63 protein-coding genes, 1 tRNA gene and 1 pseudogene (2 of these 65 running past the window's edge) are annotated in these 54,704 nt (G+C 58.4%); 41 read left to right on the forward strand and 24 right to left on the reverse strand.

Annotated elements, in window-relative coordinates; genetic code table 11:
- From U9R80_RS09700 to U9R80_RS09730, 7 genes are all read right to left on the reverse strand, one after another.
- On the reverse strand, positions 1-696 hold the 5' portion of the coding sequence (locus U9R80_RS09700; protein WP_301841497.1) for a glycosyl transferase family protein. Its footprint begins 300 nt before the window's first position; 696 of the gene's 996 nt are visible here — the first part of the coding sequence; the start codon lies at positions 694-696; the stop codon falls past the left edge of the window.
- A complete protein-coding gene (locus tag U9R80_RS09705) occupies positions 693-1,028 on the reverse strand; it encodes a TusE/DsrC/DsvC family sulfur relay protein (RefSeq protein ID WP_301841496.1) in 336 nt (111 codons plus the stop codon). Before U9R80_RS09705 ends, U9R80_RS09700 begins: the two co-directional genes overlap by 4 nt.
- Complete coding sequence (tusB, locus tag U9R80_RS09710) at positions 1,025-1,324, reverse strand: sulfurtransferase complex subunit TusB (protein WP_301841494.1); 300 nt, start codon at positions 1,322-1,324, stop codon at positions 1,025-1,027. The genes U9R80_RS09705 and tusB overlap by 4 nt, the downstream gene beginning before the upstream one ends.
- The gene (gene tusC, locus U9R80_RS09715; protein ID WP_301841492.1) at positions 1,324-1,683 is read right to left on the reverse strand and encodes a sulfurtransferase complex subunit TusC; all 360 of its coding nucleotides are present in this window, start codon (positions 1,681-1,683) and stop codon (positions 1,324-1,326) included. Before tusC ends, tusB begins: the two co-directional genes overlap by 1 nt.
- 1 nt (position 1,684) lies before the next feature.
- Positions 1,685-2,077, reverse strand: coding sequence for a sulfurtransferase complex subunit TusD (gene tusD / locus U9R80_RS09720; protein ID WP_301841490.1), 393 nt, complete (start codon positions 2,075-2,077; stop codon positions 1,685-1,687).
- A gap of 114 nt (positions 2,078-2,191) precedes the next feature.
- Positions 2,192-3,571, reverse strand: a complete 1,380-nt coding sequence (locus U9R80_RS09725) for a nucleobase:cation symporter-2 family protein (protein ID WP_105642111.1) — start codon at positions 3,569-3,571, stop codon at positions 2,192-2,194.
- 154 nt (positions 3,572-3,725) lie between these two features.
- Complete coding sequence (locus U9R80_RS09730; protein ID WP_301841489.1) at positions 3,726-4,397, reverse strand: Bax inhibitor-1/YccA family protein; 672 nt, start codon at positions 4,395-4,397, stop codon at positions 3,726-3,728.
- A gap of 121 nt (positions 4,398-4,518) precedes the next feature.
- Between U9R80_RS09730 and U9R80_RS09735 the strand changes: the two genes are divergently transcribed.
- From U9R80_RS09735 to U9R80_RS09745, 3 genes are all read left to right on the forward strand, one after another.
- Positions 4,519-4,606, forward strand: a tRNA-Ser gene (locus tag U9R80_RS09735).
- Positions 4,607-4,943: 337 nt separating this feature from the next.
- Entirely contained in the window at positions 4,944-6,335 is a 1,392-nt protein-coding gene (locus U9R80_RS09740; RefSeq protein WP_301841488.1) for a KAP family P-loop NTPase fold protein, read from the forward strand.
- Positions 6,336-6,337: 2 nt separating this feature from the next.
- On the forward strand, positions 6,338-9,202 hold the full coding sequence (locus tag U9R80_RS09745; protein ID WP_301841487.1) for an NACHT domain-containing protein: 2,865 nt from the start codon (positions 6,338-6,340) through the stop codon (positions 9,200-9,202).
- 88 nt (positions 9,203-9,290) lie between these two features.
- Here U9R80_RS09745 and U9R80_RS09750 read toward each other — a convergent pair whose 3' ends face one another.
- The 6 genes from U9R80_RS09750 to U9R80_RS09775 form a co-directional block, all read right to left on the reverse strand.
- Entirely contained in the window at positions 9,291-10,358 is a 1,068-nt protein-coding gene (locus U9R80_RS09750; RefSeq protein WP_301841486.1) for a tyrosine-type recombinase/integrase, read from the reverse strand.
- Positions 10,359-10,361: 3 nt separating this feature from the next.
- On the reverse strand, positions 10,362-10,589 hold the full coding sequence (locus U9R80_RS09755) for a DUF4224 domain-containing protein (protein ID WP_301841607.1): 228 nt from the start codon (positions 10,587-10,589) through the stop codon (positions 10,362-10,364).
- A 74-nt stretch (positions 10,590-10,663) separates the two neighbouring features.
- Positions 10,664-11,164, reverse strand: coding sequence for a hypothetical protein (locus tag U9R80_RS09760; RefSeq protein WP_301841485.1), 501 nt, complete (start codon positions 11,162-11,164; stop codon positions 10,664-10,666).
- Positions 11,165-11,249: 85 nt separating this feature from the next.
- A complete protein-coding gene (locus U9R80_RS09765; RefSeq protein WP_301841483.1) occupies positions 11,250-11,495 on the reverse strand; it encodes a pyocin activator PrtN family protein in 246 nt (81 codons plus the stop codon).
- Positions 11,492-12,001: a hypothetical protein gene (locus U9R80_RS09770; protein WP_301841481.1), complete on the reverse strand. Its 510-nt coding sequence runs from the start codon at positions 11,999-12,001 to the stop codon at positions 11,492-11,494. Before U9R80_RS09770 ends, U9R80_RS09765 begins: the two co-directional genes overlap by 4 nt.
- Positions 12,002-12,300: 299 nt before the next feature.
- On the reverse strand, positions 12,301-13,005 hold the full coding sequence (locus tag U9R80_RS09775) for a LexA family transcriptional regulator (RefSeq protein ID WP_301841480.1): 705 nt from the start codon (positions 13,003-13,005) through the stop codon (positions 12,301-12,303).
- Between the two features lie 97 nt (positions 13,006-13,102).
- Here U9R80_RS09775 and U9R80_RS09780 point away from each other — a divergent pair, with 97 nt between their 5' ends.
- The 5 genes from U9R80_RS09780 to U9R80_RS09800 all read left to right on the forward strand — a co-directional run bounded on the left by U9R80_RS09780 (position 13,103) and on the right by U9R80_RS09800 (position 17,783).
- Positions 13,103-13,327: a transcriptional regulator gene (locus U9R80_RS09780; protein ID WP_301841478.1), complete on the forward strand. Its 225-nt coding sequence runs from the start codon at positions 13,103-13,105 to the stop codon at positions 13,325-13,327.
- 126 nt (positions 13,328-13,453) lie between these two features.
- Positions 13,454-13,942 carry a phage regulatory CII family protein gene (locus tag U9R80_RS09785; RefSeq protein ID WP_301841476.1) on the forward strand — a complete coding sequence of 163 codons (489 nt, stop codon included), beginning with the start codon at positions 13,454-13,456 and terminating at the stop codon, positions 13,940-13,942.
- On the forward strand, positions 13,935-14,147 hold the full coding sequence (locus U9R80_RS09790; RefSeq protein WP_301841474.1) for a TraR/DksA C4-type zinc finger protein: 213 nt from the start codon (positions 13,935-13,937) through the stop codon (positions 14,145-14,147). The genes U9R80_RS09785 and U9R80_RS09790 overlap by 8 nt, the downstream gene beginning before the upstream one ends.
- Positions 14,144-16,909, forward strand: a complete 2,766-nt coding sequence (locus U9R80_RS09795) for a bifunctional DNA primase/polymerase (RefSeq protein WP_301841472.1) — start codon at positions 14,144-14,146, stop codon at positions 16,907-16,909. Before U9R80_RS09790 ends, U9R80_RS09795 begins: the two co-directional genes overlap by 4 nt.
- Positions 16,910-17,204: 295 nt before the next feature.
- A complete protein-coding gene (locus U9R80_RS09800) occupies positions 17,205-17,783 on the forward strand; it encodes a hypothetical protein (RefSeq protein WP_442964946.1) in 579 nt (192 codons plus the stop codon).
- A 137-nt stretch (positions 17,784-17,920) separates the two neighbouring features.
- On the opposite strand, the gene U9R80_RS09805 is transcribed toward U9R80_RS09800, so the two are convergent.
- Positions 17,921-18,283 carry a hypothetical protein gene (locus U9R80_RS09805; protein WP_301841470.1) on the reverse strand — a complete coding sequence of 121 codons (363 nt, stop codon included), beginning with the start codon at positions 18,281-18,283 and terminating at the stop codon, positions 17,921-17,923.
- A 50-nt stretch (positions 18,284-18,333) separates the two neighbouring features.
- Between U9R80_RS09805 and U9R80_RS09810 the strand changes: the two genes are divergently transcribed.
- The 30 genes from U9R80_RS09810 to U9R80_RS09955 all read left to right on the forward strand — a co-directional run bounded on the left by U9R80_RS09810 (position 18,334) and on the right by U9R80_RS09955 (position 41,596).
- Positions 18,334-18,681: a phage holin family protein gene (locus tag U9R80_RS09810; protein ID WP_301841468.1), complete on the forward strand. Its 348-nt coding sequence runs from the start codon at positions 18,334-18,336 to the stop codon at positions 18,679-18,681.
- A gap of 211 nt (positions 18,682-18,892) precedes the next feature.
- Positions 18,893-19,417, forward strand: a complete 525-nt coding sequence (locus U9R80_RS09815; RefSeq protein ID WP_301841467.1) for a terminase small subunit — start codon at positions 18,893-18,895, stop codon at positions 19,415-19,417.
- A gap of 43 nt (positions 19,418-19,460) precedes the next feature.
- The gene (locus U9R80_RS09820) at positions 19,461-21,347 is read left to right on the forward strand and encodes a phage terminase large subunit family protein (protein ID WP_301841465.1); all 1,887 of its coding nucleotides are present in this window, start codon (positions 19,461-19,463) and stop codon (positions 21,345-21,347) included.
- A 12-nt stretch (positions 21,348-21,359) separates the two neighbouring features.
- Positions 21,360-21,575, forward strand: a complete 216-nt coding sequence (locus U9R80_RS09825) for a hypothetical protein (protein WP_301841464.1) — start codon at positions 21,360-21,362, stop codon at positions 21,573-21,575.
- A 2-nt stretch (positions 21,576-21,577) separates the two neighbouring features.
- Positions 21,578-23,182: a phage portal protein gene (locus tag U9R80_RS09830; protein WP_301841463.1), complete on the forward strand. Its 1,605-nt coding sequence runs from the start codon at positions 21,578-21,580 to the stop codon at positions 23,180-23,182.
- Between the two features lie 2 nt (positions 23,183-23,184).
- Entirely contained in the window at positions 23,185-24,405 is a 1,221-nt protein-coding gene (locus tag U9R80_RS09835) for a S49 family peptidase (RefSeq protein ID WP_301841462.1), read from the forward strand.
- A gap of 12 nt (positions 24,406-24,417) precedes the next feature.
- On the forward strand, positions 24,418-24,768 hold the full coding sequence (locus U9R80_RS09840; protein ID WP_301841460.1) for a head decoration protein: 351 nt from the start codon (positions 24,418-24,420) through the stop codon (positions 24,766-24,768).
- Between the two features lie 11 nt (positions 24,769-24,779).
- Positions 24,780-25,811: a major capsid protein gene (locus U9R80_RS09845; RefSeq protein ID WP_301841458.1), complete on the forward strand. Its 1,032-nt coding sequence runs from the start codon at positions 24,780-24,782 to the stop codon at positions 25,809-25,811.
- Position 25,812: 1 nt separating this feature from the next.
- Positions 25,813-25,995, forward strand: coding sequence for a hypothetical protein (locus U9R80_RS09850; RefSeq protein WP_301841457.1), 183 nt, complete (start codon positions 25,813-25,815; stop codon positions 25,993-25,995).
- Between the two features lie 2 nt (positions 25,996-25,997).
- The gene (locus U9R80_RS09855; RefSeq protein ID WP_301841455.1) at positions 25,998-26,318 is read left to right on the forward strand and encodes a head-tail joining protein; all 321 of its coding nucleotides are present in this window, start codon (positions 25,998-26,000) and stop codon (positions 26,316-26,318) included.
- Complete coding sequence (locus U9R80_RS09860; protein WP_301841453.1) at positions 26,315-26,977, forward strand: hypothetical protein; 663 nt, start codon at positions 26,315-26,317, stop codon at positions 26,975-26,977. The genes U9R80_RS09855 and U9R80_RS09860 overlap by 4 nt, the downstream gene beginning before the upstream one ends.
- Positions 26,970-27,500 carry a hypothetical protein gene (locus tag U9R80_RS09865; protein WP_301841450.1) on the forward strand — a complete coding sequence of 177 codons (531 nt, stop codon included), beginning with the start codon at positions 26,970-26,972 and terminating at the stop codon, positions 27,498-27,500. Before U9R80_RS09860 ends, U9R80_RS09865 begins: the two co-directional genes overlap by 8 nt.
- Positions 27,497-28,078, forward strand: a complete 582-nt coding sequence (locus tag U9R80_RS09870; RefSeq protein WP_301841449.1) for a phage baseplate assembly protein V — start codon at positions 27,497-27,499, stop codon at positions 28,076-28,078. The genes U9R80_RS09865 and U9R80_RS09870 overlap by 4 nt, the downstream gene beginning before the upstream one ends.
- A gap of 41 nt (positions 28,079-28,119) precedes the next feature.
- On the forward strand, positions 28,120-28,326 hold the full coding sequence (locus U9R80_RS09875; RefSeq protein ID WP_301841448.1) for a hypothetical protein: 207 nt from the start codon (positions 28,120-28,122) through the stop codon (positions 28,324-28,326).
- 6 nt (positions 28,327-28,332) lie between these two features.
- The gene (locus tag U9R80_RS09880) at positions 28,333-28,659 is read left to right on the forward strand and encodes a GPW/gp25 family protein (protein WP_301841446.1); all 327 of its coding nucleotides are present in this window, start codon (positions 28,333-28,335) and stop codon (positions 28,657-28,659) included.
- Positions 28,656-29,636 (forward strand): baseplate assembly protein, encoded by a 981-nt coding sequence (locus U9R80_RS09885; protein ID WP_301841445.1) that lies wholly within the window; start codon positions 28,656-28,658, stop codon positions 29,634-29,636. The genes U9R80_RS09880 and U9R80_RS09885 overlap by 4 nt, the downstream gene beginning before the upstream one ends.
- The gene (locus U9R80_RS09890; protein ID WP_301841444.1) at positions 29,633-30,355 is read left to right on the forward strand and encodes a phage tail protein I; all 723 of its coding nucleotides are present in this window, start codon (positions 29,633-29,635) and stop codon (positions 30,353-30,355) included. The genes U9R80_RS09885 and U9R80_RS09890 overlap by 4 nt, the downstream gene beginning before the upstream one ends.
- Positions 30,352-31,038 (forward strand): phage tail-collar fiber domain-containing protein, encoded by a 687-nt coding sequence (locus tag U9R80_RS09895; protein WP_301841443.1) that lies wholly within the window; start codon positions 30,352-30,354, stop codon positions 31,036-31,038. Before U9R80_RS09890 ends, U9R80_RS09895 begins: the two co-directional genes overlap by 4 nt.
- Before the next feature lie 6 nt (positions 31,039-31,044).
- Complete coding sequence (locus U9R80_RS09900) at positions 31,045-31,800, forward strand: DUF1565 domain-containing protein (RefSeq protein WP_301841442.1); 756 nt, start codon at positions 31,045-31,047, stop codon at positions 31,798-31,800.
- 12 nt (positions 31,801-31,812) lie between these two features.
- Positions 31,813-32,277 carry a hypothetical protein gene (locus tag U9R80_RS09905; RefSeq protein WP_301841441.1) on the forward strand — a complete coding sequence of 155 codons (465 nt, stop codon included), beginning with the start codon at positions 31,813-31,815 and terminating at the stop codon, positions 32,275-32,277.
- Positions 32,278-32,342: 65 nt separating this feature from the next.
- Positions 32,343-32,654, forward strand: coding sequence for a hypothetical protein (locus U9R80_RS09910; protein WP_301841439.1), 312 nt, complete (start codon positions 32,343-32,345; stop codon positions 32,652-32,654).
- Positions 32,655-32,744: 90 nt separating this feature from the next.
- Complete coding sequence (locus U9R80_RS09915; protein WP_301841436.1) at positions 32,745-33,911, forward strand: phage tail sheath family protein; 1,167 nt, start codon at positions 32,745-32,747, stop codon at positions 33,909-33,911.
- 12 nt (positions 33,912-33,923) lie between these two features.
- On the forward strand, positions 33,924-34,433 hold the full coding sequence (locus tag U9R80_RS09920) for a phage major tail tube protein (protein ID WP_301841434.1): 510 nt from the start codon (positions 33,924-33,926) through the stop codon (positions 34,431-34,433).
- An 11-nt stretch (positions 34,434-34,444) separates the two neighbouring features.
- The gene (locus tag U9R80_RS09925; protein ID WP_301841432.1) at positions 34,445-34,747 is read left to right on the forward strand and encodes a phage tail assembly protein; all 303 of its coding nucleotides are present in this window, start codon (positions 34,445-34,447) and stop codon (positions 34,745-34,747) included.
- Positions 34,748-34,880: 133 nt separating this feature from the next.
- Complete coding sequence (locus tag U9R80_RS09930) at positions 34,881-38,288, forward strand: phage tail tape measure protein (protein ID WP_301841430.1); 3,408 nt, start codon at positions 34,881-34,883, stop codon at positions 38,286-38,288.
- A 9-nt stretch (positions 38,289-38,297) separates the two neighbouring features.
- Complete coding sequence (locus U9R80_RS09935) at positions 38,298-39,143, forward strand: phage tail protein (protein ID WP_301841429.1); 846 nt, start codon at positions 38,298-38,300, stop codon at positions 39,141-39,143.
- The gene (locus U9R80_RS09940) at positions 39,118-39,324 is read left to right on the forward strand and encodes a tail protein X (protein ID WP_301841428.1); all 207 of its coding nucleotides are present in this window, start codon (positions 39,118-39,120) and stop codon (positions 39,322-39,324) included. The genes U9R80_RS09935 and U9R80_RS09940 overlap by 26 nt, the downstream gene beginning before the upstream one ends.
- A gap of 66 nt (positions 39,325-39,390) precedes the next feature.
- Positions 39,391-40,440, forward strand: a complete 1,050-nt coding sequence (locus tag U9R80_RS09945; protein WP_301841426.1) for a phage late control D family protein — start codon at positions 39,391-39,393, stop codon at positions 40,438-40,440.
- Positions 40,441-40,472: 32 nt separating this feature from the next.
- Positions 40,473-41,042: a glycoside hydrolase family 19 protein gene (locus U9R80_RS09950; protein WP_301841424.1), complete on the forward strand. Its 570-nt coding sequence runs from the start codon at positions 40,473-40,475 to the stop codon at positions 41,040-41,042.
- A complete protein-coding gene (locus U9R80_RS09955; protein ID WP_301841422.1) occupies positions 41,042-41,596 on the forward strand; it encodes a lysis system i-spanin subunit Rz in 555 nt (184 codons plus the stop codon). Before U9R80_RS09950 ends, U9R80_RS09955 begins: the two co-directional genes overlap by 1 nt.
- Positions 41,597-41,746: 150 nt before the next feature.
- On the opposite strand, the gene U9R80_RS09960 is transcribed toward U9R80_RS09955, so the two are convergent.
- The 5 genes and pseudogenes from U9R80_RS09960 to U9R80_RS09980 all read right to left on the reverse strand — a co-directional run bounded on the left by U9R80_RS09960 (position 41,747) and on the right by U9R80_RS09980 (position 46,252).
- Positions 41,747-42,733 (reverse strand): S1 family peptidase, encoded by a 987-nt coding sequence (locus tag U9R80_RS09960; protein ID WP_301841419.1) that lies wholly within the window; start codon positions 42,731-42,733, stop codon positions 41,747-41,749.
- Positions 42,734-43,160: 427 nt separating this feature from the next.
- Positions 43,161-43,481, reverse strand: a pseudogene (locus U9R80_RS09965) (SOS response-associated peptidase family protein); the annotation flags it as partial.
- Positions 43,466-44,143: a hypothetical protein gene (locus U9R80_RS09970; RefSeq protein ID WP_324804855.1), complete on the reverse strand. Its 678-nt coding sequence runs from the start codon at positions 44,141-44,143 to the stop codon at positions 43,466-43,468. The pseudogene U9R80_RS09965 and the gene U9R80_RS09970, both read right to left, overlap by 16 nt.
- Positions 44,144-44,214: 71 nt before the next feature.
- A complete protein-coding gene (locus U9R80_RS09975) occupies positions 44,215-44,676 on the reverse strand; it encodes a helix-turn-helix domain-containing protein (protein ID WP_324804857.1) in 462 nt (153 codons plus the stop codon).
- Between the two features lie 148 nt (positions 44,677-44,824).
- Positions 44,825-46,252, reverse strand: a complete 1,428-nt coding sequence (locus U9R80_RS09980; protein WP_301841414.1) for a hypothetical protein — start codon at positions 46,250-46,252, stop codon at positions 44,825-44,827.
- 683 nt (positions 46,253-46,935) lie between these two features.
- Between U9R80_RS09980 and U9R80_RS09985 the strand changes: the two genes are divergently transcribed.
- Together U9R80_RS09985 and U9R80_RS09990 are read left to right on the forward strand one after the other, a co-directional pair.
- Entirely contained in the window at positions 46,936-47,487 is a 552-nt protein-coding gene (locus U9R80_RS09985) for a hypothetical protein (RefSeq protein WP_301841412.1), read from the forward strand.
- 399 nt (positions 47,488-47,886) lie between these two features.
- Positions 47,887-48,084, forward strand: a complete 198-nt coding sequence (locus U9R80_RS09990; RefSeq protein WP_301841411.1) for a hypothetical protein — start codon at positions 47,887-47,889, stop codon at positions 48,082-48,084.
- 892 nt (positions 48,085-48,976) lie between these two features.
- Here U9R80_RS09990 and U9R80_RS09995 read toward each other — a convergent pair.
- The 4 genes from U9R80_RS09995 to glcD all read right to left on the reverse strand — a co-directional run bounded on the left by U9R80_RS09995 (position 48,977) and on the right by glcD (position 53,477).
- Positions 48,977-49,363, reverse strand: coding sequence for a hypothetical protein (locus U9R80_RS09995; RefSeq protein WP_301841410.1), 387 nt, complete (start codon positions 49,361-49,363; stop codon positions 48,977-48,979).
- Positions 49,364-49,672: 309 nt separating this feature from the next.
- A complete protein-coding gene (gene glcF / locus U9R80_RS10000; RefSeq protein ID WP_301841409.1) occupies positions 49,673-50,911 on the reverse strand; it encodes a glycolate oxidase subunit GlcF in 1,239 nt (412 codons plus the stop codon).
- Positions 50,912-50,913: 2 nt separating this feature from the next.
- Positions 50,914-51,972 (reverse strand): glycolate oxidase subunit GlcE, encoded by a 1,059-nt coding sequence (gene glcE, locus U9R80_RS10005; RefSeq protein WP_301841606.1) that lies wholly within the window; start codon positions 51,970-51,972, stop codon positions 50,914-50,916.
- A 5-nt stretch (positions 51,973-51,977) separates the two neighbouring features.
- Positions 51,978-53,477 (reverse strand): glycolate oxidase subunit GlcD, encoded by a 1,500-nt coding sequence (gene glcD / locus U9R80_RS10010; RefSeq protein ID WP_301841408.1) that lies wholly within the window; start codon positions 53,475-53,477, stop codon positions 51,978-51,980.
- 253 nt (positions 53,478-53,730) lie between these two features.
- On the opposite strand from glcD, the gene glcC reads away from it, so the two are divergent.
- Positions 53,731-54,504, forward strand: coding sequence for a transcriptional regulator GlcC (gene glcC / locus U9R80_RS10015; protein WP_301841605.1), 774 nt, complete (start codon positions 53,731-53,733; stop codon positions 54,502-54,504).
- A 56-nt stretch (positions 54,505-54,560) separates the two neighbouring features.
- Here glcC and U9R80_RS10020 read toward each other — a convergent pair whose 3' ends face one another.
- A protein-coding gene (locus U9R80_RS10020) for an autotransporter family protein (protein ID WP_442964969.1) crosses the window boundary here: on the reverse strand, positions 54,561-54,704 show its 3' portion. The gene runs 2,505 nt beyond the window's last position; only the last 144 of its 2,649 coding nucleotides appear in the window; its start codon lies beyond the right edge, outside the window; the stop codon is at positions 54,561-54,563.

The raw sequence follows: 54,704 nt of genomic DNA on the forward strand, positions 1-54,704 counted from the left end.
AATGGCGGTATCGCCGAGCAGGCGGCTGGCCTCGCGGTGTACGGCCTGGTAGCCGGGGTGGAAGATACTTTGCAGGCCACAGCGGGCGCCTAGGGGGTTGAGCACCCGGGCCAAGGAGTGGATCGGCGAGCGCAAGCCCAGGGTGTTGCGCAGATCGATCATGCGCTGCAGGCGCGGCGCCCAGTCTTGCAGCGGAATGAACGCCAGATGCTGGCTGTCCAGAGCCTGGGCAACGGCGTTCCAGTCGCGGCACAGGGGGATGTGCAGCAGTTCCAGGACCTGCTCGGTGTAGAGGCGTCCGGCCGTATGCGCGCCGCCGCCGTGCAGCAGGATGCGCACGCCATTGGCGGCCAGGCACTTGGCGGCCAGCAGGTACCAGGGCAGGTGGCGCTTTTTGCCGGCGTAGCTGGGCCAGTCGATATCCACTGCAATCTGCGGAGCGTGTAAACGCGAGCGCAGTGCCTCGGTGAAGCCTGCCAGCTCCTCCGGGCTCTCTTCCTTGTGCCGCAGCAACATCAGGAAGGCGCCCAGTTGGGTTTCCTCGACCTTGCCGTCGAGCAGCATGCCCATCGCCTCGCGGGCTTCTTCGCGGTTCAGACCGCGGGCGCCGCGCTTGCCTTTGCCAAGAATGCGCACGAACTGGGCAAAAGGGTGTTCGGCCGGGGTTTCGGTGATCAGCGGGCGAGGTTCGGTCATATGCAGTTGGTCGGCTTCGGCAGGCCCGCAAGCTTTGCGGCGAGTTTGGCGGGAGTGCCCTTGAACAGGCGGTTGAGGTGCATGCTGTTGCCTTTTTCCGGCCCCAGCTTGAGGGCGGTGTACTTGATCAGCGGACGGGTGGCCGGCGACAGCTCGAACTCCTGGTAGAACCCGCGCAGCAGGGTGAGGATCTCCCAGTGTTCGGGGGTCAGCTCCAGTTGCTCGTTGTCCGCCAGTGCCTGGGCGACTTCATCGGACCAGTCGCCCAGCTCGACCAGATAGCCGTCCTTGTCCAGGGCGATGCTACGGTCGCCAACAATCAGGGTGCTCATAACCAGCTATTGACCTTGTCGTAGTCCAGCGACAGCGCCACGAACGCTGGATAGTCGATTGCGCGGATGCCTTCATCTGCATTGATCGCGCGTGCTTGCAGGTCTTCTTCAAGGGCGAACAGCCGCCCTTGCAGGTTGCTCGCTTGCAGCGTGGCCAGCGGCACGCTGCCGGGTTGCAGGGCATACACTGCATCGCCACACAGCAACACGCCGTCGTGACTGCCGAGCAGGCGCAGGCAACTACTCAGGCGATTGTCGCCAAAAGGCGAGTGGGATATTACGTGCAGGGTGCTCATCAGAGGGTTACCACCTGGTCGAAACGGTCGATCAACGCGGCCAGCGCGGTGTCATCCAGCACCTGCACTGACAGGCTCAGGCTGTCAGTATTCAGGCCACGTTCTATGAGGCTGCTGCTGGCGGCGAACAGCTCTTCGACGCCAAACATCGGCAGGGCCTGCAGATTGGCGGCGAGGTTCTTTTGCTGCACCTGTGCAGGCTGTTGCCCCGGCGCGAGCTGAAACACACCGTCATCGAGAAACAGCATGCCCAAGGGCAGGTCGAAAGCGCCGCCGGCCAGGGCAATGTCCAGGGCTTCGCGGGCGGACGGGCCGGCCCACGGCGCCTGGCGGCTGATAATCAGCAAGGACTTGGCCATTTCAATCGCCTCCAAAGCAGATCAGCCGATCGGCGCTTTGCGCGCCTTCATGCAACTGGCCAAGGCCGGACAGCTCCCAGGGCGCTGGCAGGTTCACCGCCGGGCGTTGGTAGCGCTGGGCTTCCTCGGCGTTGAGCACGCCACGGCGCAGGGCGGCGGCAATGCACACGACGGCATCAAGGCCATGCTCGCTGATAAAGGCACGCCACTGGGCGGCGACGTCCAGCTCATCCTGCGGCGAAACCACATTGCCAGACGCGCTGTGTACGCCGTCTTGATAGAAAAACAGCCGAACGATCTCGTGCCCGCCAGCCAGCGCCGCCTGGGCGAACAGCAAGGCACGACGGGAAGAGGGCGCATGGGCCGGAGAAAAAACCGCGATGGCGAACTTCATGGAAGGCTCATTCAGCAAAACTGCGCCAATCATAAAGCAAAAAGCCCGCAACGGCTGCGGGCTTCTGTAGGAGCGGGCTGGCCCCGCGAGGGGCCGCCAGGCGGCTCCATCACCTCAAGCCTTCTCTTTATGCTCAGGCAAGAACCAGTTCAACACCAGCGCACAAATCCCGCCGGTAGCCACACCCGACTCCAGCACATTGCGCAGTGCCGACGGCATATGTGCAAGGAACTCCGGCACCTGGGCCACACCCAGGCCCAGCGCCAGCGACACGGCAATGATCAGCAGCGCACGGCGGTCCAGGTTGATGCTGGCGAGGATATTAATCCCCGATGCTGCCACCGCACCGAACATCACCATGGCTGCACCACCGAGCACCGGCTCCGGCACCGCCTGGATCACCCCGGCAACACTCGGGAACAGGCCGAGAATCACCAGCATCGCGGCAATCCACACACCGATATGACGGCTGGCGATACCGGTCAGCTGAATCACCCCATTGTTCTGGGCGAAGATCGAGCTGGGGAAGGTATTGAATACCCCGGCCAGCAGCGAGTTGGCGCCGTTGACCAGCACGCCCCCTTTGATCCGCTGCATCCATAGCGGGCCTTCCACGGGCTGGCGCGATACCTTGCTGGTGGCGGTAACGTCACCAATGGCTTCCAGCGACGTCACCAGGTAAATCACCAGCATCGGAATGAACAGTGCCCAGGAGAAGCCGAGGCCGAAATGCAACGGCATCGGCACCTGGAACAGCTCGGCTTCATGCATGCCGGTGAAATCCAGGCGACCCAGATAGCCCGCCAGGGCATAGCCCACCGCCAGGGCAATGACAATGGCGCAGCTGCGCATCCACACCAGCGGAATACGGTTGAGCACGACGATAATCGCCAGCACCACACCCGACAGCAGCAGGTTCTCGCCATTGGCGAAGGTGCCGTTGCCCATGGCGGTAAAGCCGCCGCCCATGCTGATCAGGCCGACCTTGATCAGGGTCAGGCCGATCATCAGCACCACGATACCGGTCACCAAGGGCGTAATCAGGCGTTTAACGAACGGCAAAATGCGCGAAATGCCCATTTCCACGAACGAGCCGGCAATCACTACACCGAAGATCGCCGCCATTACCGCTTCCACCGGCGTGCCTTGCTTGACCATCAGCGCGCCTCCGGCGATCAACGGCCCGACAAAGTTGAAACTGGTGCCCTGAACAATCAGCAGCCCGGCGCCGAACGGCCCGAAGCGACGGCACTGAACAAAGGTGGCGATCCCGGAAATCACCAGCGACATCGACACGATCAGGTTGGTATCGCGCGCGGAAACCCCCAGTGCCTGGCAGATCAACAGCCCTGGCGTCACGATCGGCACAATAATCGCCAGCAAATGCTGCAGCGCAGCCAGCATCGCGATCAGCGGCCGCGGCCGATCCTCAAGGCCAAGAACCAGTTCATTGACCTGCGCAGGTGCGCCGGGCCCTTGCTCGATTGAACTCATGGGAGTGCTGCCCCGGAAGAAAAAAGGAGCGCATTCTACGGGGTAATCCCCCTCACCGCCACGCCCACGGCAGGAACGGGTTTGCCCTGGGATACAAAACCACCGCCCACAAAAAAGCCCGCCGAAGCGGGCTTTCTCACACATTCAAGAGCGATCAGTCATCGCGACCCATCAAGCCGAACAATTGCAGCAGGCTGACGAACAGGTTGTAGATCGATACATACAGGCTGACAGTCGCCATGATGTAGTTACGCTCGCCACCGTGAATGATTGCGCTGGTCTGGAACAGGATGCAGACCGACGAGAACAGCACGAAACCGGCGCTGATCGCCAATTGCAGGCCGCTGATCTGGAAGAACAGGCTGGCCAGCACCGCACCCATCAGCACAAAGAAACCGGCGGTGATGAAGCCACCGAGGAAGCTCATGTCCTTGCGGGTGATCAGCACGTAGGCCGACAGGCCACCGAACACCAGCGCGGTCATGGCGAAGGCCGAGCTGACCACTTCAGCGCCACCGGCCATGCCCAGGTAACGGTTGAGGATAGGGCCGAGGATAAAGCCCATGAAACCGGTGAGGGCAAAGGTAGACACCAGGCCCCAGGCCGAATCACGCAGCTTGTTGGTGAGGAAGAACAGGCCATAGAAGCCGATCAGCACCACGAAAATGTTCGGGTAGCCAACGCGCATCTGCTGCGCGATGAAGGCCATGACGCCACTGAAGGCGAGGGTGATAGCCAGCAGCCCGTACGTATTGCGCAGGACCTTGCTGACCTCCTGCTGCTCGATCTGCTGGCCGTGATTGACGGCATAATCCTGTTCGCGCATGGCGACACTCCTGTGGGTTTGAAACGTTCAGATGCAAAGATCATAACAGAGCATTGGAAAACAGCCCTATCGAGAGTTTGACAGCTTGTTTCATTTCGGTATTATGGCGCCCGCAATACGAGGAAGCGTGGCCGAGTGGTTTAAGGCAACGGTCTTGAAAACCGTCGATGGGCAACTATCCTAGAGTTCGAATCTCTACGCTTCCGCCATCTTCAAAGCCCTGATTATTCAGGGCTTTTTGCGTTTCTGGCGCTCCAGTTTTTGCCCTGTCAGGCGCCAGGTCGTTTCCGCATTGTTCCCATCATTTCCGCAATTCAATACGAATACGCCTCAATCTGGAAGCCTAGGCAGGCATTCCTAACCCTCATTGAGCACGGTTCTTTGCCATCAGCTGCGTGTGGTGGGAGGGGCGTTCACACCCATTCTGCATTAGTCAGCGCTCCTGGGTGGCAAAACGTGCTCTACAGCGTCTGGAAAATAGGTGTTGCAAGTCGCTAGAATGAAGAGTTTCTGTTTATTCCCCTTGTTACTATTAAGGATACGAAAGTGACAGGCCATAGCATCATATTGAATGATCTCCCCACTTTAACGGACCGCTTGGGGTGGGAGTCCGAGCTTGATAGGATGCGAGAGCGCATAGAAAATTGCCCTACGCCTCATGTCATTGGTATTCATGGAAGCTGGGGGAGCGGGAAAACGAGTTTTATGCGGCAATTACAGCGACGCCTCGGTGGTAAGTGTGACGAAGCGGGGGCTGTGCAGTCGCCCTCGTCAGCTCGTATTCCAACGAATAATAAGGTAGTTACTATCTGGTTTGATTCTTGGCGGTACCAGCACGAGCCAAATCCGGTGGTTGCACTTATCCAAGAAATGAGACGTCAGTTCGCTGCCATTCCAAGTGTCGTTGCCAAGTTCAAAAAAATTGGCGAGATATCACTACGGTACACTCTGGATGGGCTCGGGGATATTGGTAAGGCAATAGGATATGAAGGAGTAGTGCCGAATGCAGGTGCTATTCAGAAAATTGGTGAGGCTTGGGAGAAGAGCAATCTAGCTGAAAAGCTTGACTCAGATTCAATTAGAACTCATTTGCACAACACGATAGTAACACTTCTCCCTAAGGATAATAGTGGTCGTGTCGTTATATTTATTGACGACTTGGATCGTTGTAATCCCCGTGCCGCGTTTAAGTTACTTGAAGGGTTAAAGATTTATTTAAATTTACCAAACTGCGTTTTTGTATTGGGGATGAATGAAACTGTTCTGACCGATGCGATCGGTGAGGAGATTTTTTCAATGTCTTCTGCCTCTGCAGGCGAGAGGCATTTGCGTGCTAGTCATTATTTGGAGAAAATCTGCACCGATATCTATCGTTTGCCCTTGCCGGCTAATACCGCAGGTCTGTTCTCGGCACTTTTGTCTGCTGCTACAGATATAAATAAAGTGAGCGCATTCAATTTGGCTGTAGGGGAGAATGTGTGTTTGCCGCCTAACCCGAGAAGATTGAAGGCGCTGGCTAATCAATGGGTGCGTTTTTCAGGTTGTTTGCCATTTCCTGATGATCTTGATGGGCAAAAAATATGGGCTGTCAAAGTTTTGGTGGCATCATATATTCATCAGTTCCATAGGGATATTTGGGAAAGGTGGCATTTTGATCCTGATTTTTGGTCAGAGTGTGTTGCTTGGTGTAGTGGCGAGAGAAGTAAAAATTTAGAAGGGGCTGATATGTCTCCTGCATGGGCGAGCTGCTTGAAACTTACAACTCGAACTTACCTGGGAGATACTAGGAACCGTCCGGCCTGGTCGGTTGAGTATCCCAACCCCGGGGACATAGATATTTTTTGGATTGACGAAATAGTGCGGGAGTATCGCGATCATTTGCTACCACGTGATTTCATTCCGCTTCTTGAAGGCCGTCAAATACCGAGAGCACTATAGTTATGGATACTAAAAGAAGCTTCAATCTCTGGGATGAACCCCAGTTGCGAACGTATTTAGGGGTGATTAATCGGCGATGTGGCGTCGTGGAGACCCTTGCATTGCCTGCAATGAGGGATCTCCCGCCTGTAAAAATTGAAACATTGTTCGTGCCTCCGCTTCTTTCTTCAACTGCAGTCACTGCCGATAGCTCTCCCGAGTCTTGGCCCAAAGGAAAGAGCCTGCTTGAAGAGTTGGACGATTCTCCGAGATTAGTGATCTTGGGCGATCCAGGGGGGGGCAAAACTACGCTAAGTAATTGGATCGCCTGGCGTATCACATCAGGCGCTACTGCGCCTCTGCCTTCCCGGTTAACAAATGTACTTCCTTTGCCCTGTGTGCTCAGAGAGCTCGAAAAGGAATGTTTTGCAGAGACTCAAGGTATTAAAGAGCTCGCCAATCACATAGTAAGTAAAGTTTTGGGGAGCGCGCGAGCAGAAGACTTGGCTCCTGTCCTAGAGAGCTGGATCGACTCTGGGAGATTTATTCTAATACTAGATGGGGTAGACGAAATACCTTTAGATGACCGGGTTGCAGTCGGTCGATGGATGAGAGAGGCGCAACGAAAGGATGCTTGTGTTTTAGCCACCTCGCGTATTGTCGGTTATGACGACTATCCTGTTGACTCTTCATTAAGAACGGCGCATCAAAGAATTGATTCGAATGAAAGATCTTTGAGGAAAGGGTTCGCGTTTGCTGACTTGGATGGTGCCACGGAGGTGGTCTCTACCAAAGAAAAGCCATGGGCGGAAGTTAGGTTTTTGATGCCATTTGATTGGAGTCAAATATCTGATTTTTCTAGGAATTGGTATAGGCAAAGATGTGCTTCCGATAAAGAGGCAAAGGAGAAAACATCCGATCTGTTGGCGGCATTGAATCAGTCTGAAGTTACAGTCAAGTTGGCGCGCACCCCAAACCTATTAAGTTTGATGGCTATTGTTCATAGGGAAAGAGCTCATTTGCCGGATGGTAAGGCTTTACTCTATGAGGAAATTGTTAATGCCTATATAAACACCATTGATAGTCAACGGAAAATTATTCAGGGAGATATTCTAGGAAGCTATAATTGGAGGGAGAAAAAAAGCTGGCTTTCCTATGTCGGATTCAAAATGCAATGTGCTAGAAAAGAGCAAACTCGCCAAAATGTAGGGATACTTGTCTCGGAAAAGCAGGTGATTTCGTGGATTGAGGAATCCATGAAGGTATCAGGTGTTCGTGATACGCGTGAGGTCGCTTGCGAGTTTCTAGACTGGGTTGCTCGTCGAAGTGGTTTGCTACTTCCGCGCGGCGAGGGCTATTATGCATTCGTGCATCTGAGTTTCCAAGAATATTTTTGTGCATGCCATTTAGAGGTTTGCGTAGTTTCGCCAGACTTTGCAGACCAGACGTCTAAAAAGAAATCGGATGTTCATATTCATGATTTCGCACAATGGGCAGATAAAAGTCACTGGCTTGAGACTTTGATTTTCTTGTTTGAGATACTATCAAACGAGCGAAGTCCGAAATGGGTAGAGAGTCTAGCTAAATCTACATATCCACAATACCCACAACTCGAAAATATTTTCGGTGCTAAATCAAGTTTGGCGGGTCGGCTTCTTAGTAATAAACATATTAAGCTTTCACGTATTTGGTTGGATTATCTGGCAACTGTTTCTTGTTTGGCAGCATACCAGGATTGGGACAGCGGTTCGGATGAGTTGGCTCGAGTTTTAATCTCTTCGGGGTATGCCTTGGTACTGGGTGAAGAGATAGATGAGGAGTCTTCAGATGAAAAATTCAATAGGCTTCCTAGTTCATCTGATGTATTTATATCCTCGAATGTGAGGTTTTTGATATCACGGGGGGGCGTGAAGTTAACACATTCATTCTTGTCCGAGTTTACACAGCTGCGAGCTTTGTGCTGTTCGGGGGTAGAGCTAGTTGATCTATCGGCAGCTAATAGCTTGAAATATCTAGAGACTCTTGTTGTCGAAAACTCACAGTTAATAAATGCAGAATGCATAGCGAAATTTAAGAAGTTATTTTATGTCGAGTTTAAGAGCGTAAGGCAGTCTGGGTTAGAGGAGATTAAGTCGCGTTGCAATGTGCGCTTCTCCGCTTTTCATGAGGTAGAGCTGAAGTCGCTAGGGTTCTTGGCGTATTGGAAAAAACTTCAAACTCTTCATTTGGAAGATATTAATGTTGTTGATGTTTCTGCGCTTAAGGCGTTGACTGAATTAGAATTTCTAAATTTTACTAAAATGCCGGTTTATGATGTTAGCTGCTTGTCTCGGCTGAAAAGTTTGGATTACTTATGTATCTCGGACTGCCCTGTTGATTCGCTTTCCTGCCTGTCTGGAAATAGGAAAATTAACACTTTGAGCTTGAAGGGTCTGAAGATATCAAGTCTTGATTTCGTATCGAAGATGGCAGGTTTACAGGGGCTTTTTGTTGATCATTGTCCGATTGATAGCTTCTCGGGTGTTGCATCGACTGAGCTAAGATATTTGTTTATGAACAAGCTTTCGATAGAAAGTATTGAGGGTGTCGAAAGGTTGACTGGCTTGCATTCGTTAGTACTTCGAGATCTATCCGTGAAAGAAGTATCGGCTATTGGGAATTTGAAAAGCCTTGAATTACTTCGCCTCGATGGAATGCCAATTGAAACTTTGGATTGGGTCAAAGGTCTTTCAAATCTGATCCATTTGGGAATTGTATCGACGAGTATTCAAGATCTTAGTCCTTTGCTAAAATTGAAAAAGCTTAAAGAGGTTGTGGTTGGTAAGGATGATGGTTATGATATGCAGGTAGTTGACAAGAGTAAAAAGATAACATTTACTGCAATTTGAGTAGTCGCCAGTTACGAGGCTTGGACGGCCTAGCATAAATTAGTTAGGCCAAACGACAGTCTCGTAATGGTATATGCTTACTAAAAATTTAGCGCGTAGGTTTTACCACCTCGCCAACTCTGCGGTATACAGTCTCTGTAATTCGTTTATCGGTATGTCCGAGAAGGCGGCTGGCATGTGTTAGATCAATGATTTCGCTTGCCGCTTTAGGTCGAATATCTCTAAATTGGAACTGCTGGATCTGCTCGGCCAGTACTGTATCCTGGTTTTCGAGCGCCTGTTCGGTGGCTGATTTCCTAGCACCATCGAACCTGAGGCGCAGCATCGACGAAGTTACATTCCTACCATCCTGTGTGGTGATCAGATACGGATTGCAGACACAGCGTTCTTTTCGCTGCTGCAATAGGCGTTTTAGAAGCAGTCCCAGCCCGTTTATCTGGCCACTTGATTCTAATTGAATCCGCAGTTTCTTAGATGTCTTGCCCTGAGCCACCTGGAGGTGGCCATCTACGCAATCGGTTGCACGCATCGAGAGCACATCAGTCGGGCGCTGCCCTGTCAGGTATGCCAGATCCATCGCGTCTCGTAACTCGGATGCAGCCCAACGATAGACCGCATCCCAGATCTCTGGTCCGGCATAGAAGTCACGCGGCCGCTCCTTATTCTTCCGCACCCCGGCGGCAGGGTTCTCCATTTTAGTGATGCCCCATTCCCGCGCCAAGTTGTAGATGTGTGAGAGAAGGGATATCTCACGGTTAGCGCGAACCTTGCCCGATCGTTTGTCCCTGTACTGGGCAATAATCTGTGGTGTGATGGCATCAATCGGGGCCTCACTGAATGCTGCCCTGAGTTGCCTCAGCGAGAGCAGGTTGTCCTTCTGGGTCCTGGGCATCTTGCTGGGAATCACATCACGCTCATATCGATTGAAGACATCTCCAAGAAAGCGAACAGTCTTGGGTACGGCTTTGCGATCAAGCCTCGCCCATTCCATTTTGGCAACGTCTAGGTCGGTACCCAGAGGGATTTCAATCCGCTTGCCGTTCTCATCGCGGCCGTCATAGTAGTAGCCGACCCACTGGGCCCCGCTTTTAAGATTGCGAACCCGCCGCAGCATTCGCGGCGGGAGGTCACGGTTTACTGCTTTCTTGATACGCATCGTTCAACTCACTCGTGCCAAATCAAGGGCCCAGGTTTCGGCTACTGTGTTGGAGATTGATGGTTTAACTCCCGCTAGCTTCAAGCGTGCGTATATCCTTCCTACAACTGGGCGTCTTGCGGCAGTGAGTACGTGTCGCCAGCCATTTTGATTCAGCCATTCGATTTGACGGGAGGGGATCTGATAGCCAGTGATTGCTGCGATTTCTTCTTCGGCCAGTACTTCGCTCATTGGAGTGGATTTGCCGCATTCCTGCAGGTCGTGCACCAGAATGTTCTTGGACGGACAATGGTTGGCGGCAGGCTTCATGCCGATTCTCCTACCTTGGTGGTGGTGGCCGGGATATTGCGCAAATTGTCGTGAATGCGTTGGGCAAGGTTCTGGATGCCGCGGCATTCGTTGTGGGCTCGGACGCACCAAGGCTCGGTCCCTTTCGCCGTTTTCCAAGTGCGCTGGGCTAATTGCAGGGTCTCTGCAGCTTTGGTCAGTTGTTCATAGTCACTTTTGGTCACCGCGAGCCCGGTGTAAGACATCATCCGGGCTTCCAGCTCGCTGATGGTGCCTTTGAGGTTGGCGACGGAGATGTGATGTTTTCGCTGATCGGCTTCGGCCTGGACGGCGGCCTCGGCCAGGTCGTCTCTCAGCGATTGAATCTGCAGCTTGAAGTCTGCTTTCTGAAGGTGCTTTCCGGCGTCAAGCCCCAGGGCGAATGAGCGGGTTCGAGCTTTCGCGATCAGGAAGGGGAGAACGATGAGCGCTGTCAGCCAGAGAATTCCGGCGCCGAGTGCGTATTGGTGCGGTTGCATGTGCTGTGCTCCTTAATAGCTCGCCACCGAGCAAGGTGAGGGGCGGTGGCGGGCTGGGTGCCCCAGGTGGCCGGGGCCGCCTAGTTCAAGCGGATCGCGTAGTTTGTTGAGCCTGGTGGTCGAGGTAGTCAGCGAGGTTGTGCAGGTAAACCACGTGGTGTGCCTTTGCAGAGTTGTGCAGCTTGTTCAGCCGCAACTTGATCTCGCCTTTGTTGATCAGCTCCCTAAACCGTCGGTCTGAGCCGATGTGAGGGAAGTAGCGCTCCCTCACTGCGGTCAGCGTCGGACAGGGGGTGGTCCACTCGCTGCGCAGTTGTTCCAGCGTGTTCATGCGCACTCCCCGAGCGCCTCGGGGGCGAGCTGAAGCTTTGCTAGCACTGCTGCCGCTAGCTGCTCTTTGCTAGCGGCTGTGACAGCTGCGCACACCTCTCCCAGGTCGTTGGTCACAACCGCGCCGAGGGGAATCTTCCGGTTGACGGTAGTGATGACGTAGGCGATCTGGCCGCGCTGCAGGACCTCGTTCACGCTCTCTTGGGCTTCCAGAAGGGCGAGCGCTTCTTCGGACTGGGCGCCGGAGTCGGCCCTGCCATTAGCCAGGTCTTGCAGGAAGTCCCGCAGTTGCTGGTACTTGGCCGACGGATCGCGGGGCAGAGCCAGTGAGCTAACGAGCGGGCCCAGTGTCACCTTGATATGGTGCGTGGTGTGGTCGTTCTCGACGTCGATCTGGGCATCCATCGATGTCTCAAGGCGACGCAATTGGCAGGTGGCTTTGCCGCCGTGTTCGAGGGTGCGCTGGAGCAGCATGACTCGGTGAAGGGGGATATTGAACTCGCTCATGCGGTACCCCCGGCGCAAGGGATTGCGTGGGCTTTCCCTGTTAGGGAGACGACAACCTGCAGGCCGGTGCGGCGCTGGAAAGCTTGGATCTTGGCCAAGCTACTACAGGTGGCGGGATGGATGAGAACTGCTTCTGATCCTTTGTGCTGTGCTGATTTCATTGGTCCGTGTCCTTATGTGAGAGGATGACACGGGCTGAAATTAGCAAAAGCTAATTAGTATATCAATAGCAAATGCTAAATTAATTTGGCGTGGCTGTGCCCCAGCGATTAAACCGGTAGATCACAGCGAGAAGGGGGCTATAGCTTTTTTGTGTTCCAGGCGAGCAGTACACGCGCCTGAATATGCATCCTGTCGATCATCGATTCGTCGATGGTAATCGGCGGGTAAACGGGATTGTCTGAAATCATTCGCAGCACACCGCCGGTCAGCCGCTGGAGACGTTTGATATAGAGGTCTCCGTCTAGCGTGAACACGTAAATGGCGTCGGTTTTGACCTCAGTAATGCCGCGATCAACGAGCAGTGCATCACCATCTACGAACGTCCCGGACATGCTATCGCCTTCGCCCGTGATGATTGCGAGATTGTCGATCTTCGAGAAGGTGAGGCCCTGCATCCTGAGCCAGTCGAGGTGAACCGTCATGTCGCGGATCACTTCAATGTGCATTCCTGGGGCTACCTTGCCGTGCCCCATTGAGGCTGCGATGTCGAGGTACGGGAGAAGCACAAAATTCTTGTCCTTTGCTGACCGCTTCGGCATCTGCACCACATTGTCCGGGGCTGCGAATGTGGGCTCCTCTAATGGAGGAGATGTCAGCGTCCCTGCTTTGAGCCCGATCTTGACCTCGAGATTCAGTGCAGCTTTTTCCCCCAGCTTTCGGTGGCCGTTCAGCAGTTGTGACAGGTACGACGCGTCCAGGTCGTGAGCCTCGGCGAATTCCTTCTGGCTCAGAGTGCCCATGATCTTGCGGAGTGAGGCGATACGCCTTTCGTTTATGTCCATGCAGCGATGATTGCTTTCCGTTAGCAAACAGTAAATTACGAGTTGCTATTGTTTTGTCAATTAGCAATTGCTAATCTCGCCACCCATGGAGGTGTCTATGACGCTTAGCGAGTACTTGAAAACGATGGACAAGGAAGGGCTTGAGGCTTTCGCGCATCGCTGCGGAACGTCCGTTGGCCAGTTAAAGCAGGTGGCCTACGGTAACCGGCGCGCTAGTGCAGGTCTGGCTGTTTGCCTGGATCGAGAAACGGATGGCGTGATTCGTTGCGAAGCACTCCGGCCGGACATCGATTGGGCGTATCTGAGACAAGCAAAACATTAGGGTGCTGGACTGGGGCCTCTCACCTCCCCAGCCCAGCTACGACGACGCACAGCACAGTACGGTCGTGGCTGTAGGATAGGGCCTACCCTGTCTTGTGGCTACACCGTAAACCGAGGATTTACGGTTATGAGTCGCATTGATCTACTACCGGGCGCTGGCCCGGTCCTCACCTTGCGGCAAGCGCTCTACCGCGCAGGTCGTGACTACCATGGCGGTATCACCAGACTAGCCTTCGACATGGGCCTAGAGGTGGATACCCTGCAGAAGAAGCTCCACCACACCGAAGAACGCCGCTGGCCGACGCCGGATGAGCTGGAGGAAATCATCCAGTGGACGGCGGATCCAAGGCTGCTTGACGCCCTGGTCCGTCCAGCTGGGGTTGTGTGGTACCGCCCTGAGCCAGTACCGGCGACCAATGATGCGCTACAGGCTGTTGCGGGGCTCCTCGATGAGTCCGGCAAGTTTGTCGGCAGCTTGCATGATGGTGCTTCAGACAACATCTGGACCCTGCCTGAAGTTCTCGACCTGGAGAAGTGCGGGATGGATGTAATTCGGCAGGTGCTGGCCATCATGGCCGGTGCCCGTCAGGCCATGGAGGACCGCGCCAATGGCTAACCTTCCAGATCCGCTCGACGTGGCAAGCGAGCAGGCCGAGTACTTCCTGCAAATGGCGCTTCAGCGCCATACGCAAAAGCCCAGCAAACCTAGCGCCCAGTTCTGTGAGGACTGTGACGACGCTATTCCTTTGCTGCGTCAGCAACTGGTCTCTGGTTGTGAAACCTGCGTGAGCTGCCAGGAGCTACGGGAGCGGCGTAGATGAGCGAGCCCAAAGGACATTCGATTGCTGCGTGGGCGCGGCGCTATATCGAAACTTTCGGGCTTGCCCTGGTACCCGTTGAGCCAGGAGAGAAGGGGCCCAAGGGGGGCGCCTGGAACAAGCCCGGAGGTTACTTCACGGATGTCGACGCGGCCGAGGCGTTCTGGGCTGCTCATCCAACTTACAACGTCGGCGTAGTGCTTGGTCCAAGCCAAGTGTGTTCGCTCGACGTTGATGAGGTGGAAATGTCGCGGCGGGTTCTAAAGGAGGCATTCGGGTTGGACCTTGATGCGCTTGCCGCCGCCCATCCAACCACGGTGGGTAACCCGGCGCGTTTCCGCGTTATGTTTCGGGTGCCAGCGGGCATTGAATTGAGTCGTCGTTCGCTCACTTGGCCTAACCAGGCTGACCCTGATGGCTCGATTCTGAAGGCTCTTACCGCGCAGGTGGTGGCAGCCAAAAAGACTGGTGACGCGGGCAGGGTAGCTGTGCTGCGTATGGCCGCTGAGCCCTTCAAAAGGACCACTGTGTTCGAACTGCGGGGTGGTGCTGTTCAAGACGTTCTGCCGCCATCCATTCATCCTGGTACTGGTCAACCTTACACTTGGCGCAATCCACCCTCACCTGAGGGTATGCCCGAGCTGCCAGCTGAATTGTTGGCCATTTGGCTTGGGTGGGATCAACTCAAGGCCCAGGCGCAGTCAGTGTGTCCTTGGGCGCCTAAGCCTACAGCTGCTCCGGCTCTTCCTGCCACGAGGCCTCACTTAGCTGAACGTTCCGGTGATCGACTGCCAGAGGTCATTCCTGAGTTCAACCGCTGTCACGACATCGCAACGCTGATCGAGGCCCATGGCTACGAGCGTAAAGGTGACAAGTGGCTGTGTCCGCACAGCAGCAGTGGTGATCCGGGAGTGACCATCATAGATGGCAAGCTTTATTCGCATCACAGCTCCGATCCGCTTGCCAATGGTCACAAGAACGACGCTTTCGACGTTTTTTGCATCCTGATGCACGACGGTGACCAGCGAGCTGCGACCAGGGCGGCTGCGAAGGCCCTCGGTTTGGATGTTAAGTCGCGCCCACCAGCCCCACCGCCTCTCGGCGAGCTTCCCCGTGCCCCATCGGTAGATGAGCCTACGAGCTTGCCAGCCCCGGAGTGCGGTGCTGAACAGATTGAAGACCTTCCCCAGGACGCATCGAATAGCAACGCAGCCAGCTCGGCCAGCTTCTCGGGCGAAGGGGGCGCGGGGGGTGATGCTTTGGACATCGACGGCGCGATGCGGCGGTTCGCCCTGGTCGAGGGCACCACCAATGTGTGGGACTTCGACAAGGTTAAGCCGATGAAGCGGACCGGCTTCGAGGCCCTGGTTGGTAAGCCGCTCGCGAAGGAATGGATGGAGCGGACTGACAAGAAGTTGATCGCGTCGGAGAAGGTCCAAGAGCTCGACCAGGCACGGCGTCTGTCGGCCAAAAAAGGCGCGGCGTTGAAGATGGACCCTATCGAGCGCTACGTGTACATCGACGGCACAAAGGACGTTTGGGACCGTGAGAAGAAACGGCGCATCGCTGAAGGCGCCGTGAAGATGGCCCTGGGCGAGGAGTACAAGTGGTGGTTGAACAGCCAGGATCGGCGAGTGGTGGACGTCGACCATATTGTGTTCGACCCGACCATGCGGAAGGACCCGAATGTTTACATCAACACGTTCGACGGGCTGCCCCTGGAGCCGGTGCGTGATGACGCCGCGTGCGAGAACCTGCGGTGGCTGATCTCATTCCTCTGCAACCATGACAACAAGGCGCAGGAGTGGCTGGTCAAGTGGCTCGCGTACCCGCTGCAGCACATGGGGGCTAAGATGGACACCGCCGTCTTGATGCATTCGATCATGGAGGGTTCCGGCAAGAGCCTGCTGTTTGCTGATGTGTTCGGCCAGCTGTATGGCCAATACGCGGCAACCGTCGGGCAGACGCAGCTGGAGGGCAGCTTCAACGCTTGGCAAAGCCGCAAGCTGTGGGCAGTGTTCGAAGAAGTCGTCAGCCGGGATCAACGCTACAACCAAGTGGGTAAAATCAAGCACATGATCACCGGCAAGACGGTGCGCATGGAGTCCAAGTTCATCAATGGTTGGGAAGAAGCCAACCATATGAACGCGGTCTTCCTGAGCAACGAAATCATGCCGTGGCCGATCAGCGACGCTGACCGCCGGATGCTGGTGATGTGGCCGATGGAGACGCTTCCGGTCGAACGCCAGAAGGCGATCAGTCATGAGCTTGCCAATGGCGGGGTGGCTGCGTTGTATGGCTGGCTGCTGGCCGTGGAGCTGGGCGAGTTTGACCAGCGCACGCGGCCACCTGACACCGAGGCTCGTCAACGGTTGGTTGCCCTGAGTCGCACGGCCTGGCAAACCTTCCTTTTCCTTTGGCGAGCTGGCGAGCTGGGGCACGGCCTATGGGGTTGCTGCCTCACCAGCGATCTCTATGCACTGTTCCTCGAATGGTGCTCACGCAACAAGGAGCACTCCATGAGTCAGACAAAGTTCTCGCTGATGATCAGCGCGACGGTGGAGAAGACGCGGGCTATCCCCTGGACCGATGGCAACAACCGGCGGTTTGCCGCGTTCTTTTTTCCCAGTGACGGCGATCCCTCCCTTCCCCCTTCCTTGAAGTCGGCCGAGCTGGGCAAGAACGTCGTTGAGTGGCGTGCTCGGGCAAAGCTCGCAGGCTGGAACGTCGACGCTTGGGAGCACGTTAAGGGGATCGCGGCATGAGTGCGTCAGTAAGTGTGGTGGGTGTGTTGGGTTGGTGTTGGGTCCGTTTTGGCAGGCCAACACAGTCACAAGCAACGGAATCAGCAGGGTGGCGGGAATCCGTGGCGGGTGTGGTGGGTTTGCGGACGCGCACGCGCGCAGGCGTCTTTTTTAGTGGCGCCGCTGAGGGTGAATATAGACTCCATGCGAATCCTCAAAAACTCAACAAACCCAACACACTCAACACAACTATTAGCAATCAATTGATTTTATTAAGTTTTCACTGTGTTGGGTTTGTGTTGGGTTGTGGGAATTCGTGTTGGGTAGTGATTTCGGAGGGGTGGCAATGATGGGCAGGCAGGAAGTGCGCTCAGAGCACCTGGTGCATCTCATGCTTCATCGGGCTGAGATGGCGGAGCTCATAGATCAGGCGGAGCGGCTGCGCTTGATCGGCGAGCTGATGGGGCATTGGGGGCAACAACGCGCCCAGCTGGGTCTTGATGCTGGCCTTGGTAGCCAGATGGGCAGCATCATGGAATGGAAAGGGGCTGCACCCCGAGGCGGATCATCTGGGGCGCGCATCCTGGTGGCTGGAGCGGGTCTCGATCATGCAGCTGCAGAGGTCGATGCGGCGGTCGCTGAATTGGAGCGTCGCGACCAACGTGGTGCAACGCTGGCTAAGCTGGCCCAGTTTCGTTACCTCCATAGCGCTACGATCCGTGAACAGATGCACCAAGTGGGGCTTGCCGAAGACGCTGATCGGACATACCGCAACTGGGTTAAGGCGCTGCACCTACAGGTGTTTGCCATCTTGGCGGCTAGAGCCGGGCGGGTCCGCGAACAAACCGTTCGTCGTGTCCCCATGCGACTTGTGTGCAACATTGATGCTACATAGACGCCACATTACGTAGTACCGAAAACTGTCCCTTTTCGGTTTTTCCGGTGGCATGTAAAAAGGCGTCACGATATGAAAAGTGCGCTTAAGTGCTGACAAAGCCCCACCCTTCGGTGGGATTTATCGTTTTAGTCTATTCAGGTTTGCGCCTGCATTGGGAAGTCCTTTTTCACGATGTCCTTAAGCCAGAACACCAACAGAACCATGCCGAAGAAAAAGTAAGAGGCGGCGTTCCAAATGTTCATCAACAGGATGAGGATGTCTCCCCGGGTCGGCGCTGTATCTGGAACACTGAAAAGATAGATCTCCCAACAGTTTGCCGCAGAGCAAAAAAACGCCATCAACACCGGGATTACTTTGGTCGAGTGCTCCCATATCGAATTCACGACCTTCCTCAGTTCAGCCCGTTGCTCGGGCTTGAGCGCTATGCAGGCCACCAGAATTCCGAAAAGAGTTCCGATCGTGCCGAGTGCGCCAAGCACAGCCATGAAGATGTCCATCACTTCACCTCACAAAATTCATCGATATCAGAAGGATATTGGAGTCTCGTATGACCAATGAGCAACAAGCGTTAATTGAAATGCCGATCTGGATGGTGGTTGTGCTGTCCCTGGTCGGTGGCGTGTCGGGCGAGATGTGGCGGGCTGATAAGGCCGGTGTTCGAGGCTGGGGATTGCTACGGCGGATTGCCCTGCGGTCTGGTGCCTGCATCGTCTGCGGGTTGTCGACCATCATGCTTCTGTACTCGATGGGGGTATCGATCTGGACAGCGGGCGGTGTTGGGTGCCTGACCGCGATGGCAGGTGCCGATGTGGCGATTGGTCTTTATGAGCGCTGGGCAGCGAAGCGCCTGGGCGTCTGCGATGTGCCGCCGACGAGCGGTGGTGCTGGTCAGTGATCGGGGCGCAGTCGTGGCAGGGGGCGGGGACCCTGGCAAATATCGCCGCGTACGGGGCTGGGAACCCGCGCCTACGACCCAGCGGGTGGGGGCGGTGCTTAGTGAAATCTGGGTCCTCCCCCTGGGCCGCCCCCTACACGGGTACGGGGACTCGCGGTTTCCCTGTAGCTGAGAATTCAGCAGGGATGTCCGTCTTTTCAAGGACTTAGCGATGGGCAAGACAGTCAGCAAGCTCGAACTAGGCGAGATCGTTGGTCGAGACGAGCGCACATTGAGCCGGTGGCAGAAGGATGGAATGCCGGTGATCGAGTTCGGGGTTGGGCGTGGCAACGAGAACCAGTACGACACCCAGGCGGTGATCGAGTGGCTGATGCATCAGGCTGCGCTGAACGGCAAGAAGGAAACCACCCGTGACCGGCTTGACAGGTTGCGCGGCGACCGAGAGGAACTGGCGTTGGCCAAGGACTTGGGTGGGGTCGTGATTGAGGCGGAAATGGTCGAACGTTTTGAAGGGGTGATCACCGCCGCCAAGATCGAATTGCTCAATACCCTGCCGGATGAATTGGCAGCTACCTTGTCCGCGCAGTACGGCGTCGAAGTCGACGAGCAACTGATCCGCGAGCCCATCGAACTAATACTCAGGAGGTTGTCCGCGTATGACGAGGATGACGATGATCCCGAATGGGATCCTGACGAGCCGGACGATGAGGAGGGCTCTGAAGAAGACAGCGATTAAGGGCATCCGCCGAGCGTGTCGAAAATGGGCACCGCCGCCGCGCATGAGCATCATCGAATGGGCAACCAAGTACCGTTATCTATCGACAGAGGAAGCGGGCAAGCCGGGGAAATATCGGTTCGATGTCACCCCTCACCTGGTGTGGCCGGGCGGTCCTCTGGAAGCACTGGACGATCCGAACGTGTTCGAGGTCGTTGGTCGCAAGTCCGCCCAGGTGGCGTGGACATCGGGTGTCATGGGTAACGCCATCGGCAAGTGGATCGACCTCGATCCGTCACCGATCCTGATCCTGTTCCCCAAAGCCGAAGCAGCGAAACAGTACGTCGCGGAGAAGCTGGAACCGATGATCGCGGCGACTAAGCGCCTGCGCAAGAAGGTCGATCTACGCAGTCGCAAGCTCCAGCAGCGCCAGGACTTCAAGCGGTTCCCTGGCGGGTTCCTCAAGATGGTTGGCTCCAATAGCCCAGCCAGCGTGAAGTCCACCCCCGTGCCAAGGGTGGCAGTTGAGGAGCCGGATGACTGCAACCTGAACCTGCGGGGGCAGGGGGACAGCATCAAGCTGGCCAAAGAGCGTCTCAAGACGTTCCGGCGTTCCAAGATAATTATTGGAGGCACGCCAACCATCAAGGGGCTGTCGGCGATTGATGCGGAGCTGGAACTGTCTGACAAGCGCGTTGGGTTGGTTCCTTGCCACGGTTGTGGCCAATCGCATGCGCTGAGCTTCGAGCATCTGCACTGCGATGAAGATCCGAGCTATTTCCATGAGGTGTATGGCAAGCGTCGCCCTGAAACGGCGTATTACGCCTGCCCTCATTGCGGCGAGATCTGGGATGACCACCAGAAGAATTCCAACCTCCAGCACGGTCGCTGGGAGGCTACCGCCGAGTTTCGGGGTATTGCGGGTTACATCCTGAATGAGCTGTATGCCACGTTCCACGGCTCGCGCTTTGAAGTGCTGATGGAAAAGAAGCTCCAGGCCGAGCATGCCGCGTCGAACGGCAACCACGGCCCCATGATCGCGTTCACCAACAGCCAGATGGGCGAGTGCTACGAGTACAAGAGCAACGCACCCAAGACCGATGAGTTGGAGAAACGTGCCGAACCTTACGCCGAGATGACCGCGCCGAAAGGTGTGCTGTTGGTCACTGTAGGGGTGGACGTACAAGGCGACCGCCTGGCTCTGGTGATCATCGGCTGGGGCAGGGGGGAAGAGTCTTGGCGGTTGTACTGGGGCGAGTTGGAGGGCAATCCGATTGATCCCCACGACCCAGTGTGGACTGAACTCGACAAGATAATCGCCACTCCCATCACTACCGAGGGCGGCGCGCAGCTCGCCGTTTCGGCGGTCAGTGTCGACAGCTCTGACGGCAATACCAGCGATGCGGTGTACACCTACGTGCGGGATCGGCAGCGCTTCAACATCATGGCGATCAAGGGCGCATCTATCGACAGCCGGGATCGCGAGATCTTCACCAAACCGGCCCTGTCGGCGGACACCAGTCAGGACAACACCAAGGCTGCCAAGTACGGCCTGCGGGTCTACATCGTTGGCACTCACAAGGCCAAGACGCTGATTGATGGCCGTATGCGGCTCTCGGGGAGCGGGCCCGGCCGGATGCACTGGTACAGCGAGATTCGCGCTGATTACTACGAGCAGGTGACCAACGAGGTGCTGGCACCGCACCCGCGACAGCCAAGCAAGATGGTTTGGCAAAAGAAAGCAGGGCGGCGCAACGAAGCCTTGGACTGTGAGGTGTACGCCTTGCACGCGGCGCGCAGCCTCAAGACTCACCTGCTGCGCGATCACGAATGGGACCAACTGGAGCAGCAACAGCTGCAGCCCACCCTCTTCAACACAGAGCAGGCGGTAGCGCCGGTACCCCGCCGCGCAGTGACTCGCGGACGTGGCACTCGGAGTCGCGTCAGCTAATCGAGGTTCACCATGACAGAAGCACAACAACGCCTTGCGGAAGTTCGGGCGGCGATCTCGGCCGTCCTGAAAAACGGCCAGCGCCTGCGTCGGGCGGACCGTGAGGTCCAGATGGCCGAACTCAACAGCCTGCGCTTGCTGGAAAAACAGTACTCCGAGCAGGTCGCCGCTGAGGCGGCAGCGCTTCAGCGCCGTGGCCGCAACCGCGTTTCGTACGTGAGGGTTTGAGCATGGCCTTCTGGAAGCGCGAAAGCGCAGCAGATCTGCTGATGCGCGAAGCCTTAAAGCTGGCCAAGGCTACGGTGGGCGACCAACAGATCGTTGCCCAGGGCGGTGGCGGTGGGGTGGAAACGCGTTGGCGTGGTGCTTCACGTGTATTGCGCAGCATGGCTAGCTGGCTTCCTGGCCTTGGTAGTCCACGGCGAGACTTCAACCAGTGCGAACGGCGGATGTTGGTGGCTCGCTCGCGCGATGCCATGCGTAACCACCTGATTGCCCGTGCGGCGATCACACGGCTGCGCACCAATGTGGTCGGCACTGGCCTGGTCTGCCGCGCCCAGGTCGACCACGCGGCGCTCGGCATCAGCGAGGAGGCGGCGGACGACTTGAATGGCGAGCTTGACCGCCTGTGGTCGTTGTACGCCGACGACCCACGGGAGTGCGATGCCGAGGCCACGCTCAACCATTATCAACTTCAGGCGCTGGTGCTCGTGTCGTCAATGGTCGCGGGTGATGTGTTCGTGGCCAGCCCGGACAAAGAACGTCCCGGTTGCATCTTCAGTACCCGCCTGCAGTTGATCGAATCCGACCGGGTCAGCAACCCGAATACCGGGCTTGACCGGGCCGACCTGGTCGATGGTGTCGAGTTCGACGAACTGGGTTCACCTGTGGCTTACCACGTTTGCACGGGGTATGTCGGTGAGCACCTGGCGGGCAAGAACCTGACCTGGGAGCGGCTGAGCGTGTTCGGTGCTGAGACAGGCCGTCGCCGTGTGCTGCATGTCTTGGCGGACAAGGAGCGGCCAGGCCAGAAGCGGGGTATGCCGTACTTGGCGCCGGTGCTCGAGCCCCTGCAGAAGCTTGAGCGCTACGCCAGTGCCGAGCTTATGGCGGCAGTGATCTCGGCCATGTTCACGGTGTTCATTAAGAAGAGCAGCGACTTCCAGTCAGGCAACTTGCCAATGAGTGCCCTGGCTGAGGAACAACCCAATGGGGATGACACCAGCGACGGCGAGTTGGCCCTGGGCGAGGGCGCCGTGGTTGACCTCGGTGTGGGTGAGGAGCCAGTGGTGGCCAACCCTGGGCGACCCAATGCCCAGTTCGATCCGTTTTTCACCGCCGTGGTGAAAGAAATCGGCGCCGCGCTGGAGCTGCCGCTGGAGGAGCTGTTGCTGCATTACAGCAGCAGCTACAGCGCTGCTCGTGCCGCGATGCTGCAGGCCTGGCGCTTCTACAGCCTGCGCCGTTGGTGGCTGGCCTGTGACTTCTGCCAGCCCAGCCGCGAGCTGGTCATTGATGAAGCGGTCGCCAGGGGGCTGATCGACCTGCCGGGCTACAGCGACCCAGCCAAGCGTAAAGCCTACTGCCAGGCCATCTGGATTGGCCCTGCGCGGGGAGCCATTGATGAGCTCAAGGAAGCTAACGCAGCCGGTAAGCGCATCGAGATCGGCGTCAGTAACGAAACGCTGGAAACCGCAGCAATGACCGGCGAGCCCTGGCAGCAGGTGTTCCGTCAGCGTGTACGCGAAGTCGATCAGCGTCGAAAACACAACCTGCAAGCCCTGCCAAAGAGCGGGTTGGAAAACCCGCCTGACCCCAAACCCGAAGAGGAATAAGCATGCCGCGAGCACTTGAGCTGGCTGCCTCGCAGCCTTGGCTGATGCTGCCCGACGCCCTGGACAATTTGCTGGCCATCTCTGATCGCATGGGCGATCCGATGGCGCTGGCGACCAAGCGCGGCGAGCGGCTCGAAGAAACCCGCAGTGTGAGCCTGCGCAACGGCGTGGCGGTGGTTCCGGTCATTGGGCCGATCTTTCGTTACGCCAACCTGTTTACCGAGATCAGCGGTGCGACCAGCACCCAGGTCCTGGCCACCGACATCCAGCGGGCCCTGGACGATCCCAAGGTCAAGGCCATCGTGCTCAACATCGACAGTCCTGGTGGCGTGGCGTCGGGTATTAATGAGCTGGCGGAGATGATCTTCGCCGGCCGCTCCCGCAAACGCATCGTCGCGTACATCGGCGGCACGGGAGCGAGCGCAGGTTATTGGATTGCCTCGGCAGCCAGCGAAATCGTCATCGACGAAGCGAGCCTGGCGGGAAGTATTGGCGTCGTTGTCGAAGCGGTCGTCGAGAACGAATCCGCAAGCGGCCGCAAGCGCTACCAGATCGTCAGCCGTAATGCCCCAAACAAGCGCCTGGACCTCTCCACCGAGGAGGGGCGCAGCAAGCTCGGCGAGACGATCGACGCCCTGGGCGAAGTCTTCGTGAGCAAGGTTGCCCGCAACCTCAGCGTCGATCCCGAGAAAGTCCCCGAGATGGGCGACCACGGCGGGCTGCGCGTTGGAGCTGATGCCGTCAAGCACGGCCTGGCCCATCGCGTGGGCTCGTTGGAATCCCTGATTACTGAACTGGCCAAGCCGGCCATCACCTCTCCAAGGATACACACCATGACCACCGTCAAGACCACGGCCGAGCTGCGTACCGCACTGGCAGCCGGTGCCGATGCGAACACCATTGAGATTGCCCAGGCCGAACAGCTCGACGCTGCCTCGATCCGTACCGAAGCCGCCGCCACTGAGCGCGAACGCATCAAGGGCATCCACGCGCTGGCGAGTAAGGGCTTCGAGAAGGAAATTGAAGCAGCCATTGATAACGGCAGCTCTGTCGAAGCGACCGCACTGGTGATGTTCAAGGCCGCACAGGATCGCGGCATTTCATTGGCAGGCATCAAGAGCGATGCCCAGGGCGTCACCGGTACCACTCCCAAGGGCGACGGTCAGCAAGGTGAACGCAAGGCTGCCGTCAGCGCAATCGTTGCAGGCGCTTCGCGCCGTTAATTGGAGATTCCCATGAGTAACCCCGAACGTAAAACCTACCAGCCACGACAGTTGTCGGCGGGCGACTTCCCGATTGCGATGGACACCGGTGTCATTGCTGCTGGCCAGACCTTGAGCTGTGGCTCGGTCCTGGGCCAGGTCACGGCTACGAAGGAATACTTGCTGTGCAAGGCCGCTGCCGAGGATGGGTCGCAGGTGCCGACAGCCATTCTCGACCAGGACGTCGACACGGTGGGCGGTGCGAAGAGCGCCCCGATCCGCCTGACCGGCCAAGTACTGGGAAGCCAACTCACCCTCGGCGAGGGCCTGACCCTGGCCGCCGCGAAGGCCGCACTGCGTCCTCTCTGCCTCTTCATTCGCTGACCGGAGTCCCCATGACTGATATTTTCGACACCCTGACCATGCTGGAAGCCGTCGAGCAGATGGCAACGCCTCGACGCTTCCTGATGAACACCTTTTTCAATGGGGCCAACCCGGTGACCTTTGGCACCGAAGCCGTGACCATCGACATCGTCAAAGGCCAGCGGACGATGGCGCCGTTTGTTCACCCTTCGCTGCCGGGGAGCGTCTCGCTGCGTACTGGCTTCAGTAGCGAGACTTACACCCCACCGTACATTCAGCCCAAGCGTAAGACCCGTGCAGAGCAGATCCTCAAGCGCGCTGCAGGTGACAATCCCTATTCTGCCCGCACGCCGCTGCAACGAGCGGGTGAGCAACTGGGTCGTGACCTGGTCGAGCTGGATGACGAGATCACCCGTCGAGAAGAGTGGATGTGCGCTCAAGCGCTGAGCACCGGCCGGGTTCGTGTCGTTGGCGATGGTGTGGATGACACCATCGACTTTTTGATGGAAGACAGCCACAAGGTCACCTTGGCCAGCGGCCGTTGGAACACTTCGGACTCTGACCCCATTGCCAACCTGCGGCAGTGGAAGCGGCTGATCGCCAAAGACTCCGGGCGCACCGGCAACGTCGCGGTTCTTAGCGGTGAGGCGCAGGACGCGTTTCAGAGCAACGAGGCCGTGTTGAAACAGCTCAACACCCGCCGTGTTGATATGGGCCTGATCAAGCCTGAGCTGCTGCCAGACGGCGTGACTTACCTGGGTTACCTCAACGATCCAGGCGTCGACCTGTACGGGTATGACGAGTGGTACCTGGGCGATGACGGTGATGAGCAGCAGATGGTGCCTCAGGGTGGTTTGATCCTTGGTGCGACTTCGACGCGTAATGCGATGTTGTACGGCGCTATTCAGGACGTTGACGCCATCGAAAGTGGCCTGGTGGAAGCCGTGCGCTTCCCGAAAAGCTGGGTCACCCCAGACCCGAGCGCTCGTTGGCTGAAACTGCAGAGTGCCGCTTTGGCCGGCATGCTGGAACCCAATGCTTTCCTGTACGCAAAGGTGGTGTGACATGGCGGCGAAAATCGAACACGTCGTGGTAGATGGTTGTGTCCAGGACGGTACCAAGATCTACAAGAAGGGCGAAACGTACACACCACCGAACAAGGAGATCCTTGAGCTGCTGCTCGATGAAGGCAAAATCGCGCCTCGTGGGAAGCTCCCCGCCAAGGACGAACAAGACGACGGTGAGTGATCATGACCTTCCGTTCTCAAGTAGCAGCAATGGATACGCAGCTACTGGAGGTATTGGGTGATGAGGCACTGATCGAGGGTCGCAGCGAGCCGGTGCCGGGATTCATCTCGGTGCCTTGGCTGCAGCCCAAGTTCGGCCAGATCAAAACCGCCATCAGGGAGCCAACCTTTGCGGTACGCATTGCTGATGCAGTGGGTATCGCATCGGGGCAAAGTCTGAGCATTGACCTGCCTCCGGAGGATGGTGGTGGTAAGTACGTCATCGTCAAGCTGGAGCCGGATGGTACTGGCTGGGTCAACCTGGTCTTGAGGGAAGTTCGATGAGTATCGGTAGCTTCCACAAGCAATCATCCAGCTCAGGCCTTCTCACGCTGCAAGTTGATCAATCGGACCTGAAGGCATTCGCTGATTTTGCTGTGTTGGTCCCCAAGGCTGCGGTTGCGGCCCAGCGTCGAGCCATTAACAAAACCCTGCGTTGGTTGCGCACCCACATCGCGCGTGAGGTCAGCCAGCAGGAGCGTGTTGCGGTGAGCGCTGTTCGGCAGCGCTTGCGTGCTTACTCAGTCGGCAGCAATGGCCAAGGCAAGTTGTGGTTCGGCATCAACCCGATTGAAGCCAGTCGGGCAGGGCGGCCTCGGCAGACGCGTGCTGGGGTGTCGGTGGGAAGTCGCCGCTATCAAGGGGCGTTCTTCAAGAAGGTCTACGGCGGTCAACCCGATATCTGGATTCGCACCGCAAGCAAGCACTTCAAGCGCAGCGACTATCCCGCTAGTGAGGTGTCTGGAGCGGGAGGGGCCAGCTCGGGTTGGATCTCGGAAAATGACAGTCGGTATCCGCTGGCAAAAGCCAAGATCTCCTTGGATGACGTGCGTCCTCACTTCGACAAGTGGGTGCGCAAGGCTGACCAGCACCTTCTGAAGGTGCTGCACCAGGAGCTGAACTTTGAACTGCAGAAGTACCTGCGAGGATCCGTCCGTGTCTGAACCGGAATTCAGTCTTGAGTTGTTGTATCGCGCCATCGAGCATCACATTGCTCAGGCAATCCCCGGTCTGGCCTGTGTATGCACCATGCCGCATATGGCCGATCAGGTGGACTTGCCGGCGGCCGTTATCGAGCTTGTCGAGTTTGAGCCTGGTCAGGATCAAGGCACGGGTCAGACAGCGCTCATCGCACGCTTTGAGGTGCGCTTTATCGTTGGCAGCGAGGATGTTGAGAGTCACCAAAAGGTGGCATTCGCAGCGTCGCAAATGGCTGTGCTGCTGCGGATGCAGGAATGGGGCTTGGCCGTCGAGCGGGCGGAGTTTGTGCGCTCCTCTCAGGACTGGACCCGGCCTGAACTGGATGGCTACGCGGTGTGGGTTGTGGAATGGACTCAGGGCATCTACCTCGGAGAGGAAGAGTGGCCGTGGCCCAACCAGCCCCCTGGCAATCTGGTGTGGGGTTTCAGTCCTGATACCGGCCCTGGCAGCGAAGACAGCTATCGACCACCTGAGGCTATCTCATGAGCGCAGCCAGCTCGGCCCATGACCGAATGTTGGCTGGTTTGATCATTCCGTGTCGGGTGGTGGCGGTCGATCTGGCTGCCGCAAAGGTTCGCGTTTCCGACGGTGCTGGCTGGACGAGCGCTTGGGTGCGCTGGCATAGCCAGGCCGCCGGAAAGGCCAGGCACTGGCGAGCGCCGAGCCTGGGCGAGCAGGGCGCGTTGATCAGCCCGAGCGGGGAGCCTGCGCAGGGTACGTTTGTGCCGGGGCTGTATGGCAATGCCGGCGCCCAGCCCGACAATCGCGACCACGTTGAGGTGTGGCGCTTCGATGATGGCGGTTCGCTGGTTTACGACTGGCAGGCCAACGCCTACACAATCGAGCTGCCAAGCGGCACCGTCAGCATCAAGGTCGGTAGCACCGAGGCGGTGCTGACTGACGACGCGATCACAGCCAAGTCAGGGGCGGCCACCGTAGAGGCGGCCAACATCACCCTGACGGGCCAGGTGCAGATCAACGGCCTGTTAAGCGTAACTGGCGATATTTTCGGCGCCGGCAGGATTATCGACACCGGTGGCAACACAGCAAACCACAAACACTGACAGCCCGACTTGATCGGGCTTTTTCATGCCTGGAGAACAACATGGCTACCCCCAAGAAAACCGCCGACGCCACCGAGCCGGCGGTGCAAGTGACTTTCCGCGATACGACCTACACCTCCCGAGTACTGATCCTGGCCAACGAACGCCAATTGGCGGTCGCTGGCGGCCGGGTCACGGTGGCGGCGGATGACACCGAGGCGCTGCAGTTCCTGCAGGCGCACCCGGACCTGAAACCGCTGCAGGAGTAACTCGCCATGATCGGACTGGACCGCCGCACCGGGCAGCCCATTGCCGGCGTGGCGCACCTGCGACAGTCCATTGAGGACATTCTGACCACGCCGCTGGGCAGCCGGCGGATGCGGCCGGAGTACGGCAGTAACCTGCGCCGCTATGTCGACCTGCCGGTCAATGAGGGTTGGAAAAGTGCGGTACAGGCCGAAGTCGCCCGCGCCCTGGGGCGCTGGGAGCCGCGTTTGAAACTGGAGCGGGTACGGGTCACGGCGGTAGTCGGTGGCCAGATCACGCTGCAGTTGACGGGCCTGTACCTGGCTGAGGCGACCACGCTGGAGGTGCGTGCATGATTGACCTGTCCCTGTTGCCGCCGCCGGAGGTGGTGGAAACGCTGGAGTTTGAAGCGCTGTATCAGGAGCTGCTGGCCGATTTTCGCCTGCAGATGGGCGACCAGTGGACGGCGCTGTTGGAGTCCGACCCTATCGTCAAGCTGCTGGAGGTGGCGGCCTTTCAAAAAATGCTTGGTCGGGCGCGGGTCAATGACGCGGCCAAGTCCAGCCTGTTGGCCTACGCCCGGGGCAGCGATCTGGACAGCCGCGCCGCCGATTATGGCGTGCAGCGGCTGACCCTGATCCCGGCCGATCCCGACGCGGTACCGCCAGTGGCGGCAGTGATGGAAGGGGACGAGGCGTTGCGCTACCGCACGCGGCTGTCACTGGAGGCGCTGTCGGTCGCCGGCAGTCGCGGCGCCTATGAGTTTCACGGGTTGAGTGCGTCGGCCAGCGTGGCCAGTGTCTCGGTGGATTCGCCGACGTTTAAAGGCGTGCCGGTACCGGCCGCACTACAGGCGCAATTACCGGCCGGGGCGATTGTGCTGGTCTGCGACTACGCCGCCGGCCTCGACAGCCCGTTGCCGGGTGACGTGTCCCTGGCGGTACTGCCACGGCTCGACAGTCCGGTACCGGGCGCCAAGGTGGTGTCTGACGTGCAGGCAGCGCTGTCGGCAGAGGATGTCCGACCGCTGACGGATCGACCCCGGGCCCAACTGGGCCAGCCCAGCGTGTTTAACGTGGAGGCGGTACTGGAGCTGGATGCAGGGCCGGACCCGGCGGTGGTTCTGGCCGCGTCACGGGCCAGTCTGGATCGGACCCTGGCGGCGGCGCGGCGGCTGGAGGGGCAGTTGCCCCTATCGGCGATCTATGCCGCGTTACATGTAACGGGCGTGCGCCGGGTACGGCTGGCCCAGCCGCTGGCCGATGTGACCAGCGACAAGCGCCATTACCCCAGTTGCGGCAGCGTCAAGCTGACCACAGAGGTGATTGCATGAGTCTGTTACCACACAACGCTACCGATCTGGAGCAGGCCCTGGTTGCGGCCTGCGACTTGGGCATTGACCCGGAGCTGATCCGGGGCGTGGCCGACTCGGCACGCTGCCCACCCAACTTCCTGCCGTGGTTGGCCTGGGGCATGAAGGTCGAAGGCTGGGATGCGGCGGATAGCGAGGACCAGCAGCGGGCGTTGATTCGGGAGGCGATCCCGATTCACAAGACCAAGGGCACGGTTGGCGCTGTGCGTCGGGTGCTCAAGGCGGTGCGGGTCAATTCGGAATACAAGGAGTGGCACCAGATCCCCGGTGCCGCGCCGTACACCTTCCAGTTGACCGCCTGGGCCAACAGCAACCGCCCCGGCGAGGGCTCGATTCTGTCGCCGCAGCTGTATGCCCGATTGCGCGCCCTGGTCGACGCGGCCAAGAACGAGCGTAGCCACTATGACTTTCGCCTGGGGGCCGGCTTCGACGGCGGGTTGCGCCTGGGCAACGCCGCCCAGGTGCGCGCCGTCTATCGCCGCTCGGTGGAAGCCCAGGGCGTGCCGCTCGATCCGTCGTTACAGGGCCTGCAACTGGGCAACGCTACCAACCTGCGCTGCGTGATTCGACGGTCTGTCGAGGCGCAGGGCATTCCGATCAACGCTGAACAGGGCCTACAGATCGCTAACGCGGTACGGCTCCGCATTGTCGTGCGCGGCACGATGGAGGCTGTTCTATGAGCATCCCTTTGCAACCCCTCATTACCAAGGCCGGCTTGGCCGCAATCTGGCGAGCCGACAACACCGGCGTGTCGGCTGAGATTACCCACGTCGTCCTGGGCTCGGCGGGCTATACCCCGCGAACAGACCAGAAAAGCCTGCAGGCGCAAGTCGCCAAGTACCCCATTGCCGGCGGGGAGCGCCTGAGCAGCACGCAAATTCATATGACTGCTCTCGCCGACGATGAGCGTGCTTTTTGGGTGCGCGAGATAGGTTTCCTGCTGAGTGACGGCACCTTGTTGGCGGTGTGGTCGCACCCCACTGAGGCACTGACCTATAAGCCCGCTGATGCGGATTTGCTGCTGGCTTATGACGTGTCGCTGGCCGCGCTGCCGGCTGACAGCGTGACCATTAACAGTATCCCCGGCGGGCTCAACCTGACCTTGGCGGGGCCACTGGCGGCTCAGGCTTCGGCATTGATCGCCGAGCAACTGCGCGGCTTGCAGCAGCAGGACACTCTCGAAGGTCAGGCCAAGCAACACCAGATCGAAGGCCAGCAAATCGCCAACCTGATGGAGCGGATGAAGACCACCGAGAAGCGCCAAGCCGAAGACCACGATGGTCTACTAAGCGCGGTGGTCTGTAACGCGGCTGGGCTGATCGCCCTGCAAACCCTTGTTGTTCAACACATCCATGGAGCATAAGACGCTATGAGTCTTGAAACTGATGTTGCCAATCTGGTGACCCAAACCACCAAGTTGATCGACTATGTAAACGGCAAGAAGTCGGGCATTGATGCCGCTGTTGCCGCCGCCATTGCTGCCGTCCCTGAGACCACCCGCAACTGGTTTGTCGATCAGGTCAACGGCCTGGACACCAACCCCGGCACTCAAGCGGCGCCCTTCAGAACGCTCGGAAAGGCCATTGCGGCAACGCCGGCGAGTGGGGTTTGTAATGTGTCTCTACTTTCGGACTATGTCCTCGACAGTCAGGTGGCGTTGAACTGCACCATGCTTGTCCTGAAAGGTGAAGGTGGGACCCGAGTGCTGCGACCGAAGTATTACCCGAGCGTGGACTCGGTCACTGGCGCAACGGATAACCGATTGGGTGGATTCGTGTTCCAGCGCCAAGGTTCACAGCTGGAAATGCGCGAACTCAACCTTGCCCTACCGACAGCTGTGGGTGTGGTTCCGGCGCCGACGAACGCTCGTCTTAACAGCCTCTTTCGTCACTACGGCAGTTTCTCTGTGCCGCCGCTTATGGCAATTCAGATGAATACCGTCACAGTGACCAAGGAAGCCGGTTTTGTTGGCTCGCTGATTGGTGGTGGTTCTTCTTGCCTTGCGCTGGGCTGTGGCTCAGTGAGCTTCCCGAGCGATTTTGGCGGCTTCTACATCGAGGGCGTCCCTGCTGGCACCGCTGCCAATACGATTACTCGCCTGCTTACTAACCTGGCCACCCTGTAAGGATCTGTAGTGATGAAACTGACCGACCTGAGCTTTTCGTATAACGGCCAGCAGTATGTTGGCTTTGACTTTTCAGCGTTGCCGCTTGAAGTGGCGAAATTGGCCGCGAATGCGCAGATTGACCAAGCCGCCGACGTGGCCCGGCTCGCGGTGTTGGGCGACCCCCTGCGCGCGCTGGAGTACCAGACCGCTGCTGATGAGGCCAAGGTTTTTGCGGCGGCCAACTATGTCGGCGCGGTTCCACCCTCAGTTCAAGCCTGGATGGACGCGGCCCGGCTGGAGGCGCAGGCGGCCACCGACGGAATCTTGGCTGAGGCCAGCGCCTGGCAAGGTGCAATGTATGCGATCCGCGCTGAGCGTCTGAAAGGCAAACAAGCAGTGCTCCAGGCTACCTCTCATAAAGAGATCGAAGCACTGGCTGACATCGCTATGACCGACGTTCGCGATTGTATTGTGGGTGTCGGCAACGCTGCCTGATCCGGCCTTACCACCAACAATCCGAGGCCGCCGAGAGCGGTTTTTTTGTGCCTGGAGTAATCACCTTGAGTAAAACCAACTGGCTGCACGCCCTGGCGGGCCTGCTCATCATGGCCCTGGTCTGGGGCTTTCTGGCACTGTTCGGCGTTCCGGCCGGGCAGTGGGTCGGCGTCGCTGCAGGCGTCTTCTTTTTCCTGGGTCGTGAGTACACCCACGGCGAGCGCAAGCTGGCCCATGACCTGGCCCTGAACCTGAGTCACCTGCGCTGGTACGACGGTTTGCGTATCTGGCGTTGGAGTCAAGACGGCCGGCTCGATCTGCTGTTCCCCCTGGTCGCCTGCCTGCTGGCCGCACTGCTGGTGCCTCTGCTGCTCTGATCGGCCCCGACCGCCTGCAGCCCCGCCTGGGGCGCCTTCTTTCCCTTCTGGCCGCGCACGTCGCGGCCTTGTGCATTCTGGAGTTACTACATGGCTGGTTTCTTTCACGGCGTTACCGTAACGAACGTCGACACCGGTGCGCGCAATGTCGCCTTGCCGTCGTCCTCGATCATTGGCCTGGTCGACATCTTCACCCCTGGCGCGGATGCCACGGCGAAGGCCAACCAGTTGGTGCTGATCACCAGCGAGCGTGAGGCGATCGCTGCCTTCGGCCCGGCCTCGGCCATCACCATGGCTTGCCAGGCCATTTACCAACGCTCCAAGGCGGTGATTGTCGCCTGTGGCGTAGCCAAGGGCATCGACGGCGCCGCGCAGACCTCGGCGATCATCGGCGGCGTACAGGCCGACGGCACCCGTACCGGTCTGCAGGCGCTGCTCGATGGCAAGAGTCGTTTCAACGCCCAGCCGCGACTGCTGATCGCGCCCAAGCACAGCGCGACGCAAGCGGTCGGTACCGCCCTTGTGGCCCTGGCCGACAAGCTGCGCGGCCTGGCCATCATCGACGGTCCGAACACCACCGACGAAGCGGCCCAAGCCTACGCCGATAGCTTCGGCGCCAAGCGCGCGTTTCTGGTCGATCCCGGCGTCAAGTATTGGGACACCGCCACCAGTGGGACGGCCGACGCGCCGGCTTCGGCCTGGGTCGCGGGTCTGTTCGCCTGGACTGACAGCGAGTACGGCTTTTGGGCGTCGCCGTCGAACAAGGAGTTTGTCGGCATCACCGGCACCGGCCGTGCCATCGAGTACCTGGACGGCGACGAGAGCTGCCGGGCCAACCTGCTCAACAACGCCAACATCGCCACCATCATCCGTGACGACGGTTTCCGCCTGTGGGGCAACCGCACGCTGAGCACCGACCCGAAATGGGCGTTCGTCACCCGCGTGCGGACGATGGATATCGTCATGGACGCGATCCTGTACGGGCACAAGTGGGCGGTCGACCGCTCGATCACCGCGACCTACGTCAAGGACGTGACCGAGGGCCTGCAGGCGTTCATGCGCGACCTCAAGGCGCAGGGCGCAATCATCAACTTTGAAGTGTTCGCCGACCCCGACCTCAACACGGCCAGCCAACTGGAGCAGGGCAAGGTCTATTGGAACATCCGCTTTACCGATGTTCTGCCGGCTGAAAACCCTAATTTCCGCGTCGAAGTCACCAACCAGTGGCTGACCGAAGTCCTCGACAAAGCCGCTTAAGGAGCTGCACGCATGGCAATGATTCCCGAAACGTTGACCAACCTGAACCTGTTCGTGGATGGCATCAGCTTCCAAGGCGATGTGCCCAGCCTGACCCTGCCCAAACTCACCCTGAAAATGGAAGAGCACCGCGCCGGCGGCATGGATATGCCGGTGGAGCTGGATATGGGCATGGAAAAGCAGGAGGCCGGTTTTGTTACCACCGGTGTTCGCCGCGAGTCGCTGAAGTTTTTCGGCCTGGCCGACGGTACCGCGTTCAACGGCACGTTCCGTGGCGCCTTCAAGGGCCTGAAGGGCGAAATCACGCCGGTGGTCGTCACCCTGCGCGGCTCGCTGAAAGAGGTCGATATGGGCGACTGGAAGCCCGGCGACAAGTCTGAAATCAAGCACAACGTCGCTGTGACCTATTACAAGCTGGAGGTTAAAGGCCAGCTCATCTACGAAATCGACCCGATTGGCATGAAGCGTGTCATCAACGGTGTCGACCAACTCACTGCCCAACGTTCGGCCCTTGGCCTGTAAGGAAATCCCTGATGAGCAATGCAATCAAAATCCCGTCGTTCCTTAAGCTGGGCACTGACGCCGTTACCGTAACGCTAAGCAAACCCACTCAAGCCAACGGCGTAGAGGTCGATGCGCTGCGCCTGCGTGCCCCGACCGTGCGCGACATCCGCGCCGCCCAGGCGACCGCCGGCGGCGATGATGAGCAACGCGAAATGAACCTGTTCGCCTCCCTGGCCGAGGTCGGGCCCAAGGATCTGGAGGGGCTGACGCTCAAGGACTATGCCCGCGTGCAGGCCGGCTATTTTCGCCTGGTGCAAGACGACGAGCTTTGACCCCGCCATGCAGAAACTGGCAGCCAAGCGACTGGCTGCCGAACTGAACTTTTCTGCTGAAGAAATCATGACCATGTCCTACAGCGACATGGTCTGGTGGCTCACGGATTGAGCCCGCACTCAAGGGGGAGTCATGGCGAACAAGCTGTCGTTAGGGCTGGTCATCGGCGGTGTTGTCAGTTCGTCGGTGGGGGCTGCCTTCAATACGGTTACCAGCGGCATCAAGAAGCTGGAGCAGCAGGGCAACAAGGCCAAGGTGTTGAAAAGCACCATCGGCGAAACCATTCGCTTGCGCGAGGAGTGGAAGAAAGCGCATGACAGTGGCGCGGCCTCGGCGGCCGGGTTGTTGCGCAAGCTGGACGGTAACCTGGAAAGCCTGCGCAAGCAGGGTGTCGAAGTAGGGCGACTCAATCGCGAGTATCAGCGCCTGGGTCGAACTGCAAAGTCGGCCGATCTGCAGATCAAAGGACGCCAACAGATCGAGCAGGGTAAGGCCGGGGTCAGGTCGAGCGTTGGCCAGGCCGTGGTTGGCGTTGGTGCGCTCGGTGTGGCTGGCAAGATCAGCGCGGACTATCAAGCGATCATCCGTGACATTGCGATCAAGGCCGGCGTCGCCAATCAGCCGAAAGAGGCGGCCATGTCGCGCACGGTCATTCAGACCGCGCAAGACACCGGCATGGCCCGCAACGACGTGGCCGATCTGGTCAACCAGTTGGTTGGCGCCGGCATGGAGCTGGACAAGGCGATGGCCTATGCGCCGGTGGCGGCCAAATTCGCCATTGGCCAGGGGGCCAGCGGCGTCGATACCGCGAGCATGATTCAGGCGCTGGAGCAGAACGCCAAGATCACTGACCCCAAGGTCATGCAGCAAGCCCTGGAGGCTATCGCCCTGCAGGGCCAGGCGGGCAGCTTTGAAGCCGCCGATATGGCCAAGTGGTTCCCGCAGTTGCTGGCGGGCATGGAGAAGAACGGCAGCACCGGCCTGGGCGCGGTTAGCTCGCTGGGTGCGATGCTGCAAGTGCAGATGAAGACTGCCGGCGGCTCGGACGAGGCGGCCAACAACCTCAAGAACTGGATGGAAAAGATCGGTTCCGGGGATGTGGTCAAGGCTTATGCGGATGCTGGTATCGACTATCAGTCGTCGCTGAACTCGGGCATTCAAAAGGGTATGTCGACCCTTGAATCCAGCTTTGCCTTGGCCATGAAGTACGTTCAAGCCACCGACCCGGCCAAGGCTGCGAAGATGGCCGAAGCCCAGGCTAACATCAGCAAGGAAGTTGATCCCGAGAAGGCCAAGGCGGCGCTTGAGTCCCTGGAAAAGTCCCTGCGTACCGGCGACATCTTTGCCGACATGCAGGTCAAAGCAGCCCTGACGGCTTACGCGGCCAACCGTGGGCTGTACGAAAACCTGAAAGCGCAATCGACCTCGAAGGACGCGGCGGGCATTCTCGACAAGAACTTGGCTGAACGCCGCGAATCCTCGGCACAGATGTGGGCTGAGACGGCGCAGGCGGCCAACGACGCCATGCGCAGCATGGGCGATGCCATTCGCCCGGCGACTGATCTGGTGGCCAAGAGCATCAAGGCTGTGGCCCAGGGGCTAACCAACTTGTCGGATGGCTCGCAGGCGGTGGTGTTTGGCCTTACCGCTGCCGGCGCGGCGTTTGTGGCACTGAAAACGGTGCTGAGCGGCCTGAAGGTTGCTCGGGGCATGGCCAACATCGGGCGGGGCGTGGTGCTTGGACGTGCTGGCTCCAAGGGGTTGGGCGACGTTGCGGAGGCTGTGGCCGAGAAGGGCCCGCAAACCGGTATCAAGCCTGTTGACGCTGGCCTCAAGGCATTGGGTGGATTGCTGGGGGCTAGCAATGACGACAACGCCGGCAGCAGTAAGGAGCCGCAGCGGGTGTTTGTTGTCAATGCCAACGCCATTGGCAGTGTGGGTGCTACTGGGGCGGCCCCTGCAGGGTCGCGCCGGGCACGACGACGTCAGCGGCGAACGGCGGGGCGTGCTACTCCCGCGCCGAAATTGGCTGCTCCAGCAATTGCACCAGGGCGATTTGCCAAGATGCTTGGTGCCGCAGGCAAGTTGGGTATGGTCGGCCGGGTAATGCCGGGTGGCTCGATGCTCGATGCCGGTGTGAAGGCTGTCGACACCTACATGAACGCCGAAACCAAGGAAGAAAAAGCCGAGGGTTATGGCGGTGCGGTAGGTGGGTTGGGTGGCGCGCTGGCGGGAGCGGCTACGGGCGCAGCGCTCGGAGCCGTTATTCCGATAGTTGGTCCCCTCGTTGGTGGCGCGGTTGGTGCGTTCCTCGGCGGCATGGGTGGGGAAAGTCTGGGTGGCCTGCTGGGCAAGAGCTGGTTTGGCGGGGAAGACAAGCCAGACGAAGTCGCCGCCGGCGAGAGTCCGCTGGTGGAGAAGGCGCCGGCGACCCAGCAGGCCAAGGCTGTCGAGGTGGCGCCCGTACCAGCAGCCCCTGCTTTGCCTGGGCCTGTTGTGCCGCCGGTCGTGGTTACCATGCCGGCGCCCGTCCCAATGCCAGTACCAGCTGCGGCGCCCGTGGTGGCTGAGCAGCCGCCGGCGGTGTCCTACGACCCACGCGACCCGAACGCCAAAGACCCGTTCTTGCTGCCGGCCTTGGCCAGTCACAAGGCTCGTTTCCCTGGCGCCGAGTTGGTGCCGCAGGAGCCGGTGGCCGCGCCTGTGGTGGCAACAATGCCGGCGCCCGTGCCAGTGCAACTGTCAGCAGCGGCGCCCGTGGTGGCTGAGAAGCCACCGGCGGTGTCCTACGACCCACGCGACCCGAACGCCAAAGACCCGTTCTTGCTGCCGGCCTTGGCCAGCCACAAGGCTCGTTTCCCTGGCGCCGAGTTGGTGCCGCAGGAGCCAGTCGCCGCGCCTGTGGTGGCAACAATGCCGGCGCCCGTGCCAGTGCAAGTGTCAGCACCGGCGCCCGTGGTGGCTGAGCAGCCGCCGGCGGTGCCCTACGACCCGCGCGACCCGAACGCTAAAGACCCGTTCTTGCTGCCGGCCCTGGCCAGCCACAAGTTGCGGTTCCCTGGTGCTGGGTTGGTGCGACCAGAGCCTGCGGCGGCGCCGATAGTGGCAGCAATGCCGGCGCCGGTGTCCAGTACTCCACTATCAGGACCAAGCCGACCGGCACCCGCAGCGTCGGTACCGGCTGCTCCGGTAGTGACCAAGATTGTGGATCAAGGAAAGCCCCAGGTGCCGATCATTGTGCCGGGCGCGCCTGCAGGTAAGGCAAACGAGCTTGGCGACGTGGTGCGTTCCCTGGTCCCGGCTGTGCCGCCGGCGGCGGCTTTGCCGGTACCGACCAAGGTGGTCGAGCAGCGTAAACCCGAGGCACCAAAGATCGACCAGCAGTTCAGCTTTGCCCCAAAAATTGAGGTCACGGTCAATGGGGATGTGAAAGATCCCGCGCAGTTGGCCAATGAGCTTGCTCCGCACCTGCAGCGGCAGTTCGAGGAATACAGCCGCCAGGCACTGAGCCGTCAATTGCTCGATGCACCGCACGCATAAGGAGGGGGAATGCCCTACATGGAACAGATGGAATCCGGTTTGAAATCCCTGGTGCAAGCCGGGGAGGCCGGCCGTCAGGGGCTCGACGGCATGCTGGGCCCCATGAATGGAGCCATCGGCGACATTACCGGGGCCGCTTCTGAGCTGGAAAGTATCCCGTTTGTGGGCCCGGAAGTGGGCGCCAAGCTGCAGCGCACCATGCGTGGAATCAACCTGGCGCAGTCCAAGGTGGGCGAAGTAGCGGCCATGTATGGTCAGGCCACCTCAGGAATGTCTCAGGTGCAGGCGCGCATGGGCACGCTCAGGGAGCAATCAGCCCGGGCCGGGGAGGCAATCAACAAGGTGGCGGGCAAGCTAAGCCCGTCGCTGGCCAACGTGGTGTCGACGGCGAGTTTTTCGCCGCTGGCAACCCCGGCAGCCCAGTCGGTGACGCCGTTCCCGCACCTGCTCATCATCCAACCCCTGCGCCCGGATGCGCGGCCGTATTACTTCAACCTCAACACGGCGGCGTTCGATGAGCTGCGTCGGCAGACCGCGTTTCGCTGGGCTGGCCAGGAGCGTTTGAGCCGCAGCATTGCCCAGCAGGCCATCGGCCAAGGTGAGGATAAGCTGAGCCTCAAGGGCGCGATCTTTCCCGGCTTCAAGGGTGGGCTCAAGCAACTGGACACCCTGCGCAGTATCGGCAGGGCCTTGGAGCCGCTGAGCCTGATCACGGGCTATGGCGAGGTGCTGGGCACCTGGTGCTTGCTCAGTCTGGACGAAGAGCAAAGCCATCTGCTTGCCGGTGGTATCCCGCGTAAACAGTCCTTTAGCCTGGAGTTTGTGAGCTATGGCGGCGACCTGCAGAACATCTGACGGGGATTTGCTCGATGTGATCTGTCAGAACCATTACGGACACCTCAACGGCACGGTGGAGGCGGTGCTAGATGCCAACCCCGATCTGGCCAGGCAGGCGCAGCCGTACCGCGCTGGCTTGGTGTTTCACTTGCCAGAACTGCCGGCGCCGACCGAAACGCTGGTGCAACTGTGGGATTGATCCCGCGTTACGCCTAACAAAGAAGCCCCGCCCCGTGCGGGGTTTTGCTTTTCTGGAGCCCCAAGCATGAAACCCACTTTTCGTATCGTCGCGGATGGCAGAGACATTTCCGCGATGATCAATGACCGGCTGCTGTCGCTGCGCACCAGTGACAAGCCGGGGATGGAGTCCGACGAATTCGAGTTGCGCATTGATGACCGTGACCAGGCGGTGCTTCTGCCGCGTCGTGGTGCAAGTATCGAAGTGTTCCTGGGGTATGCCGGTCAGTCCCTGGCTCGTTTGGGCCGATACACGGTCGATGAGGTCGAGCTGTCCGGCCCGCCTGACAGCCTGGTCATTCGCGGCAAGGCCAGTGACATGCGCGGCAGCGGCAAGACCACGCGCAGCGGCAGTTGGGAGGGTGTGCCCTTGCAGCAAATCGTTCGGGACATTGCGGCACGCAACGGCTGGGAGCCGGTCTGCCCGGTGGCCAGCAAGGTGCCCCGTGTCGACCAACTCAACGAATCGGACTTCAACTTCATCACCCGCCTGGCCAAACAGTACGACTGCACTGCCAAGGTCGGCGACGGCAAGTTGCTGGTGCTGCCGCGCCAGGCTGGTCAAAGCGCGAGCGGCAAGGCCCTGGGCACCGTAACCATCACCCGGCGGGACGTGAGCCGCTATCAGTTTCGGGTCAGTGATAAGACCACCCACAAGAGCGTTCAGACCAAGCATCAGGACCCGAAGTCGGGCGAACTGAAAGTAGTCGACCTTGAGAACGACGAGTCCCCCAGCGGCCTGCCGCCTGTGCATACCGATCGGCACATTTATCCGAACAAGACCGCCGCCGAGCAGGCCGGCAAGGCGCGCTTGGCCGCGTTCAACCGCAGCACTGCCGGTGTGCGGCTGGAAATGGCCGGCCGCACGGATCTGTTTGCCGAGCGCCTGATTATCGCCCAGGGATTCAAGGTCGGCCTCGATGGCGAGTACCTGGTGGATTCGGTCGAGCAGGTGTTTACCCAGTCCGGTTGGACGACGACCGTCGAATGCAACGGCGGCAAGAAAGGCAAGGCCAAGGCCGGCGAGAAGAAGACGAAAGAATCCAAAGAACTCAAGACCGTGGACCTACAACCCTAACGACCCATGTGGTCAGCAATGGAGAAAAACCTATGGCTATCAATACGCAGCAATTGCTGCAGATCCTCCCTAACGCCGGCCGCAATGCCGGCGTTTTTGTTCCTGGGCTGAATGCCGCGATGGGCAAGTACGCCATCATCACTCGTCTGCGCATGGCCGCGTTCATCGCCCAGATTGGTCACGAATCTGGCCAGTTGCGTTACGTCCGAGAGTTGGGGGGCGATGCCTACCTATCCAAGTACGACACCGGCAGCTTGGCCAAGCGCCTGGGCAACAGCCCCGAGGCCGATGGCGATGGCCAGAAGTATCGCGGCCGGGGATTGATTCAGATCACCGGCCACGACAACTACGAAGCCTGCAGCGAAGCGCTGTTCGGCGATAGTCGATTGCTCAACACCCCTGAGCTGCTTGAACAGCCCGTCTATGCGTTGCTGTCTGCCGGCTGGTACTGGCAGCGGGCAGGACTCAATAGCCTCGCGGACAAGGTGCTGCGGGCCGATGACTCGGTGTTCGAGCTGATCACCCGCCGTATCAATGGTGGCCTGAATGGGTTGAAGGATCGCCAGGCGCTCTACAAGCGGGCGCTTGAGGTGTTGCAGTAATGCCGCTGAATTGGCGTATCGCACTTCTGGCTGTGGCGGTCGGGCTCTATGCCGGCGGGCGTGTGGCTTGGGTGTGGCAGGCCTGCGAGTACGGAAAGCAGTTGGCTGAACAGGCTGCAGGTTATGTCCAGCAGCTGGCGGACAGAGATCGGGCTCACGGTCGTGAGCGTGAGGAAGCTGCAGCTGCAGCCTTGGAGCAGTTGGCAGCGCAGAAAAGCCAGCGACAAGCCCTGGAGGATCGCCTGCAGGAACAGGGCAAAACCCATTGGAAGGAAATGAACGATGCACAACAGACTCAAGCTCGCCTGCGTGACAGGCTGGCTACTGCTGACTTGCGGCTGTCAGTCCTTGTCGACGCCGGAGCCTTTGCCGCCCAGGGTTGTGACGGTGGGATGCGAGAAGCCGCCGGCACCGCAGGCGTGGTTCATGGAGCCGTTCGCGCCCGACTTGACCCAGCGCATGCTCAACGAATTTTCGGCATCACCGACGACGGTGATCGAGGACTGATCGCTCTGAAGGCCTGCCAGGCCTACGTTCGCGAAGTCGCCAAATGAAAAGAGGCGAGCCGGGTAGATGCGCCAACATCCAGCCCGGCCCTTTGAATTCACACAGACTTTCTGCAACTCCAGGCGCGGGAGTCGAGTACCTCGCTTCTGTGCTAGGATAAACAGTTGGTAAGACACGAGCGTGCAGCATATTTGACGTTATTTATTAAGCTCTATTGTTTGGGTGATGTCTCCATTTTTATCTTTCATAACTAGCTGCCCTGAGCATTGCTGAAGTAGTTTCTGGTATGCGGGCGTAGATACTGGAGCATGGAATGGCATTTCTCCATTTTTTTGCTGTGTAAGTGTTTCTTCAATTGCGTCGACATGCCAGCACCGCCCGAGCGCAGTTTGGGCAAGTTTCGTGTCTCCGATCACGCCGGAGTATATTCCAAGAAGCTTGAATGCTCTCTCAGTACCGTGTGTCATCGAGCTTGTATCGAGTCCGGCGAGGGCACTTAGATCTCCATCGGCGAAGCGCCTGGCGGCTGCGGAAGCTTCACGGTTTGGAAACTTAACAACCTCTTTGTCCTCTGAAATTAAGACTGGCGCTCCAGACATGCCAGGCCTTGAAAGCGAATCCAGCAATATGACTCTATCCGCTAATCGATACGACGGTTCAGTGGCTATGCTGGCTCGCTTCCAAACTGGAAGATAATAAGGAGTAGATTGCCCGAAAGCCTCCGTCAATTCGACATGGCTGAAAGGATAGCCTAATATGAAGGCATCCTTACCAACCGCTTCGTCAATTTCAGATTCTGCAAATTTTTCGATTTCAAAAATATGAAAATGATCTTGTATAGAATCGGGTAGAGGATAAACGGCTATATCGACTTTCCCTCCCATATTGTGCTCAAGCCATATTGGATTCATTTCTGGGTCGTATAGCGGGCAGGTGATTTCTGATAATGTATTTTTTTTGCTCACGGCAGTAATTTTTAAGAGGTGCGGAGGTGGTAGTTCGCCTATCATCTCAGGCTTAGATGGATCTATTCCACTGAATATGTGCCAGTTTGTGACGAGAAATAGCTCTCCATTTTTCCTTGTGAAAAATCCAGTTCCGTATCCCCTAGGTATAAGCTCATCGGTTGCTGCATTGACAAAGGACGTTTGCAGGTACGTGGTGGCTGCCGAAAGTTTGTTCATTATTCAATTTTCGCCTGAATTTTGTTAGTGGGTTTTTCGCACGAACTGCGAGGATAGCGGTGTTGCTTCGTTGCGAGCAACGTCCATGTTCAGGCGAAGCGGTCGCCCATCAAGAATGATTGTGGTTACTGTGAAGTCGCCCGATACTGTGTGCATAGACAGTAAAAGCCAAGCGAATAAGTTGGAAAAGTTGAGTTAGATTTAGGGCAGAATTGGGGCCGCATGAAGCCGTAATGAGCCTTTTTGTTCTAGGTGACGAGCAGAGTTTTCGGGCTTGATACGGCCTGCCGCGAAATGCGGGCGAGTTCAAATCCCTATCCTTGGGCCAGGCCAGCTGTCTTGGGAGCGCTGAGTGATATTACTCAAGCAGATGGTAGTCGTCTTACCTTTGGGTCAGGCGTAGCGCCTCGGCAGTGGTCAGATCGAAAACCCACTCAAACCAATTGTCGATTGGCACAATGTTCCGGTGCGGCCAGATAGCCCTGAAGAATAGGCCGTGAGCGACTTTCTCCACTTGAGCATTGATGGGTGCTACTCGGTCCTTAGCCCAGTGCGGTCGCCAACCCCAGCGCACCAGGTCTGCATGTAGCACGCCATCCTGCATGTTCAACACGGCTACTTGAGTAGTTGGAGCGACGTTGTAACGATCTAACGGCTGCTCGCCGGCGCTGTTGGCCAGCGGGCAACTCATACTTAAGGCATCCACAAAGTCGTGGATACCCCGGTACTGGCTCAGTCTTCCGCACATCCCGGTTCTCCCAGGTCATCTGGTACGAATCCCTGCCCACCGCAGACCTCACAATCTTCGCGTTGAGCGAACGAATCACAGCACGCCGGGCAACACTTGAACGGCGAGTATCTCACCCGATCCCGCAGGATCCGGTACCGCACCCAATCATTACCCTCGAACGCTTCCTGCGCCAGGTCCACCAGCACCCGATAGGCGTCAGGATCTCCAACACCCTCGAGCATTTTTCCGTCGATCATCCGTGCCGTTTCGATTAGACGAAAGGTTTTACCGTCCTGCCCTAAAATGAGTAGACCTTTGATCACGCCAAGCTCGCCGGAAGTACGCAGCACAATTCGGAGCTGGTCACGCTCTTGAGTCACCATCCCATCGAAACTGAAGGCGTCAGTGCGATTCTCTTCATAGTAGTTACCCTGTTTGATGTATCCCACGCGAGAACGGCCACCTTCGGGCACTACGTTGTAGCTGGATGCTCGGCAGTACAGCTCCTGGGCAAACTGCTCTTCCAGTCCGGCAGTGTAAGCCGCCTGTACCTGCTCTCTCAGGTCGTGTAGTTCCAGCGGGTCGAACAGGCCAAGGGCGTCTAGGTCTTCGGTAGTTGACCTCATGATTTGCAGGTACACCTCAGGATTGCTCAGCCTCAAATGTTCATTGCGCAGCATTCCGTGCCAGTGCGCCAAGGCCTCTGGTTTGGTATGTGAGTGCTTGCTCATTAGGTGGGGGCACTAGGCGATCATTCGACTAAATGAAAGTCATGCCTGGTGCTGGGGTCCGGAGTCGCCCCGCGCAGGTTATCTGCGATCATCGGCTTTTGGCCGGGGAAGAAGATCAGGGCCTCTTTTTCAAATGCAAACGAAAGTGCTTGTATCGTTACGGGGCGAAGCTGACGGGCCCGGGACTCAAAGTCTCTGATAGCTTTGATGGAGACGCCTGCGCGAAAGGCTAGAGCTTCGACAGACCATCCAAGTAGTTCGCGGGCCTGTAGGCAGTGATCCTGATCAAAGGCTATTGGGAAGGCTTCTGGCGTCAGGCACAGCTCTTGATTCGCTTGCTTTCGGCTTCGAGCCTGGTCTAAATCGAAAAGCTCTGCTGTCACTTTTGCATCCTCGTTTTCTGTATGTATATACAGTATTCGAGGCGCGATGATTTTGGCTAGTCCCCAATCGTCACATGGGGCATAAATGGGGCAAACCATACGCCAATCTATGCCAAGCGATGCCAACTTATGCACGTTTGCGTTTATGCAAAAAAGCGCCGGCTCCCTTGTTCTGTGGGGCTTCGGCGCTTTTGCGTGTTAATACTCCAGCACAATTGGAGTGTGTAATAGTCGAATCAAAGCGGACTCATGACCAGGTCAGATAACCAGCTGTTAGCTGCTTAAACCTGCTGTCTAGTGGTGCTTTGCCGTTACCTGGAAGGTGTGTCAGGAGAAAGTCGATGCACTCCTGAAGGCGCTGATTGACCACGCCGGCTTTGATTTTTTCCAGCGCTTTGCAGGCTTGTTTACGGCAAAGCTCGTCACTAAGTTTAACCTGGATTTCAAAGCTCGTGAGTGCTGCTAGTGCAGTAGGCGCCCATTGGTCACCTAGCAAACCTAGAAGTTTATCGTAATAAATTGCACCTCTTGGGGAAACTCCGCTGCAATATGGCCGGCCGTTACCGATTCGACAAATCAGGAAAACCTTAATCAGCTTGGGTGCGAAATTCGCAAGAATGTCCTGCTGATTGTGTATGTAAGACATTATGTCGTCAGCTACTGGGGCTTCGTGGTGGAAGTTGTCCCAAGCATTATGTTTTTCTAGTAACGAGTCTATCAGTCCATCTACGATAATCGCTCGCTCAGCACCTGAGCGGAATGCATTACCATTAACGGCTTGGAGAAACTGAACGCCAAGCTCGTATTTGTCTTTGTGGAGGTTAGTGTTGTAACCCTCGAGAGTTAACCCAAGGCGATATTTGAAATCCTCATTGCTAGCTTGCCAGACAGGAACTGAAAGGAGGGAAATATTCTTCCTGACTTGTGGGTCCGTATCTGCGGCTACATAGATCCCAAACATAGTTCTGAGGATGTTCCCGCAGTGATGAGACGCGAGCTCATTTATTTTGCTAGTAATGCTGGCAAGGTAAGCTGCGTCTAGAGGCTGCGTGTATGTGCGGAGATTCTGGATAAAAGCCTGGACCTGCAGTGCGGACTCAGTTGGTCGATCCTTCAGCACATCTTTGATGCAGTTTGTAAGCCACGCTAAAAGCTCGTAAGCGTTAATTGTGTAGTTTGTTGGGTGGGATATCCCAATATCGTTGCGCATGTCGAGCATGTGCTTGAGTTTTTTTGTTGTTGTCTCACTAATCAGTTCAAGCTTTCGGCATGTATCCAGAAGAGTTGCGTCTTTTACTGCGCGAAGGTCGTCTTCCGTTTGATAAAACTCCCTGTTTTTTCCTCCGATTGCCGCGTCGTAAAAGATGTCGAGCCCATAAGCTATTACTTTCTTGTGTAAGTCTAGAACGACTTCGTTCCAAATCGCATTGAGGGAGTAGTCAAAAAGTCCAAATCCTGCGCCTACAACAAATTTTGAAAGGTATCTAGCACCTTGTTTGGCATCATGAGGGAGTGATTCAATCAATGCCGGTAATGCCTGCCCAATAATTGCCCTTTCCTCTTGGGAGGCAATGATATTTTCATGCGGCAAGCCAATGGCTTGCAGCAGCTCAACGACCATCTGCGCTTGTGGGTCAACTAACTGCATTTGTGGCTTGGGGACTAGACTGCTCATAGTGGATCCGTTCCTATCTGCAATACGATTTTGGGGCCTGGGTCTCGATGACAGAGCTAGAGCCTGTGGGGCCGAGTGAGCCAACCTGAAGCCTATCCGTGTCAGGGTCTGAACGCATTGTGCCAGTACAGGTGTGTTCGGGCTATGGAGCCAGCGTGAGTGCATTGCGCTGCCGCTTGTGGGGTGCAGTCGTAAGGCAGTCCAGCGCGTCAGGCTAGGCCGCACATCAGCGTGTGGTCAGGGCGTTATGCTGAAAATTCTTAGGGCAAATTTAGGGCAGATACTGGGCCGCTCAGGGCCGCGGAAGACCGAATGTGCGTACTGTGACGCCAGGTTTTGCTGGCCTAAAGCGGCCTAAGGAGGGCGCCGGGCGGGTTCAAATCCCTATCCATTTTCCTCGCGTCCGTTATCGAGCCAGAGTGGACACTCTATGTCCTAGCCCGCATTCGAGCCTCAAAACTGAGGATAAAGCCATAATTGCCAAATGCCATTCCAGGCAATATATTCCCGCGCGGGATGGCAAGTTGACATCGCTGTCCCAGGGCTTCCGAAGGCCTAGTCGACCCACCAAGGAGGTGGAGGGCCTGGAGCCATGCGTTGGCTGTCGCGATTGCGACAGGCAGCTACGAGTGCGGGGTTGCACTGAAGGTGCACCTCGGCAACGACAATGCAAGGACATGTGAATGAAGTTTGATTGCGCAAAAATTACCGGCAAGCTCGACCATGTTGAGTCTGTCAGTCGTATGGACGGTGGTTTCACTGCTAGTGTAAAAATCGACGGAGCAGTGATTCCAAAACTGAAAATGGCAAGCAGGATATACGAAGAGCTGAACGTTGGCGAAAATGTTACTCTGTACGGACTCTTTAAAAATAATAAGGATAAAGGGAAAAACGAGGGGATCTTGTATGGTCTTAAAAAGGAAAGCGGCGAAAAGATGTTTTCCACCGAATTCCGCTATAAAGTTCCTATGCTCCTCGCTGTAGTTTCCGTGTTCGCTTTTTGCTTTGTGTTTGTAGCCGGCTGGGCACTATCTGTCCTCCCTGTGAATTACTATATGGGTACCGCTGACGTTATGTACAACACCACCGTGGTGGCTGTTGTAGAAGCGAGTTTGGCTGCCGCATTTTTCCTATGGCGGGCATGGGTGATGGTTCAAGCCACCGCAGATCCGGAGGCTTGGGAAGTTATGGATGCTGCAACGGTCTCATCGCGTTTTAGCAAATTTGATAAGTAATACAGGTAGGCGATCCCCACAAGGATAACGCGACCACGCGCAAACTGTGCAAGCGGAGCGCGCAGCCAGGATGGCGGCGGCGTGAGGATGGAAGCCCAGCGGGTGGAGCCCTATTGGGCTCGGTTTACGACAGCCATCACCGGCAGGGGCACGCTCAAGTATCGTTGCTGGTTATTATCAGCATCCTTTGCAAAGACCCTGTGTAAGCGTACGGGGAATACGTCTTGCGCAGGTCAGTTGGGCATCCATTGATGCGGCAGCGACTGTTCGATCTCACTGGACTTCTGTCAATGGGGCCTTGCGTTTCAGTCTGTCCAATCCATCATCGGGCCGAATTGCGCGTCTTCCTGCCTCCGACGTGGGGGGTACAATGATCATTCGAGGGTAAGGGGCTCATTTATGAAAACCTTAAGCGGACTGATCGAGGCTGGCGAACCGCTGATCCAGCAGGCTATTGATGCATTGCAGCGGTACCATGAAACCCAGGAAGCGGGCAGACTGGCAAATGAAGTGGAGCGTTTGCGCCTGGAGGCAGAGTCTCTTTACCACGCCGTTACGGACTACCAGTCCGAGCCTTGGGATGAGGTTGTTCGATAGGTCAAGCGGGCCTCAAATCGATTCCGCAACTGCATCCGAACCCCTTGCGGGATAAGGCTTCCAGCCCATTCACTCTAGCTGAGGTGCGGAACGGAATCTTACGTAAGCTTCTGTTTTGTAATGAAAATTTTGTGGACTTGAAAACCGTCGATGGGCAACTATCCTAGAGTTCGAATCTCTACGCTTCCGCCACTTTCAAAGCCCTGATTATTCAGGGCTTTTTGCGTTTCTGGGGTTCTAAAAATAGGGCCTTGGGACCACGGCTGGGACCGCCAAAAGTTCATCGCTTCCACTTCGTTTTCGAGTCACTTCCAAAACGCTTGATATTGGATGGCTCGGCGCAGTCATGCGGGAGACTGGAAATGTGCTCCAAGCAGCCACCAGCCTCGCGGGGAGGGCATGATTCCTTGAAGTGGCTATCAGTGATCACCCCAGCACGGGGCAGAAACCAGCAGGGCGATCACTAACTCACCAACTATTACCGTTTCGATACTGAAGCACTGCGCTTCTGCCTTCCTCCACTCGCGGTAATCCGCCGAGTGCTCGGCTGCTCACGTCCTCTTCTCGGCCATCGCCGATACCTCGCAAGCCGCTCGGCGGCAAGTGGATTTGGTGCTGGCGCCGGCCGTGCCGGGCGCGGTTTGAAATGCGTTTCATGTTGTTCTCTGTTGGTTCCAGACGCACACGACTTCTAAGGCCCTGGTGGCCTGGGTCTCATCGAGCGTCAGTTTGTTGGGAGTAGCGATCCAGCCTGAGGCGGTGGGCGCTGTGGGTGGCTCAGGGCACCTCCTGATTGGCCTCATATCAGGCATGGAGGTGTCGGCTGAACGGGGTGGAAGTGCCCCCTCGGCCAGACGCGGCAACCGGGGGGCGATCCACTGGGATGGCTCAGTCAGGACATGGCCGTTGGGAGGCGGGGTGCTTTTTCGGTGGAGCGCGAGATCGCTGTCAGTGGGTGATAGTAATCAACCCTTGCCAACTTCTTCACCCGGCGGCTCTCTCGGTGGCAGAACGCCAGATAGACGCCAAATGCCACGATCAGTGCTATCGGCAGTACCAGCAGACATATCAGGCTGATCATGAGCAGTTCGGGTGTTCTGATTTTTTCCAGTGGCAAGTCAAAGGCACCTCGCAACAGCTGCATGGCCGGGTTGGGCCCTAGCGGCTTTTCAAAGTCGTCCAGCCAGTAACGGTAGTACGCCAGTAGTTGACAAATGAGCGTCACCCCGAGCCATGAAGCCGCCAATGTTGCGCACAGCGTTGCTGTGAATGAAAACATAATCAAGCCCTTTTCTGACACATACCTAAAAGCGGACACACAGGCTGGGATGAACTTGGTTCGAGTCAATAGTTTGCCGGTGTTATAACTACAAACCCGCCCCTACACCTTGAAAATCGGGGCTTATTATTCGCGCTTCGCAGTTTTGCGATATAGGAATGGTCTGAATTTTTAAGCGTGAGGGTTTCCTGTCGACGTCCGGTACTGTGACGGCCGGAAAAGAATTCAGTTGTAACCAGTTCTAGCGCAGGGAACGTACCGATTTTGTGTGAGGCTTACAAATAAGCAATTAATACATCTCTTTGCAAATCAATAGCCTACGCCAGTCTTCATATCCAGCGCTTCATCGACGAGTTCGATCCAGTGCCGCACCGGTGTGCGACCGGCGCCGTCGAGGTGGGCCTGGCAGCCGATGTTGGCGGTGACGATCACCTCGGGCTTGCCGCTTTCCAGGGCATTGAGCTTGTTGTCGCGCAGTTGCCTGGACAACGCGGGCTGGGTCAGCGAATAGGTCCCGGCCGAGCCGCAACACAGGTGGCTGTCGGGGACAGCCGTCAGTGCGAAACCGAGGCGAGTGAGCACGCCCTCTACCGCGCCCCCGAGCTTTTGCGCATGTTGCAGGGTGCAGGGGCAATGGAACGCCAGGCGTTTGTCGGTGCGTACGCCGAGCTGCTCCAGGGGCTCGACGCCGAGCACCTCGACCAGATCCTTGGCCAGGGAACTCACGCGCCTGGCCTTCTGGGCATAGATCGGGTCATGCGCCAGCAGGTGGCCGTACTCTTTGACAAACGCGCCGCACCCGCTGGCGGTTTGCACAATGGCCTCGGCGCCCAGTTCGATGGCGGGCCACCAGGCATCGATGTTCTGGCGTGCACGCTGCAGGCCGTGCGCCTGGGCGTTGAGGTGGTAGTCCACCGCACCGCAGCAACCGGCTTCATGGATCGGTGTGACGCTGATGCCGAGGCGGTCGAGTACCCGCGCCGCGGCAGCGTTGGTGTTGGGGGCCAGGCCAGGCTGCACACAACCTTCAAGCATCAGCACGCGGCGGGCATGACGGGGCGCGGGGCGAGGTGTGGTGGCACGGGAGGTGCGCGGCAATTTGGCCTGGAGGTTGGCGGGTAGCAGTGGGCGAAACACCTGGGCGACCTGGGTCAGCCCCTTGAACAGACCGGCATGCGGCACAACGGCACGCACGCTTTCACGCAACGCCCGTTGCGCCAGCGGGCGAGGCACGGCAGCGTCGACGACGGCGCGGCCTATGTCCAGCAGATTGTGGTACTCCACCCCCGACGGGCAGGTGGTTTCGCAATTGCGGCAGCTCAGGCAGCGGTCCAGGTGCAGTTGGGTCTTGGCGGTGACTTCATTGCCCTCCAGCACTTGCTTGATCAGGTAAATGCGCCCGCGCGGGCCGTCGAGCTCGTCGCCAATCAGCTGGTACGTCGGGCAGGTGGCATTGCAGAAGCCGCAATGCACACAGCTGCGCAGGATGCGTTCGGCTTCCTCGGCACGCGGCAGTTGCCTGGCCTGTTCACTCAAATGGGTCTGCACGGCTACACCTCGCTGTACATGCGGCCAGGGTTGAAGATGCCCTGGGGGTCGAGCTGAGCTTTGAGTTGCCGGTGGTAGCGCAGCAAAGGCGGTGACAGCGGATGAAACGGGCTGTCGCAGTGGCCGGCAGTGAAGCAGGTGGCGTGGCCACCGACGTCGGCGGTGAGTTGGCGGATCAGCGCGGCATTGGCATCGGACTTCAGCCAGCGCTGCGCGCCACCCCAGTCGATCAGTTGCTCGCCGGGCAGCGCCAGCACGCCGGTGCTGGTCGGTACCGACAAGCGCCACAGCGGGCCCGGGGTGGTGAAGAACTCCAGGCGCTGCTCACGCAGCTCGGCCCAGTACGTGCTCTCGATCAGTTCACCGCCAAGACGCTCGCGCGCGGCCATCACCGAACTTTCGCCGCCTTCCAGGCGCAGGTGCAGCGCCTGGCCGTCATGACTGGCGGCGCTCAGTGGAATGGGTTGCTGGCCCCACTCGGCGAGCTTGCGCAGCGCCACGGCGACCTCCATCTCCAGGCGCAGGCTGAGGCACTGGCGGGGCTTGGGCAGCACTTTGAGCGACACTTCGGTAATCACGCCCAGGCAGCCAAAACTGCCGGCCAGCAAACGCGACAGGTCATAGCCGGCAACGTTTTTCATGACCTCGCCACCGAAACGCAGGTGCTTGCCGGTACCTGTGATCAATCGGGTACCCAAGACCAGGTCGCGCACCGCGCCGGACCACGGCCGCCGCGGGCCCGAGAGGCCTGTAGCGAGCATTCCGCCGAGGGTCGCGGTGTCGCCATGGCGCGCAGGCTCACACGTGAGCATCTGCCCGGCCGCGTCCAGCACCGCTTCCAGCTCCGCCAGCGGTGTGCCGGCGCGGGCGGTGATCACCAGCTCGGTCGGGTCGTAGCTGACGATGCCGCGATGAGCACGGGTATCGAGCACTTTGCCGTCAACGTTACGGCCGAGAAACGCCTTGCTGTTACCACCCTGGATGCGCAACGCAGTCGAGTTGTCGAGGGCGTCATTGACCTGCTCCAGCAGCGCCGCGCTGGCGTCGCAGTCATGCGGCATAACCATTAGAAACGCTCCAGATCAGGAAAAGGCAGCTTGCCGTGATGGACGTGCAGGGCACCGAATTCGGCGCAGCGGTGCAGGGTAGGGATGTTCTTGCCCGGGTTGAGCAGGCTGCCGGGATCAAAGGCGGCTTTCACGGCGTGGAACAGGGTGAGTTCGTCGCTGTTGAACTGGGCACACATCTGGTTGATCTTCTCGCGCCCCACGCCGTGCTCACCGGTGATGGTGCCGCCCACCGCGACGCAGAGTTCGAGGATCTTGCCGCCCAGTGACTCGGCACGCGCCAGTTCACCGGGCTGGTTGGCATCGAACAGAATCAAGGGGTGCATGTTGCCGTCACCGGCGTGGAACACGTTGGCCACACGCAGGCCGAAGGCCTCGGACAGTTCACGGATGCGCCTGAGCACACCGGGCAGCTCGCGACGCGGGATGGTGCCGTCCATGCAGTAGTAGTCCGGCGAAATACGCCCTACGGCCGGGAAGGCGTTCTTGCGCCCGGCCCAGAACTTGACGCGCTCGACCTCGTCGCGAGCCATGCGCACCTCGGATGCACCGGCCTTGGTCAGTACCGCACGGACACGCTCGCACTCGTCGTGGACGTCGGCCTCCACACCGTCGAGTTCGCACAGCAGGATGGCTTCGGCATCCACCGGGTAGCCGGCGTGAATAAAGTCTTCGGCGGCGCGAATCGCCAGGTTGTCCATCATCTCCAGGCCGCCCGGGATGATGCCGGCTGCAATGATTTCACCGACCGCACGCCCGGCTTTCTCCACGGCGTCAAAGCTGGCCAGCAACACCTTGGCCACTTGGGGCTTGGGCAGGAGCTTGACGGTGACTTCGGTGATGATCCCAAGCAGGCCTTCAGAACCGGTGAACAAGGCGAGCAGGTCGAAGCCGGGTGAGTCCAGGGCATCGCTGCCCAGGGTCATGCGCTCGCCTTCAATGGTGAGAATGTCCACCTTCAGGAGATTGTGAACAGTCAGGCCATATTTCAGGCAATGCACGCCACCGGCGTTCTCGGCGACGTTACCGCCAATCGAGCAGGCGATCTGCGAGGAGGGGTCGGGTGCGTAATACAGGCCGTAAGGTGCGGCCGCCTGAGAAATCGCCAGGTTGCGAACGCCCGGCTGGACGCGGGCAAAACGCCCCTGCGGGTTGACCTCAAGAATGTGTTTGAAACGCGCCATCACCAGCAGAACACCTTGGGCCAGCGGCAGCGCGCCACCTGACAAGCCGGTCCCGGCCCCGCGCGCCACCACGGGCACCGTGCGCTGATGACAGAGTTTGAGCAGTCGCTCGACCTGTTCGACGCGCTCAGGCAACACCACCAGCATCGGCGTGGTGGTGTAGGCCGAGAGCCCGTCGCATTCGTAGGGTTTGAGGTCTTCCTGGGTGTGCAGCACTTCCATGTCCGGAAGCTGTGCACGCAATTCAGCCAGAAGGGCGGATTTGTCGACCTTGGGCAGCGCGCCATCGACGCGCTCGTCGTACAAAATACTCATGGCAGGTTTCTCGCTTGAAGTCGTTCTTGTGTGCAGCACCGGTAGCGAGCCGATCCGCTTGTTATAGAGGTATGTGTAGAGCCTTGTATGAACGCCGTCTATTGCTATCTGGACTGGTATGACCAGTTTTTTCCAGCAGGTACCCGCCCGATCCCTGCGGTGAGGCTTATCTATAGAGGGATGCTGCAGCTATAGTGCGAGGCACGTGAACCACCCATCAGCACTGGTACTACCAGTGATCGAGGCGCCCAGCATGCAGGAAGAGACAGCCGGTATTCGCCGCCAGGTCAGTGATGTGGTGGCCGAGCGGATTGAGCGATTGATCGTCGATGGCGTGCTCAAGGTCGGCCAGGCACTGCCGTCGGAGCGCCGCCTGTGCGAGAAACTGGGGATATCCCGCTCGGCCCTGCGTGAAGGGCTGAAGGTGCTGCGTGGGCGCGGCATTATCGAGACGGCCCAGGGCCGCGATTCACGGGTTGCCAGGCTGAACGGGCCGCGTGATTCCAGCCCGCTCATGCACCTGTTCAACTCCCAGCCGCGCACCCTCTTTGACCTGTTGGAGGTGCGCGTCCTGCTGGAGGCCGAATCGGCACGCCTGGCCGCCTTGCGTGGTACAGACGCGGACTTCGTGCTGCTGACCCGCCGCTATGAAGAAATGCTCTCCGCCCACAGCCAGGCAGAAGCGGTCGAGCCGCACGAACATGCCCGCCTGGATCACGCCTTCCACCTGGCGATCTGCGAGGCCTCGCATAATCCGGTGTTGCTGCACACCCTGCAGTCATTGACCGACCTGATGCTCAGCACCGTGTTCGCCTCGGTCAACAACCTCTACCACCGGCCCCTGCAAAAACGCCAGATCGACCGCCAGCATGCCCGGCTCTATCACGCGGTCATCGAGCGCCTGCCAGAGCAAGCCCAACGCGCCGCGCGCGAACACATCAACAGCATCCGCGACAACCTCAAGGAGATCGAATTGGAGGAGCAGCGCCTGGTGCGCGCAACCATGCGCCTTGAAGGCTGGACGTAGCGGTCCGGGGCCCGACCTTGACAAGCCGAGGTCTTGCTCGTTGCGCGCTTCATTACTTACCAGCTCATCCTCAGGCCCAGGTTGCCGCTGACGCCTTCCAGCGTATTGCTATCGAAATTGGCAGTGTAATCCGCCGCCAGATACACACTCACGGTCGAAGACAGCGTGGCAACCGCCCCTACGCCCAGATCGGCCGTAGA

This window comes from Pseudomonas sp. JQ170C, assembly GCF_035581345.1.
Lineage (GTDB): Bacteria > Pseudomonadota > Gammaproteobacteria > Pseudomonadales > Pseudomonadaceae > Aquipseudomonas.

Coding starts and splice junctions, on each gene's coding strand:
- U9R80_RS09930 (WP_301841430.1), top strand. CDS start 34,881: ATGGCGAACAAGCTGTCGTTAGGGCTGGTCATCGGCGGTGTTGTCAGT.
- U9R80_RS09760 (WP_301841485.1), bottom strand. CDS start 11,164: ATGCAACCGCACCAATACGCACTCGGCGCCGGAATTCTCTGGCTGACA.
- U9R80_RS09780 (WP_301841478.1), top strand. CDS start 13,103: ATGACGCTTAGCGAGTACTTGAAAACGATGGACAAGGAAGGGCTTGAG.
- U9R80_RS09905 (WP_301841441.1), top strand. CDS start 31,813: ATGAAACTGACCGACCTGAGCTTTTCGTATAACGGCCAGCAGTATGTT.
- U9R80_RS09955 (WP_301841422.1), top strand. CDS start 41,042: ATGCCGCTGAATTGGCGTATCGCACTTCTGGCTGTGGCGGTCGGGCTC.
- U9R80_RS09815 (WP_301841467.1), top strand. CDS start 18,893: ATGGGCAAGACAGTCAGCAAGCTCGAACTAGGCGAGATCGTTGGTCGA.
- U9R80_RS09870 (WP_301841449.1), top strand. CDS start 27,497: ATGAGCGCAGCCAGCTCGGCCCATGACCGAATGTTGGCTGGTTTGATC.
- U9R80_RS09785 (WP_301841476.1), top strand. CDS start 13,454: ATGAGTCGCATTGATCTACTACCGGGCGCTGGCCCGGTCCTCACCTTG.
- U9R80_RS09805 (WP_301841470.1), bottom strand. CDS start 18,283: ATGGACATCTTCATGGCTGTGCTTGGCGCACTCGGCACGATCGGAACT.
- tusC (WP_301841492.1), bottom strand. CDS start 1,683: ATGGCCAAGTCCTTGCTGATTATCAGCCGCCAGGCGCCGTGGGCCGGC.
- U9R80_RS09995 (WP_301841410.1), bottom strand. CDS start 49,363: ATGTTTTCATTCACAGCAACGCTGTGCGCAACATTGGCGGCTTCATGG.
- U9R80_RS09830 (WP_301841463.1), top strand. CDS start 21,578: ATGGCCTTCTGGAAGCGCGAAAGCGCAGCAGATCTGCTGATGCGCGAA.
- U9R80_RS09890 (WP_301841444.1), top strand. CDS start 29,633: ATGAGTCTGTTACCACACAACGCTACCGATCTGGAGCAGGCCCTGGTT.
- U9R80_RS09730 (WP_301841489.1), bottom strand. CDS start 4,397: ATGCGCGAACAGGATTATGCCGTCAATCACGGCCAGCAGATCGAGCAG.
- U9R80_RS09770 (WP_301841481.1), bottom strand. CDS start 12,001: ATGAGCGAGTTCAATATCCCCCTTCACCGAGTCATGCTGCTCCAGCGC.
- U9R80_RS09915 (WP_301841436.1), top strand. CDS start 32,745: ATGGCTGGTTTCTTTCACGGCGTTACCGTAACGAACGTCGACACCGGT.
- U9R80_RS09840 (WP_301841460.1), top strand. CDS start 24,418: ATGAGTAACCCCGAACGTAAAACCTACCAGCCACGACAGTTGTCGGCG.
- U9R80_RS09835 (WP_301841462.1), top strand. CDS start 23,185: ATGCCGCGAGCACTTGAGCTGGCTGCCTCGCAGCCTTGGCTGATGCTG.
- U9R80_RS09825 (WP_301841464.1), top strand. CDS start 21,360: ATGACAGAAGCACAACAACGCCTTGCGGAAGTTCGGGCGGCGATCTCG.
- U9R80_RS09875 (WP_301841448.1), top strand. CDS start 28,120: ATGGCTACCCCCAAGAAAACCGCCGACGCCACCGAGCCGGCGGTGCAA.
- U9R80_RS09945 (WP_301841426.1), top strand. CDS start 39,391: ATGAAACCCACTTTTCGTATCGTCGCGGATGGCAGAGACATTTCCGCG.
- glcC (WP_301841605.1), top strand. CDS start 53,731: ATGCAGGAAGAGACAGCCGGTATTCGCCGCCAGGTCAGTGATGTGGTG.
- U9R80_RS09975 (WP_324804857.1), bottom strand. CDS start 44,676: ATGGTTTGCCCCATTTATGCCCCATGTGACGATTGGGGACTAGCCAAA.
- U9R80_RS09990 (WP_301841411.1), top strand. CDS start 47,887: ATGAAAACCTTAAGCGGACTGATCGAGGCTGGCGAACCGCTGATCCAG.
- U9R80_RS09880 (WP_301841446.1), top strand. CDS start 28,333: ATGATCGGACTGGACCGCCGCACCGGGCAGCCCATTGCCGGCGTGGCG.
- glcE (WP_301841606.1), bottom strand. CDS start 51,972: ATGCCGCATGACTGCGACGCCAGCGCGGCGCTGCTGGAGCAGGTCAAT.
- U9R80_RS09725 (WP_105642111.1), bottom strand. CDS start 3,571: ATGAGTTCAATCGAGCAAGGGCCCGGCGCACCTGCGCAGGTCAATGAA.
- U9R80_RS09900 (WP_301841442.1), top strand. CDS start 31,045: ATGAGTCTTGAAACTGATGTTGCCAATCTGGTGACCCAAACCACCAAG.
- U9R80_RS09775 (WP_301841480.1), bottom strand. CDS start 13,005: ATGGACATAAACGAAAGGCGTATCGCCTCACTCCGCAAGATCATGGGC.
- tusD (WP_301841490.1), bottom strand. CDS start 2,077: ATGAAGTTCGCCATCGCGGTTTTTTCTCCGGCCCATGCGCCCTCTTCC.
- U9R80_RS09790 (WP_301841474.1), top strand. CDS start 13,935: ATGGCTAACCTTCCAGATCCGCTCGACGTGGCAAGCGAGCAGGCCGAG.
- U9R80_RS09980 (WP_301841414.1), bottom strand. CDS start 46,252: ATGAGCAGTCTAGTCCCCAAGCCACAAATGCAGTTAGTTGACCCACAA.
- U9R80_RS09935 (WP_301841429.1), top strand. CDS start 38,298: ATGCCCTACATGGAACAGATGGAATCCGGTTTGAAATCCCTGGTGCAA.
- U9R80_RS09885 (WP_301841445.1), top strand. CDS start 28,656: ATGATTGACCTGTCCCTGTTGCCGCCGCCGGAGGTGGTGGAAACGCTG.
- U9R80_RS09810 (WP_301841468.1), top strand. CDS start 18,334: ATGACCAATGAGCAACAAGCGTTAATTGAAATGCCGATCTGGATGGTG.
- U9R80_RS09960 (WP_301841419.1), bottom strand. CDS start 42,733: ATGAACAAACTTTCGGCAGCCACCACGTACCTGCAAACGTCCTTTGTC.
- U9R80_RS09855 (WP_301841455.1), top strand. CDS start 25,998: ATGACCTTCCGTTCTCAAGTAGCAGCAATGGATACGCAGCTACTGGAG.
- U9R80_RS09820 (WP_301841465.1), top strand. CDS start 19,461: ATGAGCATCATCGAATGGGCAACCAAGTACCGTTATCTATCGACAGAG.
- U9R80_RS09985 (WP_301841412.1), top strand. CDS start 46,936: ATGAAGTTTGATTGCGCAAAAATTACCGGCAAGCTCGACCATGTTGAG.
- U9R80_RS09755 (WP_301841607.1), bottom strand. CDS start 10,589: ATGAGCGAAGTACTGGCCGAAGAAGAAATCGCAGCAATCACTGGCTAT.
- U9R80_RS09940 (WP_301841428.1), top strand. CDS start 39,118: ATGGCGGCGACCTGCAGAACATCTGACGGGGATTTGCTCGATGTGATC.
- U9R80_RS09705 (WP_301841496.1), bottom strand. CDS start 1,028: ATGAGCACCCTGATTGTTGGCGACCGTAGCATCGCCCTGGACAAGGAC.
- U9R80_RS09795 (WP_301841472.1), top strand. CDS start 14,144: ATGAGCGAGCCCAAAGGACATTCGATTGCTGCGTGGGCGCGGCGCTAT.
- U9R80_RS09970 (WP_324804855.1), bottom strand. CDS start 44,143: ATGCTGCGCAATGAACATTTGAGGCTGAGCAATCCTGAGGTGTACCTG.
- U9R80_RS09765 (WP_301841483.1), bottom strand. CDS start 11,495: ATGAACACGCTGGAACAACTGCGCAGCGAGTGGACCACCCCCTGTCCG.
- tusB (WP_301841494.1), bottom strand. CDS start 1,324: ATGAGCACCCTGCACGTAATATCCCACTCGCCTTTTGGCGACAATCGC.
- U9R80_RS09850 (WP_301841457.1), top strand. CDS start 25,813: ATGGCGGCGAAAATCGAACACGTCGTGGTAGATGGTTGTGTCCAGGAC.
- U9R80_RS09845 (WP_301841458.1), top strand. CDS start 24,780: ATGACTGATATTTTCGACACCCTGACCATGCTGGAAGCCGTCGAGCAG.
- U9R80_RS09745 (WP_301841487.1), top strand. CDS start 6,338: ATGGATACTAAAAGAAGCTTCAATCTCTGGGATGAACCCCAGTTGCGA.
- U9R80_RS09895 (WP_301841443.1), top strand. CDS start 30,352: ATGAGCATCCCTTTGCAACCCCTCATTACCAAGGCCGGCTTGGCCGCA.
- U9R80_RS09750 (WP_301841486.1), bottom strand. CDS start 10,358: ATGCGTATCAAGAAAGCAGTAAACCGTGACCTCCCGCCGCGAATGCTG.
- glcD (WP_301841408.1), bottom strand. CDS start 53,477: ATGAGTATTTTGTACGACGAGCGCGTCGATGGCGCGCTGCCCAAGGTC.
- U9R80_RS09925 (WP_301841432.1), top strand. CDS start 34,445: ATGAGCAATGCAATCAAAATCCCGTCGTTCCTTAAGCTGGGCACTGAC.
- U9R80_RS09950 (WP_301841424.1), top strand. CDS start 40,473: ATGGCTATCAATACGCAGCAATTGCTGCAGATCCTCCCTAACGCCGGC.
- U9R80_RS09860 (WP_301841453.1), top strand. CDS start 26,315: ATGAGTATCGGTAGCTTCCACAAGCAATCATCCAGCTCAGGCCTTCTC.
- U9R80_RS09920 (WP_301841434.1), top strand. CDS start 33,924: ATGGCAATGATTCCCGAAACGTTGACCAACCTGAACCTGTTCGTGGAT.